Annotated in this window: 47 protein-coding genes (1 of these 47 running past the window's edge); 28 read left to right on the forward strand and 19 right to left on the reverse strand. The window is 72.7% G+C overall.

The genetic code is table 11. From position 1 onward, the window contains the following. Window positions 1-129: 129 nt before the first annotated feature. The 3 genes from QQX10_RS11925 to QQX10_RS11935 all read left to right on the forward strand — a co-directional run bounded on the left by QQX10_RS11925 (window position 130) and on the right by QQX10_RS11935 (window position 6,356). Window positions 130-1,740, forward strand: coding sequence for an ABC transporter permease subunit (locus QQX10_RS11925; protein WP_301121000.1), 1,611 nt, complete (start codon window positions 130-132; stop codon window positions 1,738-1,740). Then, entirely contained in the window at window positions 1,740-2,642 is a 903-nt protein-coding gene (locus tag QQX10_RS11930) for a sugar ABC transporter permease (RefSeq protein ID WP_301121002.1), read from the forward strand. Before QQX10_RS11925 ends, QQX10_RS11930 begins: the two co-directional genes overlap by 1 nt. A gap of 390 nt (window positions 2,643-3,032) precedes the next feature. Next, window positions 3,033-6,356 (forward strand): glycosyl hydrolase 53 family protein, encoded by a 3,324-nt coding sequence (locus QQX10_RS11935; RefSeq protein WP_301121004.1) that lies wholly within the window; start codon window positions 3,033-3,035, stop codon window positions 6,354-6,356. A 63-nt stretch (window positions 6,357-6,419) separates the two neighbouring features. On the opposite strand, the gene glgX is transcribed toward QQX10_RS11935, so the two are convergent. Continuing rightward, complete coding sequence (gene glgX, locus QQX10_RS11940; protein WP_301121006.1) at window positions 6,420-8,567, reverse strand: glycogen debranching protein GlgX; 2,148 nt, start codon at window positions 8,565-8,567, stop codon at window positions 6,420-6,422. A 137-nt stretch (window positions 8,568-8,704) separates the two neighbouring features. On the opposite strand from glgX, the gene QQX10_RS11945 reads away from it, so the two are divergent. From QQX10_RS11945 to QQX10_RS11955, 3 genes are read left to right on the forward strand one after another with little or no spacing between them, the layout of a single operon-like run. Continuing rightward, complete coding sequence (locus tag QQX10_RS11945) at window positions 8,705-11,113, forward strand: glycoside hydrolase family 2 TIM barrel-domain containing protein (RefSeq protein ID WP_301121008.1); 2,409 nt, start codon at window positions 8,705-8,707, stop codon at window positions 11,111-11,113. Between the two features lie 55 nt (window positions 11,114-11,168). Then, on the forward strand, window positions 11,169-11,957 hold the full coding sequence (locus QQX10_RS11950; RefSeq protein WP_301121010.1) for an electron transfer flavoprotein subunit beta/FixA family protein: 789 nt from the start codon (window positions 11,169-11,171) through the stop codon (window positions 11,955-11,957). After that, on the forward strand, window positions 11,954-12,907 hold the full coding sequence (locus QQX10_RS11955) for an electron transfer flavoprotein subunit alpha/FixB family protein (RefSeq protein WP_301121012.1): 954 nt from the start codon (window positions 11,954-11,956) through the stop codon (window positions 12,905-12,907). Before QQX10_RS11950 ends, QQX10_RS11955 begins: the two co-directional genes overlap by 4 nt. A 6-nt stretch (window positions 12,908-12,913) precedes the next feature. Here the strand turns inward: QQX10_RS11955 and QQX10_RS11960 are convergent, their stop codons facing one another. Further along, window positions 12,914-13,315 (reverse strand): hypothetical protein, encoded by a 402-nt coding sequence (locus QQX10_RS11960; protein WP_301121014.1) that lies wholly within the window; start codon window positions 13,313-13,315, stop codon window positions 12,914-12,916. A 2-nt stretch (window positions 13,316-13,317) separates the two neighbouring features. Continuing rightward, window positions 13,318-14,145 carry an SDR family NAD(P)-dependent oxidoreductase gene (locus QQX10_RS11965; RefSeq protein WP_301121016.1) on the reverse strand — a complete coding sequence of 276 codons (828 nt, stop codon included), beginning with the start codon at window positions 14,143-14,145 and terminating at the stop codon, window positions 13,318-13,320. A gap of 220 nt (window positions 14,146-14,365) precedes the next feature. On the opposite strand from QQX10_RS11965, the gene QQX10_RS11970 reads away from it, so the two are divergent. From QQX10_RS11970 to QQX10_RS11980, 3 genes are all read left to right on the forward strand, one after another. Further along, window positions 14,366-17,587: an ExeM/NucH family extracellular endonuclease gene (locus QQX10_RS11970; RefSeq protein ID WP_301121018.1), complete on the forward strand. Its 3,222-nt coding sequence runs from the start codon at window positions 14,366-14,368 to the stop codon at window positions 17,585-17,587. A gap of 87 nt (window positions 17,588-17,674) precedes the next feature. Then, window positions 17,675-18,835 carry a cysteine desulfurase family protein gene (locus tag QQX10_RS11975; protein ID WP_301121020.1) on the forward strand — a complete coding sequence of 387 codons (1,161 nt, stop codon included), beginning with the start codon at window positions 17,675-17,677 and terminating at the stop codon, window positions 18,833-18,835. A 36-nt stretch (window positions 18,836-18,871) separates the two neighbouring features. Further along, on the forward strand, window positions 18,872-19,585 hold the full coding sequence (locus tag QQX10_RS11980; protein WP_301121022.1) for a tyrosine-protein phosphatase: 714 nt from the start codon (window positions 18,872-18,874) through the stop codon (window positions 19,583-19,585). Between the two features lie 4 nt (window positions 19,586-19,589). On the opposite strand, the gene hutI is transcribed toward QQX10_RS11980, so the two are convergent. From hutI to hutH, 5 genes are read right to left on the reverse strand one after another with little or no spacing between them, the layout of a single operon-like run. Next, on the reverse strand, window positions 19,590-20,768 hold the full coding sequence (gene hutI / locus QQX10_RS11985) for an imidazolonepropionase (protein WP_439710127.1): 1,179 nt from the start codon (window positions 20,766-20,768) through the stop codon (window positions 19,590-19,592). Then, window positions 20,758-22,077: a formimidoylglutamate deiminase gene (locus QQX10_RS11990; protein ID WP_301121024.1), complete on the reverse strand. Its 1,320-nt coding sequence runs from the start codon at window positions 22,075-22,077 to the stop codon at window positions 20,758-20,760. Before QQX10_RS11990 ends, hutI begins: the two co-directional genes overlap by 11 nt. Beyond that, window positions 22,074-23,321: an allantoate amidohydrolase gene (locus QQX10_RS11995; RefSeq protein WP_301121233.1), complete on the reverse strand. Its 1,248-nt coding sequence runs from the start codon at window positions 23,319-23,321 to the stop codon at window positions 22,074-22,076. Before QQX10_RS11995 ends, QQX10_RS11990 begins: the two co-directional genes overlap by 4 nt. Continuing rightward, complete coding sequence (hutU, locus tag QQX10_RS12000) at window positions 23,321-25,009, reverse strand: urocanate hydratase (RefSeq protein ID WP_301121026.1); 1,689 nt, start codon at window positions 25,007-25,009, stop codon at window positions 23,321-23,323. Before hutU ends, QQX10_RS11995 begins: the two co-directional genes overlap by 1 nt. A 17-nt stretch (window positions 25,010-25,026) precedes the next feature. Then, entirely contained in the window at window positions 25,027-26,580 is a 1,554-nt protein-coding gene (hutH, locus tag QQX10_RS12005; RefSeq protein ID WP_301121028.1) for a histidine ammonia-lyase, read from the reverse strand. 79 nt (window positions 26,581-26,659) lie between these two features. Between hutH and QQX10_RS12010 the strand changes: the two genes are divergently transcribed. Both QQX10_RS12010 and mnmA read left to right on the forward strand, forming a co-directional pair. Next, on the forward strand, window positions 26,660-27,445 hold the full coding sequence (locus tag QQX10_RS12010) for an IclR family transcriptional regulator (RefSeq protein ID WP_301121030.1): 786 nt from the start codon (window positions 26,660-26,662) through the stop codon (window positions 27,443-27,445). Window positions 27,446-27,677: 232 nt separating this feature from the next. After that, window positions 27,678-28,754 carry a tRNA 2-thiouridine(34) synthase MnmA gene (mnmA, locus tag QQX10_RS12015; RefSeq protein ID WP_301121032.1) on the forward strand — a complete coding sequence of 359 codons (1,077 nt, stop codon included), beginning with the start codon at window positions 27,678-27,680 and terminating at the stop codon, window positions 28,752-28,754. Window positions 28,755-28,757: 3 nt separating this feature from the next. On the opposite strand, the gene QQX10_RS12020 is transcribed toward mnmA, so the two are convergent. After that, window positions 28,758-29,207 carry a hypothetical protein gene (locus QQX10_RS12020; RefSeq protein ID WP_301121034.1) on the reverse strand — a complete coding sequence of 150 codons (450 nt, stop codon included), beginning with the start codon at window positions 29,205-29,207 and terminating at the stop codon, window positions 28,758-28,760. A 333-nt stretch (window positions 29,208-29,540) separates the two neighbouring features. On the opposite strand from QQX10_RS12020, the gene QQX10_RS12025 reads away from it, so the two are divergent. The 4 genes from QQX10_RS12025 to QQX10_RS12040 all read left to right on the forward strand — a co-directional run bounded on the left by QQX10_RS12025 (window position 29,541) and on the right by QQX10_RS12040 (window position 33,927). Continuing rightward, window positions 29,541-30,872 carry an ABC transporter substrate-binding protein gene (locus tag QQX10_RS12025; protein WP_439710128.1) on the forward strand — a complete coding sequence of 444 codons (1,332 nt, stop codon included), beginning with the start codon at window positions 29,541-29,543 and terminating at the stop codon, window positions 30,870-30,872. Window positions 30,873-30,963: 91 nt separating this feature from the next. Further along, a complete protein-coding gene (locus tag QQX10_RS12030; RefSeq protein ID WP_301121036.1) occupies window positions 30,964-31,920 on the forward strand; it encodes a carbohydrate ABC transporter permease in 957 nt (318 codons plus the stop codon). Beyond that, window positions 31,917-32,825 carry a carbohydrate ABC transporter permease gene (locus QQX10_RS12035; RefSeq protein WP_301121038.1) on the forward strand — a complete coding sequence of 303 codons (909 nt, stop codon included), beginning with the start codon at window positions 31,917-31,919 and terminating at the stop codon, window positions 32,823-32,825. Before QQX10_RS12030 ends, QQX10_RS12035 begins: the two co-directional genes overlap by 4 nt. 85 nt (window positions 32,826-32,910) lie before the next feature. After that, a complete protein-coding gene (locus tag QQX10_RS12040) occupies window positions 32,911-33,927 on the forward strand; it encodes a LacI family DNA-binding transcriptional regulator (RefSeq protein WP_301121040.1) in 1,017 nt (338 codons plus the stop codon). A 13-nt stretch (window positions 33,928-33,940) separates the two neighbouring features. On the opposite strand, the gene QQX10_RS12045 is transcribed toward QQX10_RS12040, so the two are convergent. Next, entirely contained in the window at window positions 33,941-34,492 is a 552-nt protein-coding gene (locus QQX10_RS12045) for a TetR family transcriptional regulator (protein ID WP_301121042.1), read from the reverse strand. A 100-nt stretch (window positions 34,493-34,592) separates the two neighbouring features. Here QQX10_RS12045 and QQX10_RS12050 point away from each other — a divergent pair, with 100 nt between their 5' ends. Together QQX10_RS12050 and QQX10_RS12055 are read left to right on the forward strand one after the other, a co-directional pair. Continuing rightward, window positions 34,593-35,675 carry an SDR family NAD(P)-dependent oxidoreductase gene (locus QQX10_RS12050; protein ID WP_301121044.1) on the forward strand — a complete coding sequence of 361 codons (1,083 nt, stop codon included), beginning with the start codon at window positions 34,593-34,595 and terminating at the stop codon, window positions 35,673-35,675. A 64-nt stretch (window positions 35,676-35,739) separates the two neighbouring features. Then, on the forward strand, window positions 35,740-36,333 hold the full coding sequence (locus tag QQX10_RS12055; protein ID WP_301121049.1) for a gamma carbonic anhydrase family protein: 594 nt from the start codon (window positions 35,740-35,742) through the stop codon (window positions 36,331-36,333). Window positions 36,334-36,470: 137 nt separating this feature from the next. On the opposite strand, the gene QQX10_RS12060 is transcribed toward QQX10_RS12055, so the two are convergent. Further along, entirely contained in the window at window positions 36,471-36,917 is a 447-nt protein-coding gene (locus tag QQX10_RS12060; protein WP_301121054.1) for an Hsp20/alpha crystallin family protein, read from the reverse strand. Window positions 36,918-37,255: 338 nt separating this feature from the next. On the opposite strand from QQX10_RS12060, the gene QQX10_RS12065 reads away from it, so the two are divergent. The 5 genes from QQX10_RS12065 (at window position 37,256) to QQX10_RS12085 (ending at window position 42,891) form a co-directional block, all read left to right on the forward strand. Next, complete coding sequence (locus tag QQX10_RS12065) at window positions 37,256-38,368, forward strand: acetamidase/formamidase family protein (protein WP_301121056.1); 1,113 nt, start codon at window positions 37,256-37,258, stop codon at window positions 38,366-38,368. After that, window positions 38,361-39,920, forward strand: coding sequence for an AtzH-like domain-containing protein (locus QQX10_RS12070; RefSeq protein ID WP_301121058.1), 1,560 nt, complete (start codon window positions 38,361-38,363; stop codon window positions 39,918-39,920). The genes QQX10_RS12065 and QQX10_RS12070 overlap by 8 nt, the downstream gene beginning before the upstream one ends. Before the next feature lie 61 nt (window positions 39,921-39,981). Beyond that, a complete protein-coding gene (locus QQX10_RS12075) occupies window positions 39,982-41,208 on the forward strand; it encodes a pyridoxal-phosphate-dependent aminotransferase family protein (protein WP_301121060.1) in 1,227 nt (408 codons plus the stop codon). Further along, the gene (locus QQX10_RS12080) at window positions 41,205-42,449 is read left to right on the forward strand and encodes an allantoate amidohydrolase (protein ID WP_301121067.1); all 1,245 of its coding nucleotides are present in this window, start codon (window positions 41,205-41,207) and stop codon (window positions 42,447-42,449) included. Before QQX10_RS12075 ends, QQX10_RS12080 begins: the two co-directional genes overlap by 4 nt. Window positions 42,450-42,489: 40 nt before the next feature. After that, window positions 42,490-42,891, forward strand: coding sequence for a hypothetical protein (locus tag QQX10_RS12085; RefSeq protein WP_301121069.1), 402 nt, complete (start codon window positions 42,490-42,492; stop codon window positions 42,889-42,891). A gap of 7 nt (window positions 42,892-42,898) precedes the next feature. Here the strand turns inward: QQX10_RS12085 and QQX10_RS12090 are convergent, their stop codons facing one another. Next, window positions 42,899-43,459, reverse strand: a complete 561-nt coding sequence (locus QQX10_RS12090; protein WP_301121071.1) for a nucleotidyltransferase family protein — start codon at window positions 43,457-43,459, stop codon at window positions 42,899-42,901. Window positions 43,460-43,482: 23 nt separating this feature from the next. Between QQX10_RS12090 and uraD the strand changes: the two genes are divergently transcribed. The 3 genes from uraD to QQX10_RS12105 all read left to right on the forward strand — a co-directional run bounded on the left by uraD (window position 43,483) and on the right by QQX10_RS12105 (window position 45,093). Then, entirely contained in the window at window positions 43,483-43,956 is a 474-nt protein-coding gene (gene uraD / locus QQX10_RS12095) for a 2-oxo-4-hydroxy-4-carboxy-5-ureidoimidazoline decarboxylase (RefSeq protein WP_301121073.1), read from the forward strand. After that, a complete protein-coding gene (gene uraH / locus QQX10_RS12100; protein ID WP_301121075.1) occupies window positions 43,953-44,273 on the forward strand; it encodes a hydroxyisourate hydrolase in 321 nt (106 codons plus the stop codon). The genes uraD and uraH overlap by 4 nt, the downstream gene beginning before the upstream one ends. 169 nt (window positions 44,274-44,442) lie before the next feature. After that, on the forward strand, window positions 44,443-45,093 hold the full coding sequence (locus QQX10_RS12105) for a DsbA family oxidoreductase (protein ID WP_301121077.1): 651 nt from the start codon (window positions 44,443-44,445) through the stop codon (window positions 45,091-45,093). Between the two features lie 55 nt (window positions 45,094-45,148). Here the strand turns inward: QQX10_RS12105 and pgi are convergent, their stop codons facing one another. From pgi to allB, 5 genes are all read right to left on the reverse strand, one after another. Then, window positions 45,149-46,828 (reverse strand): glucose-6-phosphate isomerase, encoded by a 1,680-nt coding sequence (gene pgi / locus QQX10_RS12110; protein ID WP_301121079.1) that lies wholly within the window; start codon window positions 46,826-46,828, stop codon window positions 45,149-45,151. Window positions 46,829-46,884: 56 nt separating this feature from the next. Beyond that, complete coding sequence (locus tag QQX10_RS12115; protein WP_301121081.1) at window positions 46,885-47,175, reverse strand: hypothetical protein; 291 nt, start codon at window positions 47,173-47,175, stop codon at window positions 46,885-46,887. Window positions 47,176-47,209: 34 nt separating this feature from the next. Further along, window positions 47,210-48,610: an amidohydrolase family protein gene (locus tag QQX10_RS12120; protein ID WP_301121083.1), complete on the reverse strand. Its 1,401-nt coding sequence runs from the start codon at window positions 48,608-48,610 to the stop codon at window positions 47,210-47,212. Between the two features lies 1 nt (window position 48,611). Next, entirely contained in the window at window positions 48,612-49,517 is a 906-nt protein-coding gene (gene pucL / locus QQX10_RS12125) for a factor-independent urate hydroxylase (protein WP_301121085.1), read from the reverse strand. A 116-nt stretch (window positions 49,518-49,633) separates the two neighbouring features. Next, complete coding sequence (gene allB / locus QQX10_RS12130; protein ID WP_301121087.1) at window positions 49,634-50,950, reverse strand: allantoinase AllB; 1,317 nt, start codon at window positions 50,948-50,950, stop codon at window positions 49,634-49,636. A gap of 80 nt (window positions 50,951-51,030) precedes the next feature. On the opposite strand from allB, the gene QQX10_RS12135 reads away from it, so the two are divergent. Then, window positions 51,031-51,960, forward strand: coding sequence for an XdhC family protein (locus QQX10_RS12135; protein WP_301121089.1), 930 nt, complete (start codon window positions 51,031-51,033; stop codon window positions 51,958-51,960). Window positions 51,961-52,025: 65 nt separating this feature from the next. On the opposite strand, the gene QQX10_RS12140 is transcribed toward QQX10_RS12135, so the two are convergent. Further along, the gene (locus QQX10_RS12140; protein ID WP_301121091.1) at window positions 52,026-54,815 is read right to left on the reverse strand and encodes a molybdopterin-dependent oxidoreductase; all 2,790 of its coding nucleotides are present in this window, start codon (window positions 54,813-54,815) and stop codon (window positions 52,026-52,028) included. Further along, a complete protein-coding gene (locus tag QQX10_RS12145; protein WP_301121093.1) occupies window positions 54,812-55,633 on the reverse strand; it encodes an FAD binding domain-containing protein in 822 nt (273 codons plus the stop codon). Before QQX10_RS12145 ends, QQX10_RS12140 begins: the two co-directional genes overlap by 4 nt. 217 nt (window positions 55,634-55,850) lie before the next feature. Between QQX10_RS12145 and QQX10_RS12150 the strand changes: the two genes are divergently transcribed. Next, window positions 55,851-56,945: an ABC transporter substrate-binding protein gene (locus tag QQX10_RS12150; protein WP_301121095.1), complete on the forward strand. Its 1,095-nt coding sequence runs from the start codon at window positions 55,851-55,853 to the stop codon at window positions 56,943-56,945. An 8-nt stretch (window positions 56,946-56,953) separates the two neighbouring features. Next, a protein-coding gene (locus tag QQX10_RS12155) for an ABC transporter ATP-binding protein (protein ID WP_439710129.1) crosses the window boundary here: on the forward strand, window positions 56,954-57,254 show its 5' portion. 530 nt of this gene lie beyond the right edge of the window; only the first 301 of its 831 coding nucleotides appear in the window; the start codon lies at window positions 56,954-56,956; the stop codon falls past the right edge of the window.

Genomic DNA, 57,254 nt, shown 5'->3' on the forward strand with positions numbered 1-57,254 from the left:
CGCCGGGCCCGGGCCCCGGGGGGCCTCACCCCCCCGGGGGGGGGGGGGGGGGGGCGCCCCCCCCCCCCCACGGTCGCGGTGCAGGCAGGCATCGCACCCCATAGGCTGAGGATGATCGAAGGAGACGGGATGTCCACCGGACAGGACGTGGCTCAGGCGGAGCCGCAGCAGCGGCCGCGCGAGTCGCATGCGAGGCAGATCAGCGGCTTCGGCGTCGGCTTCATCGTCAAGCTCGTGCTGATGATGCTGGTCAACGCGCTCGGCGTGGCGATCATCATGTCCGCGTGGAACGCGCAGGCGTGGAACATCCTCGCCATCTCGGTGATCTTCCTGATCGTCGCCGACTGGGTGTACTTCTCGAAGCGGATGCTGCCGCTCAAGTACATCTACCCGGGCCTGGTGTTCCTCCTGGTCTTCCAGGTGTTCGTGATGGCGTACACCGCGTACGTCGCGACCACCAACTACGGCGCCGGGCACAACGTGTCCCAGGCGCAGGCCGTCGAGTCGGCGCTCATCCAGGACGAGCGCCAGGTCGAGGGCTCGCCCGTGTACCCGATCGCCGTGGTCCGCGACGGCGACACCCTCGGATTCGCGATCGGCGACGACGGCACGGTGAGCGTGGGCACCGAGGAGCAGCCCCTGTCCGAGGTCGCCGACGCCACGGTCGACGACTCGGGACGGCCCGCGTCGGTCCCGGGCTGGGAGATCGTGCCCCGCGCCGAGCTGCTGTCGGACCAGGCCCTTGCGCAGGAGGTGACGGCGCTCCGCGTGCCGGTCTCGGACGAGGCCGACGACGGCTCGCTGCGCACCCGCGAGGGATCGACCGCGTCGATCTACCGCTCGTCCCTGGAGTGGGACGCTGAGACGGAGACGCTCACCAACACGGACACCGGCGTGGTCTACACGCCCAACGAGGAGGGCACGTTCGTCGGCGACGACGGGTCGACCCTCCCGGTCGGCTACATCGTGAACGTCGGCTTCGACAACTTCGTGCGCGCCGTCACGGACTCCGACCTCGCGAAGCCGCTGCTGAGGGTCACCGTGTGGACCTTCGCCTTCGCGTTCCTCACCGTCGCGACCAGCTTCCTGCTCGGCCTCTTCTTCGCGCTGATCTACAACGACGACCGCCTGCGCGGCAAGAAGACCATGCGCATGCTCTTCATCCTGCCGTACGCCTTCCCGGCGTTCCTCACCGCGCTGCTGTGGCGCGGCATGCTGAACCCCGAGTTCGGCGTGATCAACAAGTGGTTCTTCTTCGGCGCCGACATCAACTGGCTCGGCGACCCGTGGCTCGCGAAGTTCTCGCTGCTGTTCGTGAACCTGTGGCTCAGCTACCCGTACTGGTTCCTGGTCTGCACGGGCGCGCTCCAGTCGCTGTCCTCCGAGACCATCGAGGCCGCGAAGATCGACGGCGCGGGCAAGTGGCGCCAGTTCCGCTCGATCACCTTCCCGCTGCTGATGGTGTCGACCGCGCCGCTGGCCATCGCGTCGTTCGCCTTCAACTTCAACAACTTCACCATCATCTACATGCTGACCAACGGCGGTCCACGCTTCCCTGATACGAGCGTGCCGCTAGGCGCCACCGACATCCTCATCTCGGCGATCTACCAGATCTCCGGCGTCGCCGGAGGCCGGGCCGACTACGGCCTCGCCGCCGCCCTGTCGGTCGTCGTGTTCATCGTGGTGGGTGCCGTCTCGGCGATCGCCTTCCGTCAGACCAAGAAGCTGGAGGAGTTCTGATGAGCGCCACCGCCACCGAGCCCACCGCCCCCGCTGCCAAGCGTCGCGCACCGAGCCGGCGCGGACGCTGGTGGGCCGAGGTCGGCTGGAAGTACCCGTTCGCGCTGCTGATCATCTTCTACTCGGCGTTCCCGCTGGTGTTCGTCCTCTCGGCCTCGCTGTCGCCGCGCGGCAGCCTGGCAGGCACGGAGCGCCTGTTCGCCTCGGTCGGCTTCGACAACTTCGCGGCCCTGAACGACACGCTGTTCTGGACCTGGGTCGGCAACACCCTGATGATCGGCATCGCCGCCGCGATCGGCGCGGTGCTCATGGGCGCCGCCGCGGCCTACGCCTTCTCGCGCTTCCGGTTCAAGGGACGCCGGTTCTCGCTCACCGGCCTGCTGATCCTGCAGATGTTCCCGCAGACGGTCGCGTTCGTCGCGGTCTTCCTGCTGCTGCTGGCGCTCGGCAACGTGGTGCCGGCCCTCGGCATCGACTCGAAGCTGGCGCTGATCTGCGTGTACCTGGGCACCGCGCTGGGCGCGAACACGTTCCTCATGTACGGCTTCTTCAACTCCATCCCGCAGGAGATGGACGAGGCCGCGAAGATCGACGGCGCGACGCACTCGCAGATCTTCTGGCAGATGATCATGCCGCTCGTCCGCCCCGTGCTCGCGGTGGTCGGCCTGCTCGCCTTCGTGTCCGCGTTCGGCGACTTCATCCTGGCCCGCATCATCCTGGTCAAGCAGGAGAACTGGACGCTCGCGGTGGGCATGTACCAGTGGGTGTCGGACCAGCTGACGGCGCGCTGGGGCATCTTCTCCGCGGGCACGATCATCGCGGCGACGCCCGTGCTGATCCTGTTCCTGGCGCTGCAGAAGTACATCGTCGGCGGCCTGACGGCGGGATCCGTCAAGGGCTGACCGCAGCGGTCCACGGGCTCCGGCCTGCGTCGAGCCGCCTCCCGCGCGGCGCTTCGCGAGCGTCATGGAGGATCGGCGCACGAAACCGACGGGTTTCGTGCGCCGATCCTCCATTTCGCTGAGCGTGTGTGGCGAGGGACGATGCGCGGGTCCCCATCGTTCGCCGCGCTCGTGTGGGACCGGTAACAGTATGGTCACGAATGTGCGGCCTCACCCCGTGAGCGGTCACAGTTCCGTGTTACGTTGGGAACGGTCACAGGCCGGGAGCGGTCGCACACGGTCGTGCGATCACCCCCGGGCCCGCCGCACGCTCCACCCGCTGCCGGGGACACTCCTCGGCAACCGCGCCCCTCAGGGCGCTCGATCACCGTCGATCACAGGGAAGGCAACATGAGACGACAGCTCACGTCAGGGGCGGCCGCCGCCGCGCTCGCGCTGGGAGGACTGGTCGCGGTCTCCGGACCCGCCACCGCGGAGGTGGACGAGCCGGTCGCGGCCGGCATCACCGTGCCGAAGGTCGAGAACCTGCCCGCGGACTTCATGAACGGCGTCGACGTCTCGTCGATCCTCTCGCTCGAGGAGTCGGGGGTGACGTTCACGGACTTCGACGGCCAGGAGGCCGACCTCTTCGACGTGATGGCCGACGCCGGGATCAACTACGTCCGCATCCGGGTGTGGAACGACCCGTACCTGAGCACCGACGCCACCAAGGGCTACGGGGGCGGCAACGTCGACCCGGCTCGTGCGACCGAGATCGGGAAGCGCGCCACCGCCGCGGGCATGAAGGTGCTGGTCGACTTCCACTACGCGGACTTCTGGGCGCACCCCGGCCAGCAGCCGGTGCCGAAGGCGTGGGTCGGGATGACCGCCGCCGAGAAGGCCGATGCGCTCTACGCCTTCACCCAGGACACCCTGCAGATGATGGCCGACGAGGGCGTCGATGTGGGCATGGTGCAGATCGGGAACGAGACCTCCAACCTGCAGCTGTCGGGCGAGAGCTGGCCCGCGTCGGCGCCGCTGTTCGACGCCGGGTCGCGGGCGGTCCGCGACACGCTCGGCGGGGACGTCAGGATCGCGGTCCACTTCACCAACCCCGAGCGCGGCAACTACGGCAGCCTCGCCGCGAGCCTCGCGAGCTACGACACGGACCCGGCGACCGACGGTGTCCAGCCCATCGACTACGACGTGTTCGCGAGCTCCTACTACGCCTACTGGCACGGCACGCTCGAGAACCTCACCGCGCAGCTCCAGGGCGTCGCCGACACCTACGGCAAGGACGTGATCGTCGCCGAGACCTCCTGGAACTACACGCTCGAGGACGGCGACGGCTGGGAGAACACCATCCGCGAGGCGACCCGGAGCGACAAGTACAGCTCGACCGTGCAGGGGCAGGCGCTCGCGGTGCGCGACGTCATCGACGCCACGGTGAAGGTCGGCGACGCTGGCCTGGGCGTCTTCTACTGGGAGCCCGCGTGGCTGCCGGTGGGTGCACCCGGCCAGCTCGCCGCCAACCAGGCGCTGTGGGAGGAGTTCGGCTCGGGGTGGGCATCGTCCTACGCGGGCGAGTACAGCACCGATGCGGGCACCTGGTACGGCGGCTCCTCCTGGGACAACCAGGCGCTGTTCGACTTCGAGGGCCACCCGCTGGAGTCGCTCCGCGTGTTCGACTACGCGCGCTACGGCACCGTCGCTCCCCGCGAGGTCGACGCGATCGGCGCGCCCTCCCTCACGGTGATCGACGGCGACCCGATCACTCTCCCCTCCACCGTGTCCGTCGCCTACACGGACGGCACCTCCGAGGACCAGCCGGTGACGTGGGGAGCCAAGGCGGAGTGGATCGTCGGTCCCGGCACCTACGAGGTGCCCGGCACCACCGCGGACGGGTTCGCGACCACCGCGACCGTGACCGTCCTGGGCTCGGCGACCGAGGGCGTGAACCTGGTGGTCAACCCCGGATTCGAGGACGGCGTCGCGCCCTGGACCGGGACCGGATCCGGGTACACCATCAGCGCCTCCGACGACCCGCACGACGGCAGCACCCGCTCGACGCACTTCTACAGCGGGTCGGCCTTCACCTTCACGATCGAGCAGGAGATCACGGGCGTGCCTGCGGGCGACTATCGGCTCTCCGCGTTCGCCCAGGGACGGACCGCGGTCGACGGCGAGCACACCTACATCACGGTGTCCTCGGGCATCGCGTCCGAGAGCGCCGACTTCACCCTGGCGAACTGGACCAACTGGCAGAACCCCGTCACCGACGTGATCTCGGTGGTCGAGGGCGCGACCGTCACCGTCTCCGCGACGTTCGACCTCACGGCCGGCGCGTGGGGCACCATCGACGACTTCCAGCTGGTCGCCGAGTCCGAGTCGGCGGTGGCCGACACCGCCGCCCTGGAGGCCGCGATCGCCGCGGGCGGGGGCTACGACGCCGCGGACCACACCGCCGAGTCGTTCCTCGAGCTCACCCGTGCGCTCGCGCGCGGCGAGTTCATCCTCGAGTCGTCCGCGCCCGGCCAGGCCTCGGTCGACGCGGCCACGGGCGCGATCCTCGCCGCGATCGACGGCCTCGAGGACGGCGACGGCACCATCCCGACCCCCACCGTCGACCCCGTGAGCGTCGCCGTGGTGCTCGGGGACGCGATCGAGCTGCCCGGCACGGTCACGGTGCGCGCGTACGACGACACCACCTCCACGGACACCGTCACGTGGGCGGACGTGCTCGACCTGATCACGTCGCCCGGCACGTACCCGGTGCCTGGCGTCACGGCCGGCGGTCTGGACGCCGTGGCGGCGGTGACCGTCACCGCGCCGGTGCTCATCGCGAACGGCGGTTTCGAGAAGGGCGACTCCGACGTCACGCCGTGGGAGCTGGTCGCGAGCCCGTGGCCGGACAGCACGGTCGCGACGTTCTGGGTCACCGGTAACGGGCCACACGAGGGGTCGTACTCGCTGAACCTGTGGAACGGCTATGGCGCGGACATCGCCGTCAGCGCGACGCAGGGCATCACCGGGCTCGCTCCCGGCGACTACCGGCTCACGGCGCAGCTCCAGGGCGGCGGCACCCACACGCTCGCGCTGATCGCGGGTGACCGGTCCGTGCCCGTGGTGTTCGGCGCCTGGGACGCATGGATGCCGCACGCAGTCGAGGTCACGGTCGGGGCCGACGGGACGCTCGTGGTCGGGCTCGCGGGCGGCCTCGCCGATGGCGCGTGGGGCTTCGCCGACGACTTCGTCCTCGAGCCGCTCGACGGCCCCGTGGCGGGCGACCCCGCCGCGCTCGAGGTCGCGCTGGCGGACGCCGCGGCCGTCGACCGCGCCGTCCACACGGCGGAGTCGGTGGCGGTGCTCGACCTCGCCGTCGCGCGGGCGCGGGTGGTGCTCGGCGCGGACGCGCCGACCCAGGTCGCGCTGGACGCCGCGACCGTGGAGATCGAGAACGCGCTCGCGGCTCTCGAGATCGCGCCGGCGGACGTCGAGGAGCTGACGGCGGTGCTCGCCGTGGCGGACGCCGTCGGACGGCCCCTGTACACGCCGGCCTCGCTGCGGCACCTCGATCAGGCGGTCGACGCGGCGGAGCCGCTGCTCGCGGCGAGCGCGCTCGATCAGGGCGCCGTCGACGCGGCCGCGGACGCCGTCTCGTCCGCCGTGGCGGACCTGGTCCTCAAGCCGCAGTTCGAGGACCGCACGCCGCCGGGGCTCGCGAAGAAGGGCTAGCGGACCCGAGCGGCCGAGGTCCCCGGGGCAGGCGCTCCGGGGACCTCGGCCGTCGTCCGCGGGTCAGGGCCTCGTCAGGTACAGCCGCAGCGACAGCGCCTCGAGGGTCTGCGTCGCGCCCGGCGCGACCTCCGCGCCGTCCCGCTCGTCCAGCGCATCCCACGCGCTGTCCCAGGCGAGGTGCCAGGGCGCGCCCTGGTCGGACGGGATGGTCACGTCGACCTCCTCGTCGTCTCCGTTGATGATCACCAGCGCATCGGCCTCCTCGGGCCGCGACAGCGAGCGCATGAACTGCACGACGCGGGTCTCGGGGCTCTCCCACCAGTCCTCGTCCTCGTGCTCGCCGTCGGCGCGGAACCAGGCCGAGTCCGCGCGGAAGAGCGCGTCGGTCGGGTCGCGGTCGACGCCGTCGTAGAAGCGCCCGGGCTTGAGCACCGCGTGCTCGCGGCGGAGCCGGATCAGCTCGGCGATCGACTCCCGCAGGCGCACCTGCCAGTCGTCGTGCTCCCAGTCGAACCACGAGATCTCGTTGTCCTGGCAGTACGCGTTGTTGTTGCCGCCCTGGCTGCGCCCGAACTCGTCGCCGCCCAGCAGCATCGGTGTGCCCGCAGAGATGAGCAGGGTGCCGAGCAGGTTGCGCAGCGAGCGACGGCGGGCGTGCAGGATCGCCTCGTCGTCCGTCGCGCCCTCGACGCCGTGGTTGAAGGACCGGTTGTTGTCGGTCCCGTCGCGGTTGTCCTCGCCGTTGGCCTCGTTGTGCTTGCCGTTGTAGGCGGTGAGGTCGTGGGCGGTGAAGCCGTCGTGGGCCGTCACGAAGTTGATCGACGCGATCGGGCCGCGCATCCCGTAGGGCGCCGAGTGGCCGAACAGGTCGGAGGAGCCCGCGATCCGGGTGGCGAGCTCGGGAGCGCTGGGGTGATGGCGCTGCCCGGCGTGGGCGGCCCCCTGCTGCAGCCAGAAGGAGCGCGCGTAGTCGCGGAAGCGGTCGTTCCACTCCGTCATCGGCTGCGGGAAGTTGCCCACCTGCCAGCCACCGAGGCCGATGTCCCAGGGCTCCGCGATGAGCTTGAGGCTGCCGAGCACGGGGTCGGTCGTGAGGCCCACCAGGAACGGATGGTTGCTCGAGAAGCCCTGACCCGTGCGGCCCAGCGTCGCGGCGAGGTCGAAGCGGAAGCCGTCGACGCGCATCTCGGTGGCCCAGTAGCGCAGCGAGTCGAGCGCCATCTTGGTGACGATCGAGACGCCGAAGTCGAGGGTGTTGCCGGTGCCCGTGGTGTCGTCGTAGTGCTGCGGCGCGTGCGGCTGGCTGCGGTAGTAGAGGTGGTTGTCGAGGCCCTTCCAGGACAGCACCCGGTCCGAGCTCGACCCTTCGCAGGTGTGGTTGTAGACCACGTCGAGGATCACCTCGAGGCCCGCCTGGTGCAGCAGGTCGACCATGCCGCAGAACTCGTCCTGGACGGCCTGCGCGCCGGCGGCGCGGGCGGCCTCGGTCGCGTAGGGCGCGTGCGGGGCGAAGAACCCGAGCGTCGAGTAGCCCCAGTAGGAGCTCAGCCCGCCGTGCTCGAGGTGCGGCTCGGGTGCGAACGCGTGGATCGGCAGCAGCTCGACCGCGGTGACCCCGAGCCCCTGGAGGTACTCGATGGCGGCGGGGTGGGCGAGGCCGGCGTACGTGCCGCGGAGCTCCTCGGGCACGCCCGGCATGAGCTTGGTGAAGCCCTTGACGTGCGTCTCGTAGATGACCGTGTCGGTCCACGGCACGCGCGGGTGCGGCGTCTGCCAGGGGCCGGACGGCTTCTCGGTCACCACGGACCGGGGCATCAGCGGCGCGGAGTCGGTCGCGTCGCGGCTGCTGAGCAGCGCCTTCGAGCCCATCTCCGTCATCGCCGCCATGCGCCCCTCGATGCCGCGGCCGTACGGGTCGAGCAGCAGCTTCGCGGGGTTGTAGCGGTGGCCCTGCTTGGGCTGCCACGGGCCCGAGGCCCGGAACCCGTAGCGCTGCCCCGCCCTGATGCCGGGGACGAACGCGTGCCAGATGCCGTTGACCGGGCCGTGGAGGGCGATGCGGGTCTCGGTACGGTCGTCGCCCTCGAACAGGCAGAGGTGGACCGCCGTCGCGTGCGCGGCGAAGACCGCGACGTCGGCGCCGCCCTCGACCAGGTGGACACCCAGGCGATGCGGGTTCGGGGAGGGGGCGACGGTGGGGGAGGTCATGGGCCTATTGTGCATGGTGGCTGTGACGCTTCCCAGGAGGGGCGACAACGATGTTGTGGGGGTGGGTCGCGTCAAAGCCGTGCGGGCACTAGGATTTAGGGACGGGCCCGGCGGCCCGCGACCCGAGGAGACAGTCGATGGCGACCTTCACGCTCACGGACGGATGGACCTGCGGTCCCTTCCGCGGACCCTTCGCCGCGATCGGCGGCCCGGCGGACGATGCGGCGGTGTCCCTGCCGCACGATGCGATGCGCGGGCTCGAACGATCGCCCGACGTGCCGGCGCGCGGCGCCGCCGCCTACCACCCGGGCGCCGCCGTCAGCTACCGGCGCCGCCTCGACGTCCCCGCCGCCTGGGCGGACCGGGTGGTCCGCCTCGAGGTCCAGGGCGCCTTCCGGCACGCGCAGGTGTTCGTGAACGACCAGCTCGCCGGCTCGCGGGCGGAGGGGTACGCGCGCTTCTGGGTGGACCTCACGCCGTTCCTGGTGGAGGGCGCCAACGAGCTGCGCATCGAGACCCGGGCCGGCGAGGACTCCCGCTGGTACTCGGGCGCCGGCCTGCACCGGCCGGTGGTGCTGCACGTCGACCCGCTGATCCATGTCGCCCCCGACGGGGTCCGCGTCACCACGCTCGGCGTCGACGCGGGCGTCGCCGCGGTGGAGGTCGCCGTGACGGTCGCGAACGCGGGCCATCGCACTGCGACCACCCGCGTGGAGAGCGCGATCGATGCGCCCGACGGCGCCGGCCTCGACGCCGACTCCAGCCCCGTCACCCTCGCCCCGGGAGCGGTCACCACGGTCCGGCACCGGTACCACCTGGTCGACGCCGCGCTGTGGAGCGCGGACAGTCCGGCGCTCCACGTCGCGACCGTCTCCCTCGACAGCGACGCGTCGCCGGAGGTCGACCCCGACCCGCGCATCGTCCCGTTCGGCATCCGCACCGTCACGGTGGACCCGCGCCGCGGCCTGCGCATCAACGGTGAGAGCGTGCTGCTCCGAGGCGCCTGCATCCATCACGACAACGGGCCGCTCGGTGGCGCCGCGTTCCCGCGCGCGGAGGAGCGCAGGATCGCGCTGCTCAAGGAGGCCGGCTTCAACGCGATCCGCACCGCGCACAACCCGGCGTCGCCGGCGATGCTCGACGCGTGCGACCGGCTCGGCATGCTCGTGATGGACGAGGCCTTCGACATGTGGACGCGCGGCAAGACCACGATGGACTACTCGCTGGACTTCCCGCGGTGGTGGCGCGAGGACCTCGACGCGCTGGTCGCGAAGGACTACAACCACCCCAGCGTGATCATGTACTCGATCGGCAACGAGATCGTCGAGGTCGGCACCCCTCACGGGGCCGCCCTCAACCGCGAGCTCGCGGAGCACGTGCGCGCGCTCGACCCGACCCGGCCCGTCACCAACGGGATCAACGTCGCGCTCGCCGTGCTCGACGAGGTCGCGACGAACGCCGGGCTCAACGAGGGCATGGCGAACCCCGACCAGCCGTTCAACGCGCTGTCCGCCTCGGAGTCCGCGACCCGGCGCATCGAGGAGTCCGCGGCGGCGCTCGACGTGATCGGGCTGAACTACGCCGACTCGCGCTACGCGCTCGACGCGGAGCTCCACCCGCACCGCGTGCTGGTCGGCTCCGAGACCTTCCCCGCGCAGATCGGGACGCTGTGGCCGCTGGTCGAGGAGCACCCGCACGTGATCGGCGACTTCACCTGGACCGGGTGGGACTATCTGGGCGAGGTCGGCATCGGCGCGGTCGCGTATGCGGAGGACAAGCCCGAGCTGGTCGGGCTCGAGCGGGAGTACCCCTATCTCACCGCGTGGTGCGGCGACCTCGACCTCACCGGCTGGCGGCGCCCCGTGTCCTTCTACCGCGAGATCGTGTTCGGGCTGCGGACCGAGCCCTGCATCGCGGTGCGGCGTCCCTCGCGCGCGGCGCATACGGTGGCGCTCGCGACCCCGTGGGCCTGGTCGGACACCGTGTCGAGCTGGACGTGGCGGGGCTTCGAGGGCGCGGCCGTGGCCGTCGAGGTCTACGCCGACGCCGACGAGGTGGTGCTCGAGCTCGACGGCGTCGAGGTCGGCCGTACCCCCGTCGGGGAGCGCATGCCGCGCGTCGCGGACCTGGACATCGAGTACCGCCCCGGCACCCTGGTCGCCGTCGCCCTGCGCGGAGGGGCGGAGGTCGGGCGCACGTCGCTGGTCACCGCGGCCGAGCCGGCGCTCACCGCGTCCGCCGACCGCACCGCGCTCGCGGCGGGCGTGCGCGATCTCGCGTACGTCGCGATCGAGCTGCGGGACGCGGCGGGGGTGCTCGTGATGGACGCCGATGTGCCCGTCACCGTGACCGTGGACGGGGCCGGCACGCTCGCGGGCATGTGCAGCGCGAACCCGTCGACGGAGGAGCGCTTCACCGATGCGGCCTGGGACACCTTCGACGGCCGCGCGCTCGCGGTGATCGAGGCCGGGGAGCCGGGGGAGATCGTGGTGACCGCGACGGCGCCGGGCATGGAGCCCGCCCGCGTCGTGCTCGCCGTCCGCTGATCGCCGATGCCCTGGGGAGGATGCGGTTCGCCCGCCCGCGGCTAGGCTGGCACCTATGCGCATCCTGGTGACGGTCAAGTTCGTCCCCGACCTGCAGTCCCAGCGGTCCTTCACGGACGGCGCGGTGACGCGGACCGGCGACGACGGCACGATGAACGAGCTCGACGAGAACGCCGTCGAGGCGGCCCTCCAGCTCAAGGAGGCCGCGGGCGAGGGCGAGGTCTACGCCCTCACCGTGGGCGGGGACGATGCGGTGGCGGCGGTCCGCAAGGCCCTGCAGCTCGGCGTCGATCACGCCATCCATGTCTCCGACGCGGGCATCGCGGGCTCCGACGTGTTCGGCACGGCCGCGGTGATCGCGGCCGCCGTCCGCAAGGTCCACGACGAGGCGCCGCTCGACCTGGTCATCACGGGCATGGCCGCACTCGACGGGCTCACGTCCATGCTGCCCACCGCGCTCGCGGCCGACCTGGGCTGGTCGCAGCTCACGCTCGCATCGGGGCTCACGGTGGAGGACGGGACGGCCACGATCGTGCGCCACCTGCCCGACGCGCACGAGAACGTCGCCGCGCCGCTGCCCGCGGTCGTGTCCGTGACCGACGAGGCGAACAAGCCGCGCTACCCCAACTTCAAGCTCATCATGGCGGCGCGCTCCAAGCCCGTCGCCACCTGGACGCTCGCGGACCTGGGCGTCGACGCATCGTCCGTCGGCGCGGGCGCCGCCCGCACCGTGGTGGTGGACGCCTCGCCGCGCCCGCCGCGGGAGAACCGCGTCACCGTCACCGACACGGGGGAGGGCGGCGTCGCGCTCGCCGACTTCCTCATCGAGAAGGGGCTCGCATGACCACCGTCGCCGTCCTGGTCGAGGCCCGCGGGGGAGAGGCCACCCAGCCCACCCACGAGGCCATCACGCTCGCGCGGACACTCGGCACGCCCGTCGCCGTGTGGCTCGGCGGCGCGCCCGATCCCGCGCAGAACGCCAGGCTCGGCATTCACGGCGCCGCCGAGGTGCGCGTGGTGCCCGCCGCCGATGAGGCGCGCCAGCCCGCGCGTGCCGCTGCGGCGCTCGCGGCCGCAACGCAGGACGCTGACATCGTCCTCATGATCTCGACCTTCGTGAACAAGGAGATCGCGACCCGGCTCGCGCTGCTCACGGGCGCGGGCGTCGTGGTCGACGCCGCGGGCGTGGAGCTGGTCGACGGTCACGTCGAGACCCTGCAGACCGTGTTCGCCGCGACCTGGGACGTCCGCACGCGGATCGCGGCCGACAAGGCGATCGTCGCGGTGCGACCGAACACGACTCTCGCCTCGCCCGCCGAGGAGACCGGCGCCGCGACCACCGTCGTGGTCGACGTCGAGCTGCCGGAGGTCGCCGAGACGATCGTCTCCGTCGAGCCCGTGCCGGCGTCCGAGGGCGTGCCGCTCGCCGAGGCCCCCGTGGTGGTCTCGGGCGGTCGCGGCACCAACGGCGACTACGCGCTGGTGAGCGAGCTGGCGGAGCTGCTCGGCGGCGCCGTGGGCGCGTCCCGCGACGCGACGGACGAGGGCTGGATCTCCCACGAGCACATGGTGGGCCAGACCGGCACCACGGTCACGCCGGCGCTCTACGTGGCCTGCGGCATCTCGGGCGCGGTCCATCACCGCGGCGGCATGCAGGCCTCGGGCACCATCGTGGCGGTCAACATCGATCCCGACGCCCCGATCTTCGAGATCGCGGACTTCGGTGTGGTGGGCGACCTGAACGACGTGCTGCCGCAGGCGATCGCCCGCATCGAGGAGCACCGCCGCGGCTGAGCGGCCTCAGAACAGCGAGTCCTGCTCCCCGAGGTAGCCCGGGTTGCCGATCGGCTCGACCTTCGCCCCGACCGGGGTGTGGCGCTGGATGAACACGTGCGAGCGGGGCTGTCCCACCTCCTGGGCGAGCACGTACACCGCGTGGTGGTCCTCGTCGCCGGCCTTCACCATGCCGTCCCACCGGACCGCGACGCGCTCGGCGCCGCTCGCGCCCGCGCCCTTGCGCGCCGCGCGCACGCCGGCCTCGACGGTCGCCGCCTCGTAGCGGGTGATGGTGCTCTGACCCGTGCCCTTCTCCGCGATCATCGCCGGATCGAGCGTCGCGCCCGACGCGAGCTCCTGCATCGCGTGCTCGAGCACGGAGAAGACCAGGCGGTGCAGCGACTCGCCCCCGGGGATGCCGGCCATGGTCAGTCCTTCCTGTCGATCGAGAGGGAGAGATCCTCCCACGCGTCGACCTCGGCGCCGAGCCGGTCGAGCTTGGCGCGGGTCTGGGTGACGGCGTGCGCGCCGCAGATCAGGTGCAGCGGCGGATCGGGCTCCTCGGCGAGCCGGAGCATGGCCTCCGCGGTCGCCGCGGGCGAGCCCGGCTGGTTACCCGGGAGCGCGTGGATGCGGTCCCAGAACGGCTTCATCACGGGCTCGTAGTCGGGAAGGATCTCCTGATTCTTCGCCCCCGACGGGATCCACAGCGTGCGGATCGGGCCCGGTTCGAGCACCGTGACCCGGATCCCGAGGTGTGAGACCTCGGCGCTGAGCGCCTCCATGAACCCCGACACCGCATGCTTGGCGGCGCAGTAGTAGCCGAGGCCCGCGGAGCCGCGCACCCCCGCGATCGAGGAGACGGTGAAGATGTGGCCCGAGCGCTGGGCGCGCAGATGCGGCAGCAGCGCGGTGGTGACCTTGGCGGCGCCCCAGAAGTTCGCGTCCATGACCTCCTGGGCATCCTCCTGCCCGGACTCCTCGATGGTCGAGAAGAAGCCGATCCCCGCGTTGTTGACCAGCACGTCGACGCGTCCGAACCGTGCGAGGGCGGCGTCTACCGCCGCGGCGACCTGGGAGTCGTCCCGCACCTCGAGCGGGAGGGTCAGGACGGTGTCCGGGTAGGACGATGCCAGGCTCGCCAGGGTCTCGGGGCGGCGCGCTGTCGCCACGACCTGGTGGCCCGCGGCGGCGGCCGCCTCCGCGGTCGCCCGGCCGATGCCGGTGGAGCAGCCGGTGATGAACCAGACGGACACGTGACCTCCTCGTAGGTGTCTCCCCTCACGGTAGCGGGCGAGGGTCCCGGGTCGGTCCGCGGGTCGGGTCGAGGACGGCGCGACGCGCGGGCGCCGAACGCTGTGATGTTGACGTCACGAAGAATTAACCAGGGATTTACGTGCCTGTTCCTCTACAGGAAGGTTCGTGACACTCGGTGCTCCTAACGTTGCGTGGTCCCTACCCATGAAGGAGAAACCCATGCGACGTCGCATCACCGCGACAGCTCTGCTGGGAGCCTTGGCAGGCTCCATCCTGGTCGCGAGTCCCGCGACCGCGGACACCCCCACCGACCTGTTCTTCTCGGAGTACGTGGAGGGATCGAGCGGCAGCAACAAGGCCGTCGAGATCTTCAACGGCACCGGAACCGACGTCGACCTCGCCGGCTACTCGGTCGAGCTCTACTCCAACGGCCGCCTCGAGAGCGCGGGCGCGACCTCCACCCTGAACCTTGCCGGCACCGTCGCCGACGGCGATGTCTGGGTGGTCGCGAACGGCTCGGCCAACCCGAGCATCCTCGATGTCGCGGACGTGACCTCGGGGGTCGCGAACTTCAACGGCAACGACGCCGTGGTGCTGCGCCACGACGGCGCGATCATCGACATCCTCGGCACCCTAGGGGATGACACGGTCTGGGGCGCTGACGTGTCGCTGCAGCGAGGCACGACCATCTGCACGGGTTCGACCACGTACGTCGCCGGCGAGTGGACGGACGCGGGCGACATGGTCCACTCGGGTCTCGGGACCCACACGACCACGTGCTCCGGCACGGTGCCGGTCGACGCCGCTCCCACCGTGTCGGGCATCTCGCCCGTGGACGGCGCGCTCGGCGTCTCGACCACGGTCGCGCCGGTGGTGACGTTCTCGGAGCCGGTCGCCGTCAACGACGCGTTCACGCTCATGTGCGGATCCGATGACCTCGCGGTCACCGTCACCGGCGGCCCGACGGAGTACACGGTCACCCCGGACGCCGCGCTCGCGCTCGGTGCCGAGTGCACCCTCTCCGTCGAGCCGACCAAGGTCGAGGACCTCGACGGCGACGCCGACCAGATGGCTGCGGCGTTCGAGTCGACCTTCTCCGTCACCGAGGGCGTCATCCCGATCGGTCAGATCCAGGGCGACTCCGACATCAGCCCCTACGCGGGCCAGGTCGTGTCCTTCGAGGGTGTCGTGGTGGCCGACCACGAGGGCGCGAGCCCCGCGCTGCGCGGCTTCTTCGTGCAGTCGCGTGACGGCGAGGGCGACGGCGACGCCGCGACCTCCGAGGGCATCTTCGTGTTCAACGCCGGCGCAGACGAGGTGTCCCTGGGCGACGAGGTGGCCGTCACCGGCACCGTCTCCGAGTACTTCGGCCAGACCCAGGTGAGCTACGCGGACGTCGAGGTGCTGGCGACCGGCGCGACGGTGACCCCGGCCGCGCTCGCGCTGCCGTTCGACTCCGCCGACGAGCCCGAGGCCTACGAGGGCATGCTGGTGACGTTCGAGGAGACGCTCACCGTGACCGAGATCTACCTGCTCGGGCGTTTCAACGAGGTGACCGTGTCCGGGGCGGGCCGCCTCGACCAGCCCTCGGCCGTCGTGTCCCCGGGCGAGGACGTCATCGCGCTGCAGGCCGCCAACGACCTGAACAAGATCAAGGTCGACGACGGGTTCGACGCGCAGAACCTCGACCCGATGGGACGCGGAGGCGACCCGCTGAGCGCGGACAACACGCTGCGCGGCGGCGACACCATCTCCGGCCTCACCGGCGTCCTCACCTACACCTGGGCGGGCAGCTCGGCCTCGGGCAACACCTGGCGCGTGCGCCCGGCCGCCGAGGAGTTCGTGTTCGACGCGACCAACCCGCGTCCGACCGAGGCCCCCGAGGTCGGCGGCGACATCACGGTGGCGAGCTTCAACGTGCTCAACTACTTCCTGACCATCGACGAGGGCTCGGACGTGTGCGGCCCCGTCGGTGACGAGCAGGGGTGCCGCGGAGCCGACTCGGTGCTCGAGCTCGAGCGCCAGACGGCCAAGCTGGTCCAGGCGCTCCTCGCGCTCGACGCCGACGTGATCGGCATCATGGAGATGGAGAACTCGCCCGGCGTCGAGCCGCTCGCGGCCCTCGCCGCCGCCATGAACGAGGAGCTCGGGGCCGAGGTCTACGACTACGTCGACACCGGCGTGGTGGGCACCGACACCATCCGGGTCGGCTTCCTCTACGACGCCACGACGGTCGCGGAGGAGGGCGCGTTCGCCGTCCTCGACAGCTCCGTCGACGCGAGGTTCGACGACGACCGCAACCGCCCGTCGATCGCGCAGTCCTTCGTGGATGGCGAGGGGGAGGTGCTGACGGTCGTGGCCAACCACTGGAAGTCCAAGAGCTGCACCGGGGCCACCGGCCTCGACGCGGACCAGGGCGACGGCGCGAGCTGCTGGAACGCGACCCGCACCGCGGGCGCGGAGGCTCTGGTCGACTGGCTCGGCACGGACCCGACCGGCGTGGACGACCCCGACGTCATCGTCATGGGCGACCTCAACTCGTACGGCATGGAGGACCCGATCCAGGTGCTGCGCGACGCCGGCTACGTCGAGCTCGGCGGCGGCGACTACTCCTACGTGTACGACGGCCAGTGGGGCTCGCTGGACTACTCCTTCGCCTCGGCCTCGATGGCGGAGCAGGTCACCGGCTCGGCCCACTTCCACATCAACGCTGACGAGCCCAGCGTGCTCGACTACAACACGGACTACCAGACCGCGGAGCAGATCGAGAGCCTCTACGCGGCCGACATGTACCGGACCTCGGACCACGACCCGGTGCTGATCGGCCTGTCGCTCGGGGACACGGAGGAGCCGACCGGCCCCTCCGGCGTCACCTTCCGCGACATCTCCGGCGTGACGGGCGCCGAGGACTTCACCGCCTTCTTCGACGAGATCACCTGGATGGGTGCCGTCGGGATCTCGACCGGGTGGAAGAAGTCGGACGGCACCTACGTGTTCCGTCCGCTGGCACAAGCCTCGCGCGAGGCCGTGGCGGCGTTCCTCTACCGCCTCGCCGGGTCGCCCGAGTTCACCGCTCCCACGACGCCGACCTTCACCGACGTCACCACCTCGAACCCCTTCTACACGGAGATCGAGTGGATGGCGGCCGAGGGCATCACCACCGGCTGGGCGGACGGCACGTACCGCCCGAAGTCGTCGATCAGCCGCGACGCGGTGGTCGTCTTCCTGTACCGCTACCTGGGGGTCTCGGGATACACCGGGCCGTCCACGCCCACGTTCTCGGACGTGCAGCCCGGCAGCACCTACTACACGGAGATCGAGTGGGCCGCCGCGGCGGGCATCACCACGGGCTGGTCGGACGGCACGTTCCGTCCCACGGCCAAGATCACCCGTGACGCGATCGCGGCGTTCCTGTACCGCGTGGCGCACGCGACCATCTGATCGCATCGACACCGACGGCGCCCGTCCCCAGCTCGGGGGCGGGCGCCGTCCGCGCCCCCGGCATCGTCCCGGCCTACGCTGGGAGCCGTGCACTACCTCGACCACGCCGCGACCGCCCCGCTGCGCGACAGCGCCCGCGCGGCGTGGATCGACGCCGCCGGCAGGCTCGGCAACCCGTCGTCGCTTCACGCGCCGGGACGGGCTGCCCGCGCGATCGTGGAGGACGCGCGCGAGCGGATCGCCGCCGCGCTCGGCGCCGACCCCGCGGAGGTCGTCCTCACCTCGGGGGGCACGGAGGCCGACAACCTCGCGGTCAAGGGGCTCCACTGGGGCCGGTCGGCGGCCGACCCCGCGGCGCGCCGGCTCATCGTCTCCGCGGTCGAGCACCACGCCGTGCTCGACGCCGCGCGGTGGCTCGCGTCCCGCGGCGACGCCGAGCTGATCGAGATCCCGGTCGACGCCCACGGCGTGATCGACCTCGACGCGCTCGACACCGCGCTCGACCACGAGTCCTCGGCGGTGTCGATCATGTGGGCCAACAACGAGGTCGGGACCGTGCAGCCGGTCCGCGCCGCCGTCGAGCTCGCGTCCGCCCACGGGGTGCCGGTGCACTCGGACGCGGTCCAGGCGATCGCGCACCTCGACGTCGACTTCCGCGACTCGGGTCTCGCGGCGCTGAGCGTCTCGGCGCACAAGCTCGGCGGTCCCGTGGGGGTCGGCGCGCTGCTCGCCCGACGCGGGCTGCCGCTGGTGCCCACCGCCCACGGGGGAGGGCAGCAGCGGCAGGTGCGGTCCGGCACGCTCGACGCGGCCGGGGCCGCGGCCTTCGCGGCGGCGCTGGACGATGCGGTGGCGGAGCGGGCGGCCGAGCGCGACCGTCTCGAGGGTCTGCGGGAGAGGCTGCTCGACGGCCTGCGCGCCGCCGTCCCCGGGGCGACGGTGTCGGGACTGGACGATGCGGGTCGTCGCCTGCCCGGGATCGTCCACGCGGTGATCCCCGGAGCCCGGGCCGAGTCGGTGCTGTTCCTGCTCGACGCCGGCGGGATCGCCGCGAGCTCGGGCTCGGCGTGCACGGCGGGCGTGGTGCAGGCGAGCCACGTGGCCGAGGCGATGGGCTGGTCGGCGGAGGACGCCGCCTGCACGCTGCGGCTGTCGATGGGGCGGACCACGACGGCCGACGACGTCGAGGCGGTGCTGGCGGCGCTGCCCGGCGCGGTCGAGCGTGCGCGTGCGGCGACGGGCGCCTGAACGGGTGGCCCACGTGAGCGTGGTACTGCTAGTCGCATGACCCTCGAGACCCGCACCGTCCTCGCCAACGCGCGCGACGTGGCCGCGGCGGTGCCCGGCCTGCGCGCCGGCATCGTGTGGCGCTCCGATGCGCCGTTCCTGGGCGACGCCGCGCCCGCAGGGCTCGCGCCGTGGCCGCCCACCACCGTGGTCGACCTGCGCGACCCCGTCGAGGCCGGCGGCCGGCATCCGCTCGCGGCCACCTCCACGGTCCACGCGATCCCCGTGCTCGCGGACGCCGCGGCGGCGGGCTCCCGGGCGGGCGCCAGCCTGACCGAGCTCTACCGGGGCATGATCACGGGGGATGCCGGGCGCGCGGTCGCCGCCGTCGCGATCACCATCGCCGTGGAGGACGGACCGGTGCTGGTGCACTGCTCGGCGGGCAAGGACCGCACGGGGGTCTCCGTCGCGCTGGTCCTCGCGCTGATCGGCACGGCGCGCGACAGCATCGTCGCCGACTACGTGGTCACGGCCGCCAACATGGGAGGCGTCGTGGACCGCATGGCGGCGGCGTGGGCGGGCGAGGCCACCGGCTCCCCGACGGGCGTCGACGTCTCCCGCATCCCCGCGGCATACCTCACCGCACCGGCGGACGCCATCGAGGTGGTGCTCGACGCGTGGGACGCCTACGGCGGCGCGGAGACCTGGTTCCTCGCGCACGGAGGCAGCGCCGCGCACGTCGCCGCGCTGCGGGAGCGGCTGCTCGGCTGACGGCTCAGCCGTCGCGCCACATGCGGGTCTCGACGCCGCCGCGCCACACGCGCGACACGAGCGGGACGCCCGGCCGGTACGCGAGGTGCACCGGGTCGGGGGCGTCGAGCAGTGCCAGGTCGGCGCGCGCACCGACCTCGATCCGGCCGACGTCCGTGCGGCGGAGCGCCGCGGCGCCACCCGCGGTGGCGGCGCGGATCGCCTCGCCCGGGGTCGCGCCCATGTCGCGCACCGCCAGAGCGATGCAGAAGGGCAGGCTGGTGGTGAAGCTCGACCCGGGATTGCAGTCCGAGGCCAGCGCCCACGTCACGCCGGCGTCGCGCAGGCGGTCGACCCGCGGATACGGCTGGCGGGTGGAGAACTCCGCGCCGGGCACGAACGTCGCGACAGTGTCCGAGCCCGCGAGGGCGTCGACGTCCTCGTCGGACAGGAAAGTGCAATGGTCGATGCTGGCCGCGCCCAGCTCGACGCCGAGCGCCGCCGCGCCGGACCGCGTCAGCTGGTTCGCGTGGAGCCGCAACCCGAGCCCGGCGTCGCGTCCCGCGGTGAGGATCCGCCGGGTCTCGTCGACATCGAACGCCCCCTCCTCGCAGAACGCGTCGATCCAGCGCGCGAGGGGCGCCGCGGCCTCGAGCATCGGCCCCGCGACCAGGTCGACGTAGTCGCCGCGGCGGTCGGCCATCTCGGGCGCGACCACGTGCGCTCCCAGGAACGTCACCTCGTCAGTGAAGCGCGCCGCGACCTCGAGCAGCCGGCGCTCGGTGGCGACGTCGAGGCCGTAGCCCGACTTGATCTCGACCGTGGTGGTGCCCTGGCGCAGCGCCTCGTCGAGGAGGTGCCGGGTGCGCGCGGTGAGCTCCTCCGCGGAGGCGGCGCGCGTGGCCGCGACCGTGGAGCGGATGCCGCCCGCGGTGTACGGCGCGCCGGACATGCGGGCGTCGAACTCGGCGGCGCGGTCGCCGCCGAACACGGCGTGGGTGTGGGAGTCGACGAAGCCGGGGATCATCGCGGCGCCGCCCGCGTCCGTGCGGAGGTCCGCGGCGGGCGCGTCGGCGGCCGCTCCCACCCATGCGACCCGGCCCGCGTCGATGACGACGGCGGCGTCGCGGCGCAGGCCCAAGGCACCCTCGCCGTCGCCCATGGTCGCGAGGACGCCGATGTTGACGATCGCCTCAGCGGGCATGGGCGGGCTCCCGGCGCAGCAGGGCGTCGACCGCGAGGCGACGCCGGTCGGACGATGCGTGGTGGACTCCGCGCACGACCGTGCCGAGGACGTCGGCCGCCGTGGCGGTGAGGGCCAGCGCGTGCGGGTCGGAGCCGGCGGTGCGGGCAGACGCGGCGTCGAGCAGGGCCAGGTCGCACGGGCGTCCCACGGCCGGCGCTTGGCGGGTGGCGCCGACCGGCGTGAGCGCGGCATGCCCGTCGGAGGTGCCGGCGCGCCAGATCTGCTCGGGGGTGAGCACGCCGCGCCTGCCCGAGACCAGCCGCGCCCCGCCCTCGAGGCGTCGGAGCTCGTCGAACGGGTCGATCACCACGTTCTGGTCGGACCCGACCGTGAGCCGGGCGCCGGCGGCGGCGAGGTCGGCGGCCCGGCCCAGGCCGTCGCCGAGGTCGGCTTCGGTGGTCGGGCACATCGACACGGAGACGCTCGCCGCGCCGAGCGTCGCGACGTCGCCGTCCGTCAGGTGCGTCGCGTGCACCACGGTGGTGCGGGCGTCGAGCACGCCGGCGCGGTCGAGCAGCACCGTCGGGGTGAGCCCGGTCGCCGCGCGGCACTCGGCGTTCTCCGCGGGCTGCTCGGACAGGTGGACATGGAGAGGGATGTCGGTCGGGAGGCCCGCCACCGCGGCCGCCAGGCGGTCCGGGTCGATCGCGCGCACCGAGTGGAGCGCGGCGCCGAGCGTCACCTCGGGGTGGGTGACGGCCAGGTCCGCGCGCAGCGCGTCCCAGCGGTCGTGCCAGCGCTCGACGGTGCCGTCGGTGAAGCGCCGCTGCGCCCCCGTGACCTCAGTGCCGAAGCCGCCGCGCAGGTACACCGTGTCCAGCAGGGTGAGGCGGATGCCGGCCGCGGAGGCGGCGTCGGCGAGCGCCCGCTCCATCGCGTGACCCGGGTAGGGGGTGCCGTCGGGCGCGTGGTGGAGGTAGTGGAACTCGCCCACCGCGGCGTAGCCCGCCGCGACCATCTCGGCGTACGCCGCCGTCGCGGCCGCGCGCAGCCCGTCGGGATCCAGCGTCCCCGCGACGGCGTACATGGCCTCGCGCCAGCGCCAGAAGTCGCCGCCGTCCGCGTGGGTGCGGCCGCGCAGCAGCCGGTGGAACGCGTGGCTGTGGGTGTTCGCGAAGGCGGGTGCGGCGACCTCGACGGCCATATCGGCGGGCGCGCTCGCGGCGTCGGGCCCGATCGCCGTGACCACGCCCGCGCCGTCGAGCTCGATCCGGACGTCGCTCAGCAGGCGGTCCGGGAGCACGAGCGTGCCGATCGCGATCCTCACGTCAGCGCCCTCAACGCGTCGGCGAGAGCGTCCACGCCCGCACGGATGTCCGCGTCTGAGGCGCACTCGAGCGGCGAGTGGGATACGCCGTCGGGGTTGCGCACGAACATCATCGCGGTGGGCAGGTGCGCCGCCAGGATGCCGGCGTCGTGACCAGCACCGGTGGGGATCCGGGGAACGCCGCCCAGCGCCGAGTCCACGAGGTCGGTGAGCGTGGCGTCGAACTCGACGCGCGTGCTGAAGGACTCCTCGGCGACGGCGACCTCGCATCCCTCCTCGCGCGCGACAGCCTCCGCGTCGGACAGGATGCGCGCGACCAGGTCGTGCACGTCAGCGTCGTGCTCCGCACGGGCGTCGAGCCACAGCCGGACCTCGGACGCGATCGCATTCGAGCCGCCGGGCACGACCTGGAGCTTGCCGACCGTCGCGCGCGCACGGGTCGCGGGGTTCGCGCCCGCGGCGCGGTTGCGCGCCGCCCGGATCACGGCGGCGGCGACCAGCATCGGGTCCCGGCGGGAGCCGAGCTCGGTGGCGCCGGCGTGGTCACCACGGCCGGTGACGGTCACCCGCCAACGGCCGTGGGCGAGGATGCCTGTCGCGACGCCGACCGGCACGCCCAGCGGCGCGAGCTGGCGGCCCTGCTCGACGTGCAGCTCCAGGTAGAGCGCGAGGTCAGCGAGGCGGGCGTCGTCGCGGCCGATCGCTTCGGGGTCCAGACCCGCGGAGGCCAGCACCTCCGCGACCGAGGCGCCCGACCCGTCGGTCAACGCACGCACGCGGTGCGTGTCGATGTCACCGGCGAGCAGCTGCGACCCCAGGCACGGCACGCCGAAGCGGGCGCCCTCCTCCTCCGCGAAGTTCGCGATCCGGACGGGCCGGGAGGGAGCGTGGCCCTCCGCCATGAGCCGCGACACCGCGGCGAGCGCCGAGACCACGCCGAGCGGCCCGTCGAGCGGCCCGCCGCCGGGCACCGAGTCGAGGTGCGAGCCGGTGCCCACGGCGGGCCCGGTCGCACCGTCGGGCGCCCAGGTCGCCCACTGGTTGGCGTTCGCGTCGGTCTCCACCGCGAGGCCCAGGGCGGCGGCCGTCCGCGCGAACCAGGCGCGCATCTCGCCGTCCGCCTCGTCCAGGAGATGCCGCGACCAGCCGCCCCGAGCATCGTCGCGGCCGATGCAGGCGAGCTCGGCGAGCGCCGCGACGGCGTCCAGCGTCGCCGGCGCCACGGGTGCCTCGACGGGCGTCATCACGCCTCCATCATGGGCACGCGCAGCCCGCGCTCGCGGGCGACGTCCTTCGCGTGCGCGTAGCCCGCGTCGACGTGGCGCATGACGCCGGTGCCCGGATCGTTGACCAGGACGCGGGCGATCTTCTCGGCCGCCAGGTCGGTGCCGTCGGCGACGATCACCTGGCCCGCGTGGATGGACCGGCCGATGCCGACGCCGCCGCCGTGGTGGAGCGACACCCACGTGGCGCCGGACGCGGTGTTGAGCAGCGCGTTGAGCAGCGGCCAGTCGGCGATCGCGTCCGAGCCGTCCTTCATGCCCTCGGTCTCGCGGTAGGGCGACGCGACCGAGCCGGAGTCGAGGTGGTCGCGGCCGATCACGATCGGGGCGGAGAGCTCCCCGCTCGCCACCATCTCGTTGAACTTCAGGCCGGCGAGGTGACGCTCCTGGTAGCCCAGCCAGCAGATGCGCGCGGGCAGGCCCTCGAAGTGGACCTTCTCCCCGGCGGCGGTGAGCCACCGGTGGAGCGACTCGTGCTCGGGGAACAGCTCCATGAGCGCCTTGTCGGTCCTCGCGATGTCCTCCGGGTCGCCCGAGAGCGCGGCCCAGCGGAACGGGCCGCGACCCTCCTCGAACTGCGGGCGGATGTACGCCGGCACGAAGCCCGGGAAGTCGAAGGCACGGTCGTAGCCGCCCAGCCTCGCCTCGGCCCGGATCGAGTTGCCGTAGTCGAACACGTCCGCGCCCGCGTCCTTGAAGCCCACCATGGCCTCGACGTGCGCGGCCATCGCGGCGCGAGCGTCCCGGGTGAAGCCCTCGGGGTCGGCCTCGGAGCGGGCGTGCCACTCCTCGACGGTGTACCCGAGGGGCAGGTAGCTCAGGGGGTCGTGCGCGGAGGTCTGGTCGGTGACCAGGTCGATGGGCACACCGCGGCGCAGCAGCTCGGGGAACACCTCGGCGGCGTTGCCCACCACCCCCACGGAGAGGGCGCGGCCCTCGGCCTTCGCCGCCAGGGCCTGTGCCACCGCATCGTCCAGGTCCGTGGCGACCACGTCGAGGTAGCCGTGCTCGACGCGGCGGGTCAGCCGCGACGCGTCGACGTCGACGATCAGGCAGGCGCCCTCGTTGAGGGTGACGGCGAGCGGCTGGGCGCCGCCCATGCCGCCGGCGCCGCCGGTCAGCGTGAGAGTGCCCCGCAGGGAGGCGGTGCGCGGGTCGCGGCCCTCGCGCGCGGCGCGCTGGCGTGCGGCCGCGGCGAAGGTCTCGTACGTGCCCTGGAGGATGCCCTGGGTGCCGATGTAGATCCACGAGCCGGCCGTCATCTGGCCGTACATCATCAGGCCCTCCGCCTCGAGGCGGCGGAACTCGGGCCACGTCGCCCAGTCGCCCACCAGGTTGGAGTTCGCGATCAGCACGCGGGGCGCCCACTCGTGGGTGCGGAACACGCCCACCGGCTTGCCGGACTGGACCAGGAGGGTCTCGTCGGGCTCGAGGTCGCGGAGGGTCGCGACGATCGCGTCGTACGCCTCCCAGCTGCGCGCGGCGCGGCCGGTGCCGCCGTAGACGACCAGGTCCTCGGGCCGCTCCGCGACCTCCGGGTCGAGGTTGTTCATGAGCATGCGCAGCGGCGCCTCGGTCTGCCAGGACTTGCAGGTGAGCTCGGTGCCGCGCGCGGCGCGGACCGTGCGGCGGGTCTCGGTGGCGGTCATGATGTCTCCTTCGGGGGTCAGGCGAGGGGGCCGACGACGGACTCGACCGCGGCCCGGACCTCGCCGGTGCGCACGGCCGCGGCGGCGGCGTCGATGTCGGGGGCGAGGAAGCGGTCCGGTCCGGGGGCGGCGTGATCGCCGAGGGACGATGCGGCGGCCCCCGTGGCGGGGGAGGGCGCGAGGGGCGCGCGCAGCGACTGCGCGCGTGCGGCGGTCATCGCCTCGATGCCGAGGACGCGCGCGAGGCCGTCGATCGCCGTGCGCAGCTTGCGTGCGGCGTGCCAGCCCATCGACACGTGGTCCTCCTGCATCGCCGAGCTCGGGATGGAGTCGACCGACGCGGGCACGGCGAGGCGCTTGAGCTCGGACACGATCCCGGCCGCCGTGTACTGCGCGATCATCAGGCCGGAGTCGACGCCGACCTCGTGGGCGAGGAACGGCGGGAGGCCGTGGCTGCGCGCGGGGTCGAGCATGCGGTCGATGCGGCGCTCGGACATGCTCGCGAGGTCCGCGACCGCGATCGCGAGGAAGTCGAGCACGTAGGCGACCGGCGCGCCGTGAAAGCTGCCGTTCGACTCGACGCGGCCGTCGAGGGTCACCACGGGGTTGTCGACGGCGGCGGCGAGCTCGTGGCCGGCGACCTCGCGGGCGTGGGCCATGGTGGCGCGGACGGCGCCGGCGACCTGCGGGGCGCAGCGCAGCGAGTAGGCGTCCTGCACGCGGGTGCAGTCCGCGGTGCGGTGGCTGGCGACGATGCCCGAGCCGGCGAGGACGCGGCGCATGTTCTCCGCGGCGGCGCCGATCCCGGGGTGGGGGCGCAGCGCCTGCAGGTCGGGCGCGAAGGGGGAGTCGGACCCGAGCAGCGCCTCGACGCTCATCGCCGCCGTGATGTCCGCGGTGCCGACGAGCGTCTCGAGGTCGGTCAGCGCGAGCGCGAGCTGGCCGAGCATGCCGTCGGTGCCGTTGATGAGGGCGAGGCCCTCCTTCTCCTCGAGGACCAGGGGCGCGATGCCGGCCGCGGCGAGGGCGTCGCGGGAGGTACGGCGCGCGCCGTCGCGGTCGCGCACCGGGCCCTCGCCGATCGCGGCGAGGGCGACGTGCGACAGCGGAGCGAGGTCACCCGAGCAGCCGAGCGAGCCGTACTCGTGGACCACGGGCGTGATCCCGGCGTTGAGGATCGCGGCGTAGGTCTCCGCGACCACGGGGCGGGCGCCGGTGCGGCCGGTGAGCAGCGTCGACAGGCGCAGGAGCATGAGCGCGCGCACCACCTCGCGCTCGACCTCGGGGCCGGAGCCGGCGGCGTGCGAGCGGACCAGGCTGAGCTGGAGCTGCGCGCGGCGCTCGCGGTCGATGAAGGTGGTGGCGAGCGCGCCGAAGCCGGTCGAGACGCCGTAGTGCGGCGCCGGGTCCGCGGCGAGCGCGTCGACCACGGCGCGCGAGTCGCGCATGGCGGCGAGGGACGCGGGGGTGAGCGAGACGGGTGCGTCGTGCCGGGCGACCGCGACCACGTCGCCGATCGTGAGGGCCTCGAGGCCGACGCGGACCGGTGCGAGCGTGCTGAGGAGGGTCATGCCTTCATGGAACTGCGGCCGGGTCCGGCGCGGGGCGCCCGCCCCGGAGAATCTGTCTCACATGTGAGACAGTGGCGCCATGGACGGTTCCTCGGCCTCGCGCCCGGCGCCGTCCCCCGCCCTCGATCAAGGCCTGCGGATCCTCGCCCACCTCGCGACGCAGCGCGGCCCGGTCGCGGCGAGCGCGATCGCGGGTGCGCTCGACCTGCCGCGGTCGACCGTCTACCGGCTGCTCGGGGTCATGGCCGAGCGGGGCTTCGTGGTCCACCTCGCGGAGCAGCGCCTCTACGGACTCGGGCTGGTCGCCTACGAGCTCAGCTCGGGGTTCGCGCGCCAGCAGCCGCTCGCGCGCCTGGGCGCGCCGGTGCTCGGCGGGCTGGTCGACCGGGCGGGGGAGTCGGGGCACCTGGCGGTGCTGCACGGGACGGACGTGGTGTACATCGTCGAGGAGCGGGCGCCGCGGCGGCCCACCCTGGTCACGGACGTGGGGGTGCGCCTCCCGGCGCTCGCGACCGCCACCGGGAGGGCGATCCTGGCGGCGCTGCCCGACGCGCAGCGGCGCGCGGTGTTCCCCGGGCGTGCGGCCTTCGAGGCCGTGCCGGAGGGCTCGCCGCGGTCGCCGGCCGAGCTCAGGGAGCTGGTGCGCCTGACGCGCGAGCGGGGCTTCGCCGAGGAGGACGGGTCGGTCACGCCCGGGCTCGCGTCCGTCGCGGTGGCGGTGCGCGACCACACCGGATGGCCGGTCGCGGCGATCGCGGTCACCTTCCCCTCCGAGCGCGATCCGGCGTCGCGCGAGGCCCTGGTGGGAGAGGTCGCGCGCGCGGCCACGGAGCTCGAACGGCGCGTCGGCGGCGCGCGGCGCTGAAGCGGCGCCCGCATCGTCCCACCCACCCCCTCGCATCGTCCCGCCCACCCACCCGGCGCGCTGCGGGGATGTGAGTGCCGCTCCTGCCCGATCCGCGCGCGCTGCGGGGAAGTCCGCGACGCTCAGTTCCCCGCAGGAGGCTGCAACTCCGCGAAGGCGACGCTCAGTTCCCCGCAGGGGGATGGGGGGAGGCGGGGGAGGGGCGGGAGGCGACGCCACGTACCCTTGTCGGGTGCGTGTCCTGGCAGCCCTGTCCGGCGGAGTCGACTCCGCCGTCGCCGCCGCGCGCGCCAAGGACGCCGGCCACGACGTGGTCGGGGTGCACATGGCGCTGTCGCGGTCGCGCGCCGAGCACCGCGAGGGGTCCCGCGGATGCTGCTCGATCGAGGACGCGAACGACGCCCGCCGCGCCGCGGACAGGCTGGGCATCCCGTACTACGTGTGGGACCTGTCCGACGAGTTCCACGACACGGTGGTGAGCGACTTCCTGGCCGAGTACCAGGCCGGACGCACCCCGAACCCCTGCGTGCGCTGCAACGAGCACATCAAGTTCGACACCCTGCTCGAGCGCGGCCTGGCGCTCGGCTTCGACGCCGTGTGCACCGGCCACTACGCGCGCATCGACCTGCGCGAGGACGGCGCGCGCGAGCTGCATCGCGCCGCCGACGCCGCGAAGGACCAGTCCTACGTGCTGGCCGTGATGGGGCCCGAGCGGCTCGCGCGGGCGATGTTCCCCCTCGGCACCGTGGCCTCGAAGGCGGAGGTGCGGGCGGAGGCGGTCGCGCGCGGCCTCGGCGTCTCGAACAAGCCGGACTCCTACGACATCTGCTTCGTCGCCGACGGCGACACCAAGGGCTTCCTCACCCGCGCCCTGGGGGAGCGACCGGGCGAGATCGTCGACGAGACGGGCGCGGTGGTCGGCGCGCACGAGGGCGCCTACGCCTTCACGGTGGGCCAGCGCAAGGGCCTGCGGCTGCCGCGCCCGGCCGCGGACGGCGCGCCGCGCTACGTCACCGGCATCGACACCGCGCGCAACGTCGTCACCGTGGGCCCGGAGACGCTGCTGAGCGTGCGCGAGCTGGTCGGCGAGGACGTCGTGTGGCTTGCGCCCGACGTGCCGTGCACGTCGGCGACGGCGGTCGAGGTGCAGGTGCGCGCCCACGGCGCGCCCGTCGCCGGGGTCGCGACGCGGGACGATGCCCGGGTCACGGTCGCGCTCGAGGAGCCGATGCGCGGGGTCGCCGCGGGCCAGTCGCTGGTGCTCTACCGGGGCTCTCGGGTCCTCGGCCAGGCGACCATCGCGCGCTGACCCTCAGCCGGCGTACGGCTCGAGGTCGGGCGACTGGACGTGCATGACCTCGCCCCAGGCGTCGGGCTCGCACGCCCCGGGGATGATCATGGCGGAGGTCGGCGGCCCCCAGCCGCCGCCGGCGCTCACGGGGTCGCCGAGCGCGTAGTCGCGGCCGGCGTAGGTCAGGACCCGGCTGTCCGCGTCCCAGCTGGTGAGCGACCGTGAGAAGACCGGCACCGTGATGAGCCCGTCGGTCTCGCCCGCGCCGACGATGCAGAGGCAGCCGTCGATGAGCTCGAGCGTCCCCTCCATGAGCGCCGAGTCGCCACCGTCGGCGGGATCCCAGTCGTACCGCGCGACGGGGGAGTCGTCCGCGTCGAGGTCGCCGACGTCGTGCGCCGACCCGCACGACGCTAGGGCCACGAACGCGAGAGCCAGCCCGAGACCAGGGGCGATGCGTCGGTGCGTCATGCCCGCATCGTCCCCGGCGGTTGGCGCTCCTGTCCACCCCCGCGGCCCGGACAGCCCGCGCGGAAATGGCGGCGACACGCCGTTCGAGGGGTCCGTGTGGGCTCTCGTCGGCGGTGTGTCGGAGCCGGATCCGTGCGCACTGTCCGGGCCGGGGGTGAGGCGCGGGAAGCGGGGACGCGCGATCGTAACGTTTCGGCAACGAAGTGGCGGCGCACGTGAGACGCGGTTTGACAGCGCATGCGGCCGGTCATACGGTGGTGCCGATTCGAGAGAGCGCTCTCTCAGGGAGAGCGCTCTCAGAGGGTCGGCCATCCATTTGACGGACACAAAGGAGTGAACGTGAGCGTCTCACGTAAGGCATCGCTGGGCATGGTCGCGGGCACCGCGGCCTTCGCTATCGCACTGACCGGCTGCGGCGGGTCGAGCAGCCCCGAGGGCAGCTCGTCGGCTGACGGCGACACCACCGGGGGTGAGCCGGTCACCCTGACCGTCGCCACCTTCAACGACTTCGGCTACACGGACGCGCTGCTCCAGGAGTACATGGACGCGAACCCGAACGTCACGGTGGTCCAGAACATCGCGGCGACGTCGAACGACGCCCGCACCAACTACTTCGCCAAGCTGGGCGCCGGCGGCCTCGCGGACGTCGAGGCGATCGAGGTCGACTGGCTCCCCGAGGTCATGCAGTATGCGGACCTGGTCGAGGACCTGTCGAGCGCGGACGTCGAGGGCCGCTGGCTCGACTGGAAGACCGAGGCCGCGACCGACCCCGATGGCCGCCTGATCGGCTACGGCACCGACATCGGCCCCGAGGCGATCTGCTACGACGCCGCCAAGTTCGAGGCCGCGGGCCTCCCGACGGACCCGGCCGAGGTCGCGTCGCTCCTCGAGGGCGACTGGGCGCACTACTTCGAGGTCGGCGAGCAGTACCAGGCCGGCGGCGGTGGCGCGTGGTTCGAGTCCGCCAACGCGACCTACCAGGGCATGATCAACCAGGTCGCCGCGGCCTACGAGGACCCGGACACCGGTGAGATCATCGCCACCGACAACGCCGAGGTCAAGGACCTGTTCATGCAGGTCACCGAGGCCGCGGGCGACCTGTCCGCGCACCTCCCGCAGTGGTCGGACGACTGGTTCGCCGGTCTCGCGCAGTCCGAGTTCGCCACCCTCCTGTGCCCGGGCTGGATGCTCGGCGTGGTCCAGGGTGCGGCCCCCGACACGACCACCTGGAACGTCGCGGACGTCTTCCCCGGCGGCGGCGGCAACTGGGGCGGCTCGTACCTGACCGTCCCGTCCTCGGGTGAGAACCTCGAGGAGGCCAAGAAGCTCGCCGCGTGGCTGACCGCCCCGGAGCAGCAGCTCAAGGCCCTCGCAGCCGCGGGCACGTTCCCGAGCCAGACCGACGCGCTGGCCGACCTGGACGCGATCAACGCCGCGTTCGCCTCGGGCGACTCGCCCACCAAGGCGGAGTACTTCAACACGGACTCGCTCGGCGACATCTTCTCCAGCCGTGCCGACGCCGTGTCGGTCGCCCCGTTCAAGGGGGAGTTCTACTTCCAGGTGAACGACATCATCCAGAACGCGCTCACCCGCGTCGAGGACGGTTCGCAGGACGCCACCACCTCGTGGGACCAGGCGGTCGCCGAGATCTCCGCGCTCGGCTGATGACCTGACCGGTCCGGGTCGCCTCCGCCACGGCGGGGGCGACCCGGACCGCGAGGCCGGCATCACGTCCTAGGAAGAAGAGACCCTCCTCATGACCACCACCCCTGTGCGGCGCGAGACCCGCTCGCTGACCGCGCGACAGCGGCTCGGCAGGCTCGACGTCAAGCTGTCGCCGTACCTCTACATCGCGCCGTTCTTCATCGTCTTCGGCATCGTCGGCATCTTCCCGATCCTCTACACGGCGTACATCTCGCTGCAGGACTGGGACCTGGTGCGCAACACCGGCGAGTACATCGGCTTCGAGCACTTCACGTGGGTGCTGCAGGATCGCGAGTTCTGGATCGCCCTGCGCAACACGTTCTCGATCTTCCTGCTGTCCTCGGTGCCGCAGATCCTGGTCGCGACCTTCATCGCCTACCAGCTCGACCACAACCTTCGCGCGAAGACCTTCTGGCGCATGGGCGTGCTGCTGCCCTACGTGGTGGCACCGGTGGCCGTGGCGCTGATCTTCTCCAACATGTTCGGCGACAAGTACGGCCTGGTGAACACGGTCCTGAACGACCTCGGCCTGAACAGCATCCTGTGGCATACGGACGTGATCCCCAGCCATATCGCGATCGCGACCATGGTCAACTTCCGCTGGACGGGCTACAACGCCCTGATCCTGCTCGCCGCGATGCAGGCCATCCCGCGCGACCTCTACGAGGCGGCGGCGATCGACGGCGCCAGCTCCCTCCGCCGGTTCTTCTCCGTCACGGTGCCGCAGATCCGGCCCACGCTGATCTTCGTGATCCTGACCTCGACCATCGGCGGCCTGCAGATCTTCGACGAGCCCCGCATGTACGACCAGACCGGCACCGGCGGCGCGAACAAGCAGTGGCTGACGCTGACGATGTACCTCTACAACACCGGCTGGGGCAAGTTCGACTTCGGCCGTGCCGCCGCGATCGCCTGGATCCTCTTCCTCATCATCGTGGCGTTCTCCCTGATCAACTTCTTCATCACCCGCCGGCTCGTCGCCGACGACGCGAGCGGAGGCAAGCGATGAGCACCGCGACCACCACCCCCACGCCGGTCACGGCGGAGCCCCACGCGCCCGCGCCCAAGCGTCGGTTCCGCTCGACCGCCATCACGTCGCGCCGGCCCGGCTGGTTCACCTACGGGTCGCTCGGCATCGTCCTCGTCGCCGCGATCTTCCCGTTCTACTGGTCCTTCCTGATCGGTTCGGGCGACCAGTCGACGATCTACCGCGACCTCACGTGGATCCCGGGCGGCAACTTCCTCGCCAACGCCGCGACCGTGATCGACAACCCCGCGATCAACTTCTGGAAGGCGCTGTCGAACTCGGTGATCGTCTCGACCACCACCGCGGTGTCGACCGTGGTGCTGTCGACGCTCGCCGGCTACGCGTTCGCGAAGCTCCGCTTCAAGGGCTCGGGCCCGCTGCTGGTCGCCGTGATCGCGACCATGGCGGTCCCCGTCCAGCTCGGCGTGGTGCCGCTGTACATCCTCATGCAGGAGTACGGATGGACCGGCCACCTGGGCGCGGTGATCGTGCCGGGCCTCATCACGGCCTTCGGCGTGTTCTGGATGACCCAGTACCTGCAGCAGTCGCTCCCGACCGAGCTGATCGAGGCGGCACGTGTCGACGGCTGCTCGATGATCCGCACGTTCTGGCATGTGGGCCTGCCCGCGGCGCGACCGGCGGCCTCGATGCTGTTCCTGTTCACGTTCGTGACCAGCTGGAACAACTTCTTCTGGCCGTTCATCGTGCTCGACCAGCAGAACCCGACGCTGCCCGTCGCGCTGTCGCTGCTGCAGGCGAACTACTTCGTCGACTACTCGCTGGTCCTCGCCGGCGTGCTGCTCGCGACGGTCCCGCTGATCCTGCTGTTCATCTTCACCGGACGGCAGCTGGTCTCGGGCATCATGCAGGGGGCCGTCAAGGGCTGACGGGCTCCTGCCCCACGAACCGTTTCCGCGCCATGGGGCCGTCTGGAACGATGGTCCCATGGCTGCGGGCAAGGGAACGAGTGACATGACGACGACGTCACGGGCTCACGCCCCCACGCTCGAGGCGGTCGCCGCGCGGGCGGGAGTCTCGCGCGCGACGGTCTCGCGCGTGGTCAACGGCTCGCCGACGGTCTCCGCGCCGATCGCCGAGGCCGTGCGGCAGGCCATCACGGAGCTCGGCTACGTGCCCAACCGCGCCGCGCGCTCGCTCGCGAGCCAGCGCGCGCAGGCGATCGCGCTGATCGTCCCCGAGGATGTCGGGCGGTTCTTCGGCGACCTGTTCATCTCGGACGTGGTGGCGGGCATCGACGAGCGGCTCGAGGACAGCGACTACGTGCTCAACCTCATGATCGCGAACCACGACCCGACCGGGAAGACGATGCGATACCTCGCGGGCGGCGCGGTGGACGGCGCGATCGTCGTGTCTCACCACACGAGCGACAAGTTCCTCGGCCGCCTGGTCGAGACTCTGCCCGTCGTGTTCTCCGGCCGCTCCACCATGGGGGACGACCAGGTCAACGTGGTCGACGTCGACAACCGCCACGGCGGATGGCTGGCGACGCGCCGCCTGATCGAGCGCGGCTGCCGGCGGATCGGCATCATCACCGGACCCTTGACGATGCAGGGCGCGACCGACCGCCTGGCCGGCTGGCGGGACGCGCTCGACGAGGCCGGGCTCGAGCCCGGCCCGGTCGCCGACGGCGACTTCACGATGGTGGGCGGGGTGCGCGCGATGCGCGAGATCCTCGACACCCATGGGCACGTCGACGGGATGTTCATCTCCTCGGACCTGATGGCCTCCGGCGCGATCCCGGTGCTGCTGTCGCGTGGTCTGCGGGTGCCGGAGGACGTCGCGGTGGTCGGCTTCGACGACAGCTCGGCGGCGACGAGCACGGCGGTGCAGCTCACCACCGTGCGACAGCCGTCCCGCGAGATGGGGCGGCTCATGGCGCAGATGCTGTTCGACGTGCTCGACGGCCGCATCGCGAGCCCGAACGAGCTGATCCTGCCGACCGAGCTCGTGGTGCGCGACTCCGCCTGAGCGCCCGGCGCGGTCAGCGCGGCGCGAGCCCGTCCATGAGCAGCCGCCACGAGGCGGCCGCACGCGCGTGGCGGGCGGCGGGAGGCGTGGTCGTGATGACGGCCGTCACCAGCCCGACCGCGAGCATCAGGTCGTCCAAGGTCGCGTCCCGGCGCACCTCGCCGGCCGCCGTCGCGCGCTCGAGCACGGGCTGCAGCGCGAGGCGGATGCGGCGCGTGAGCTCGCGCTGCGCGGGAGCCTCCTCGTCGACCGCGAACAGTGCGATCACGGCGGCGGAGCCCTCGATCTGATGGGTGATGAGGTCGGTGACCTCCCGCAGGCGCGCGTCGGGGCGGGCGGCCAGCTCCTCCACGGCCTCCATGTTCTGGTCGAACACGGCCATGGCGATCGCCTCGCGGGTGGGGAAGTGGCGGTACAGCACCGCCTGGCCCACGCCCGCGGTGCGCGCGATCGCGGACAGCGGCGCCCGCGCGCCCTGCTCCGAGAACACCTCGCGCGCCGCAGCGAGCAGCGCCGCGCGGTTCTCCGCCGCCGCTCCTGGTCCCCGGTTGGTTCTCACCGCCATGAGACGAATCTATAGTGGAACCTATCCGGACAACGATGTCCGGACCTGGCTCAGCGCGGAGCCGACGCCGTCGGCGGTCGCGCCCGATCAAGGAGCACGCATGTCCCCCACCAGCACCTCCCTCACCGGCCTCAGCGGCGACACCAAGATCGCCGACTGGCTCTCCCACCCGTACGGCGGCCCCGTGATCCGCCAGATGCTCGTCGACTCGGGCCAGAGCGAGAAGGCGATGAACCCCGTCAAGCGCTTCTCGATGAACAAGCTCATCAAGATCAGCGGCGGACGCTTCACCCAGGACACGCTCGACGACCTGATCGCGCGGGCGGAGGCGGCCGCGGCCGCCGATACCGGCGCGCCCGCGGCGCCCGCCGGCGCCGTCGACGAGGCCCCGAGCGCCGCGCCCGAGGCTCCCGAGCAGCCCGACTGGGAGGAGCGGATCACCGAGGGCCGCTTCGCCGGGCAGACCGTCGTGGTGACGGGGGCGGGCTCCGGCATCGGCCGCGCCACCGCGTCGCGCGTCGCCCGCGAGGGCGGCCGCGTGATCGCGCTCGACATCTCCGCGGACCGGCTGACCGCGTTCGCGGCCGAGCACGACGGCCTCGACATCACCACGGTGACCGCCGACGTCACCAAGGACGAGGACATCGCGCGGGTGCTCGAGGCGGCCGGCGGCCCCATCGACTCGCTCGCGAACGTCGCGGGGATCATGGATGACATGACCCCGCTCCACGAGGTGTCGGACGAGGTCTGGGAGCGCGTGTTCGCGGTCAACGTCGTCGGTCTCATGAAGCTGTCGCGGGCCGTGCTGCCCCGCATGCTCGAGGCCGGCCGCGGGTCGATCGTCAACATCGCCTCCGAGGCCGGCCTGCGCGGCTCCGCGGCGGGCGTCGCCTACACGGCGTCGAAGCACGCGGTGGTCGGGATCACCCGGTCGAGCTCCTTCATGTACGGCCCGAGCGGCATCCGGGTCAACGCGGTGGCGCCCGGCGGCGTGATCACCAACATCGAGGCGCGGTTCGACTCCGCGCTCGGCCAGGATCGCGTGATGGGGGCCCTGGCCGTCGCCCCGCCGCCGGTGACCGCGGATCAGCTCGCGGCGTCGATCTGCTTCCTCCTGAGCGACGACGGCGTCAACCTCAACGGCGCGATCCTCCCGTCCGACGGGGGCTGGTCCGCGATCTGAGCCGCCGCATCGTCCCGCCGAGGGCCCCCGGAACGTCTCCGGGGGCCTTCGCTACGGTGGTCGCATGATCCTCACGCATCGTGGAAAGTCCCCGACCATCGATCCGACCGCGACGGTGGCGCCCACCGCCGTCGTCTGCGGGGACGTCCGCGTCGGGCCCGGCGCACGCATCCTGCACGGCGCCGTGCTGACGGCGGAGGACGGCCACGTCAGCGTGGGCGAGGACACGGTGGTGATGGAGAACGCGCTGGTCAAGGCGCGTGCGGGTCATGACGTCCGGATCGGCGACGCCGTGGTGATCGGGCCCCATGTCCACGTCAACGGGGCCGAGGTGGGCGACGAGTGCTTCATCGCGACCGGCGCGGCGATCTTCCCCGGCGCGGTGATCGAGCACGGGTGCGAGGTGCGGATCCGTGGCGTGGTGCAGGTCAACACGCGGCTCACGACCGGGACCGTCCTGCCCATCGGATGGATCGCCGTGGGCACCCCCGCGGCCATGCTGCCCCCCGAGCGCCACGAGGAGGTCTGGGCCATCCAGCAGGACCTCGACTTCTCGGGCACCGTGTACGGCGTCGACCGCACCACGTCCATGCGCGAGCTGCTGCGGCGCCAGAGCGAGTTCTACGGGGCGCACGCGGACGACGAGGTCATCGGCTGACGTTCCGCTCGCCGGGAGGCCGGCACGACGCGAGCGAGGCCCCGAGGGCGCATCCCTCGGGGCCTCGCGGCGTCCCCGGACTCGTGCCGCCGGGGGCGGGCCGGGCGGCGGTCTCGGTCCGCCGCCGTCCGGTCACGTCAGTCGGTGCTGACCTCGATGCGGCGCGGCTTGGCCGACTCGGCCTTGGGCACCGTCACCGTGAGCAGCCCGTCCTTGTAGGTCGCGGCGACCTTGTCGGGGTCGACGCGGTCGGGCAGGCGCACCGCGCGGTGGAAGCGTCCGAAGCGCCTCTCGACGCGCCGGAAGCCCTCGGCGTTCTTCTCCTCGTAGAAGTCGCGCTTGCCGGAGACGGTGAGCACGTTCTCCTCGAGGGACACGTCGACCTCGTCGGGCTTCACCCCGGGCAGCTCCACGTGCATGGTGAAGCCGTCCTCCGTCTCCTCGACGTCGAGGGCGGGGCTGAAGGCTCCGGACAGGGTCGTGTCGGTGTCGCCGAGGAACTGCTGGACGATCCGCTGGAAATCGTCCGGCCACGGCGTCGCGGCTGAAGCCGGAACGGAGCGACGAAGAACCTCTCGTGCCATGATCTGACCTCCTGAACAGGACTCGTGGCCCGGGAGGGATGGCGCCCTCTCGGGCGAGCGCGGGATGCGCTCCGCCTTCAGGATAGGACTTGAGCGGCCTGGACTCAAGTCTTGTTCCACCCCCTTTCCGGACAGTCCGCACGGATCTCGACGGGACACGCCGTCCGGGGACCGCGCGGACCTGCGACACGCCGCGGAACCAGGACCGACTCCGTGCGGAGCGTCCGAGGGCGGGCGGGGCGGCGGGGCGCGGAAGTGCCGCCGGCGGGGCCGGGAGTAGTCTCGGGACACCGACGTCGGCCGCCGCCGGGCGGCCCGGTCGCAGCGAGAGGGGCCCCATGGCCGACTTCGACGGCATCCTCCAGCCGGGGGACCGGGTCCCCGACGGCGCGCGCTACCTGCCCGCGGACCCGGCGCTCGTCCACTGGGGCCGGCTGCCGCGCCGCGGCGACGCCGCCGTCATGGTCGTGGACCCCGGCGAGGAGCTGGTGGTCGACACCGTCAGCCATGAGGGGATCCTCGCGGACCAGGGCTCGGACCCCGTCGGATTCTTCGGTGGCCACGGGGTCGATCGCGGCGGCGTCCTGGACGATGCGGTCGCGATCGCCGCGACCCGGACGCGCGAGGCGACGGACGGCCCGCACGTGGTCACAGGGCCCATCGAGGTGCGGGGCGCCCGACCGGGCGACCTGCTCGCGATCACCCTGCTCGACGCCACCCCGCGCGTCGACTACGGGGTCATCTCGAACCGGCACGGGCGCGGAGCCCTGCCGGGCGAGTTCCCGCAGGGCCCGGGGGAGGTCAGCGTGTTCACCCCGATCGCGCGGGACGATGCGGACGGCGAGGACGGCGGCGGATGGACCGGTCGGCTGCCCCTCAGCCCGGACGGCGAGCGCGTGGTGCAGTTCCCGCTCGCCCCGTTCCTCGGGATCATGGGCCTGGCCACTGATACCAGCGAGCGCGCTCACTCGGTACCTCCGGGCGCGCACGGCGGCAACATCGACATCCGCCACCTCACCGCCGGTGCCACCCTCTACATCCCGGTCCAGGTGCCGGGCGCGCTGGCCTACGTGGGTGATCCGCATTTCGCGCAGGGTCACGGCGAGGTCTCGCTCACCGCGCTCGAGGCCTCGCTGCGCGCCCGGATCCGGCTCGACCTGATCGACGCCACCGCGGCGGCGCGCGACTTCGGCGATCTCGCCTCGCCGCTCGCCGCGGACGCGACCCATCTGATGCCCACCGGCCTCGACGAGGACCTCGACGAGGCGATGCGGGCCTGCGTCCGCCAGGCCATCGCCCTGCTGGGCGCGCGCTACGGGATGGCCCCTCACCTCGCCTACGCCTACCTGTCCGCCGCGACGGACTTCGAGATCTCCCAGGTGGTGGACCTGGTCAAGGGCGTCCACGCCCGCATCCGCCGCTCCGACTTCGAGGGGGTCGCCCGTGCCTGAGCCGATCATCCATGTGGCGGGAGCGGCTCCCGCTCCCGCTGGCCTGGTCGACGCCGTGCTCGGCTACGAGGCGGCCCTGATCGCCGACGACCTCGACGCGCTGGCGGACTTCTTCGAACCCGGTCCCGACACCGTGCGTGCCGACCGCTCGGGTGTGCTCGCCGGGCACGACCGCATCACCGGCTTCCGCGGCCGCCGCGGCGGGATCGGGGCGCGACGCGTGGTCGAGATGCGGATCCACCCGGTCGACCTCCACTCCGCGCACGTGGTGACCGTCAACGCACCCGCCGCGGGCGGCCGTGGGGCCGTGTCGCAGCTGTGGCGCCGTGCCGCGGACGGCGCCTGGCGCGTCGCCGCCGCGCATGTGTCGGCGCCCGCGCCGGCGCTCGACCGCTCCATCTGGCGCGAGATCGGCTCGCCGCTGGTGCCGGGCAGCCCGGACGGGCCCCTCGCCGGTCACACCGTCGCGGTCAAGGACCTGTTCGCGGTCGAGGGCCGGCGCATGGGGGTCGGGGTGAAGGCGTTCCTCGCCGAGGCGCCGGTGCAGCACGCGAACGCCCCCGCGGTGCAGGCGCTGCTCGACGCGGGAGCGGATGTGCTCGGCATCGCGCAGACCGATCAGTTCGCCTACTCCGTCGCGGGGCTCAACCCCGACTACGGGACCCCGCCGAACGGCGCGGTCCCCGGGGCGATCCCCGGCGGATCGAGCTCCGGTCCCGCGAGCGCGGTCGCGCTCGGCCACGCGACCATCGGGCTCGGCTCGGACACCGCAGGCTCGATCCGTGTGCCGGCCTCCTATCAGGGACTCTGGGGTCTGAGGCCGACGCACGGGGCCGTGAGCCTCGAGGGCGTCCATCCGCTCGCGCCCCGGTACGACACCGCGGGCTGGCTCACCCGCGACGGCGGGACGATGCGCACGGTGGCCGAGGCCTGCCTGGTCGGGCGTCCCGCGGTGGCGCCCGCGACGCGGCTGGTCGCCGCCCCGGCGGTCGGGATGGCGTGCGCACCCGAGGTGCGCGCCGCGTTCCACGCCGCGCTCGAGCGGCTGGTCGAGGGCGGGCGGGAGATCTCGCCGGTCGACGTCCCGGACCTGGGCGAGCTCCTGATGGCGTTCCGCGTGACGCAGTCCGCGGAGGCCTGGCGCAGCGACGGCGACTGGGTCGCGTCGCACCCGGGCGCGCTCGCACCCGACGTCCAGGCGCGCTTCGACTGGGCGCGCGACGTCACGCCCGAGCGCGAGCAGGACGCCCTGGCGGACGTCACGCGCCTGGCGATCGCGATCGAGGAGTCGCTCGGCGACTCGGTGCTGCTGCTGCCGTCCGCCGCCTCCGCAGCCCCGTCCCTGGACGCGGACGAGTCGACGCTCGAGTCGCGGCGGCAGGCGACCCTGAGCATGACCGCCATCGCGGGGCTCACGGGACGTCCGGGGCTCTCCGTCCCGCTGCTCCACACCCCCGGGGGGCCGGTCGGGCTGTGCCTGGTCGGTCCCAAGGACTCGGAGCGCGCCCTGGTCGCCCTCGGTCTCGCCCTGGAGCGCGAGCTCGCGCCGTAACAACGGCGTCACACCCGTCCGTCACACTGTGTAGGTCACATCAACATTCCCGGAGGCGCGCATGTCCCTGCCCGGCCCGATCGATCCGCCCGCCCGGCTGCTCATGGGCCCCGGCCCGATCACCGCCGACCCGCGGGTGCTGCGGGCCATGTCCGCGCAGCTGGTCGGCCAGTACGACCCGTTCATGACCGACGCGATGAACGAGGTCATGGGGCTGTACCGGCAGGTGTTCGTCACCGGGAACCAGCAGACGCTCCTGATCGACTCGACCGCCCGCGGTGCGATCGAGGCCGCGCTGGTGTCGCTGCTCGAACCCGGGGACCGCGTGCTCGTCCCCGTCATGGGACGCTTCGGGCACCTGCTCGTGGAGATCGCCCAGCGGTGCGGAGCGGAGGTCCACACGGTCGACATCGAGTGGGGCCGGATCGCCGAGCTCGACGTCATCGAGGCCGCCCTCGAGCGCGTGCGTCCGACGCTGCTCGCGACGGTTCACGGCGACACCTCGACCACGGTGCTGCAGCCCTTCGACGGGCTCAAGGAGCTGTGCGAACGGTACGACTGCCTGCTGTACGCGGACGTCACCGCGACCATCGGCGGCAACCCGTTCCTCACCGACGCCTGGGGCGTGGACGCCGCGACCGGCGGCCTGCAGAAGTGCCTCGGCGGACCCTCGGGCTCCGCGCCGGCCACCTTCTCCGCGCGCGCGGTCGAGGTGATCGAGCGGCGCAAGTCGATCGAGGCCGGCATCCGCGCCGAGGGCGACGCCGTCGCGGCGCACCCGATCCGGTCGAACTACTTCGATCTGGGCATGATCTTCGACTACTGGTCGTCGCGCCGCCTCAACCACCACACCGAGGCCACCACCATGCTCTACGGGGCGCGCGAGTGCGCGCGGCTGGTGCTCGAGGAGGGGCTGGAGGCCTACCAGGCGCGTCACGCCCTCCACGGGCGGGCGATGCTCGCGGGCGTCCAGGGGCTCGGCCTCGAGGTGTTCGGTGATCTCGAGCACAAGATGGCGAACATCGTCGGCGTCGCCATCCCCGACGGCGTCGACGGCGAGGCCGTCCGCGGCACGATGCTGGCGGACTTCGGCATCGAGATCGGCACCTCCTTCGGGCCGCTCGCGGGCAGGGTGTGGCGGATCGGGACCATGGGGTACAACGCCCGGACCGACGCCGTCCTCACCACGCTGAGCGCCCTCGAGACCGTGCTGCGCCGCGTCGGCGTCGCGGTGCCGACGGGCGGCGGCGTCGACGCCGCGTACGACGCCTACGGCGCGGCGGCATGACCCGCGCCGACCAGGCGACCGCGGTCGACGCCGCTGAGGTGCTCGCGCGGTGCGACCACCTCGGCACCCTGACCGCCGTGCCCGGCATCGTCCACCGCGCCTACCTCACGCCGGAGCACGCGGCGGCGAACGCGGCGACCGCCGCGTGGATGGCCGCCGCCGGCATGGACACCTGGACCGACGCTGCGGGCAACATCGTCGGACGCTACGAGGGCGCGGACCCGGAGGCGCCGGTGCTGCTGCTCGGCTCGCACCTGGACACCGTCCCGAACGCCGGCCGCTACGACGGTCCGCTAGGGGTGATGCTCGCGATCGCGGTGGTCGCCCGGCTCCACGAGCGCGGCGAGCGCCTGCCGTTCCCGATCGAGGTCATCGGCTTCGGCGACGAGGAAGGGACGCGCTTCGGCTCGACCCTGCTCGGCTCGCGCGCGGTCGCCGGCACCTGGGACCCGCGCTGGTGGGAGCTCCGCGACGCCGAGGGCGTGACCCTGGTCGAGGCGTTCCAGACCTTCGGGCTGGACCCGTCGCGCGTCGGCGAGGCCGCCCACGACCCGCAGCGGGTGCTCGGCTACCTCGAGGCCCACATCGAGCAGGGGCCGTACCTCGAGGAGGCAGGGCGACCCCTGGGCGTGGTGTCCGCGATCGCGGGAGCGCATCGTTTCCAGCTCACCATCACCGGCAAGGCCGGCCACGCGGGCGGCGTCCCGATGGACCGCCGGCGCGATGCGCTCGTGGGTGCGTCGCAGGCGGTGCTCGACATCGAGCGGCTCGCCCGCGAGATGGACTGCGTCGCGACCGTGGGGATGATCGAGGTGGCGCCGGGCGCGGCCAACGTGATCCCCGGCGAGGCGAGCTTCTCGCTCGACGTGCGCGCCGCGACGGATGAGGGGCGTGACGCCTGCTGGCGTGCCATCCAGGACGCGATCCAGGAGTTCTGCCAGGAGCGACGCCTGGTCCTGTCCATCGAGGAGACGCACTCGGCGCCCGCGGAGGCGCCCGCACCGCGCCTGGTCGACGCCGTCCGCGCGGGGATCGCCGCGACCGGCGACGACGACCCGCTGGTGCTCCTGTCGAAGGCGGGCCATGACGCGATGGCGATCGCCGCGATGACCGACTGGGCGATGCTGTTCATCGCGTGCGCCGGCGGCGTGAGCCACCACCCCGCCGAGGCCGTCACGGAGGCCGATGTCGCGGCCGCTCTCGACGCCTTCGAGGCGGCGGTGGTGAGCCTCGTGCGATAGCGGCGGTACAGTCGAGTCCTCATCGAGTGAGGGGCACATCGTGAGGACTCTGGTGGAGGAGCGCGGCCGCGTGAGCGTGGTCCGGCGCGGCAACCTCCGCTGGCACGTCGCCGGACAGGTCATGGTCGGCGCCTACCTGCTGCTCCTGGTGCGCAGCGTGCTGCTGGTCAAGGGCGGCGCGATGATCCTCACGGTGCTGCCGCTGGTCGCGGGCGGGGCCATGGCGCTGCTGGTGCCGGGGATCGTCGTGATCCTGATGGTGGGGCGCGACGGGCGCACCCGCGTCGCCGAGATCGTGCGCGAGACGCCGTTGTCCGACGGAGTGCTGCTCACCGTCAAGGACGTCTCGGGCAAGGTCCGCGAGTACCTGGTGACCCGCGAGCTGGCGGACCGCTGCCGCGCGGCGATGCGTCGCGGGAGCGCGCGGCGCAACCCGCGCTGAGCGGGTGCTACTGCGCGTCGACGTCGTCGGCGGCGCCCAGCCCGGTGCAGTCGACCTCCGTCACGTGGTGCGCGCTCAGGTAGTGCGCCGCGCCGCGCGAGCCGCCGACCGTGGCGAGCAGCGGCCCGAGGTGCGCCCCGCCCACGAGCACCGGGTGTCCCGGGCTGCCACCGTCGTTGGCACGGGCCAGGACCGTCGGGTCGCCCGTCCACAGCGCGGCGACGCGGGTGACCGCCTCGGGCTCCAGGTGCGGCAGGTCCACGAGCGTCACCAGCACGGCCTGCGCGTGCACCGCGCGCGCCACCTCGATCCCGGCGTGAAGGCTCGCGCCGATGCCCTCGCGCCAGCGCTCCGCGACCACGCCGTGGGCCCCGTGAGGCAGCAGGTGGCGCGCCTCCTCGGCGCCCGCGCCCAGCACGGCGATGACCGTGGAGCAGCCGGCGTCCGCGAGCAGCCCGCACGCGCGCGGGAGCCAGGCCCCCGCATCGTCCCGTGCCAGGGCCTTCGGCATGCCGAAACGGGTGCCCGCACCCGCGGCGAGCACCACCCCGACCAGGCCTTCCGCCATGTCTCGCATCCTAGGATGGAAGCATGATCGAACCCACTCGGAACGACCTCCTCACGTGCCTGCGAGTCGAGCGCTGGGCGGACACGGTGGCGTCGCGCGCGTACGGGGGCATGCTCGAGCTCGAGCGGGCCGCCGTCTCGGCCGCGACGCCGTTGACGCCCACGGAGATCGAGGAGGCGCTCGCGGCGCACCCGCGGATCGGGGATCGCCGCGAGGGCGAGGATGCGGAGGCGCGGTTCTCCCGCGCCGAGCAGGCGTCCTCGGAGTCCGAGGACGAGGCGCTCGCGGCGCACCTGGCGGACCTGAACGCGCTGTACGAGAAGCGGTTCGGGCGCGTGTTCCTCATCCGCGCGGCCGGGCGGTCGCGTGCGGAGATCGTCGCCGAGCTCGAGAGGAGGCTCGGCAACGACGACGTGGCCGAGCTCGCGGAGGTCGCCGACCAGCTGCGCGGCATCGCCCTGCTGCGCCTGCGCCAGATCTATGGAGGTGAGTCATGAGCCACGTGACCACGCATGTGCTGGATTCCGTCCACGGCCGCCCCGCGGCCGGGCTGAGCGTGCGGCTGCTGCACGGCGACGTCGAGGTCGCCACGGGGGTGACGGACGCCGACGGCCGGGTGTCCTCCCTGGGTCCCGATCAGCTCCATGAGGGCACGTACCAGCTGGTCTTCGCCACGGGCGCCTGGTTCGCGGACCGCGGCATCGCGACGTTCTACCCCGAGGTGCGCATCGCGTTCGGGGTCGACGGTGACCCGCACTATCACGTGCCGCTGCTCCTCAGCCCCTTCGGGTACTCGACGTACCGGGGCTCCTGAGCGGACCCTCACGCCCCCGGTCCACCGGCGGGGCCGGGTGTCCGACCACCCCATGAAGCGATTCGTGTCGGACTCCCCGCCGGAACGGTCCCCATGAAGGGAATCCGGACGGCCCGAGGGTAGTTGACGCGTCCAGGAATGGAGCCGGAGTCGTGTACGTTCTGCGGGCATGACTATCGAGATCGAGATCTGGTCGGACATCGCGTGCCCCTGGTGCTACCTGGGCAAGAGGCGGCTCGAGGAGGCCATCAGCGCCTCGGGCGACGACGTCGCCGTCCGGTACCGCAGCTTCCAGCTCGACCCCACCATCCCCGCCGGTCAGGCGACCCCGCACGCCGAGGCCCTCGCGAAGAAGTTCAACACGACGCCGGACCGTGTCAAGGAGATGAACGGCCGGCTCGAGTCGCTCGGCGCCGAGGCCGGCATCGCCTACGACTTCGACCGGTACATGTCGACCAACACCCGCGACGCTCACCGAGTGCTGCATCTCGCGCACGCGCACGGGCTCGGCGCGCAGATGAAGGAGCGCCTGATGAAGGCGCAGTTCTCCGAGGGTGCCGTGGTCTCCGACGCGGACACCCTGGTGGCGCTCGCGACCGAGGTGGGGCTGGACGCGGACCTGGTGCGCGGCGTGCTCGACTCCGACGCGTACGACGCCGATGTCCAGGCCGACATCGACCAGGCCGCGGCCTACGGTGCGACCGGGGTGCCGTTCTTCGTGTTCGACCGCGCGTTCGCGGTGTCCGGCGCCCAGCCGGTCGAGACCTTCGCCCTCGCGCTGTCCAAGGCGCGCGAGGCGCGCGAGTCCGCGACCGTGTGACGCGACGAGGGGCCGGGTCCCGTCGGACCCGGCCCCTCGTGTCAGTCCCGCGGGACTACGAACGGTTCGCGCGGTAGTACGCGATCAGCGCCTGGGTGGACGCGTCCTGCGCGGCGAGCGCCGCATCGTCGCCCTCGATGGCCGGGGCGATCTCGAGGGCGAGCTTCTTGCCCAGCTCGACGCCCCACTGGTCGAACGCGTTGATGCCCCACACCACCGACTGGGTGAAGGTGATGTGCTCGTACAGCGCGATGAGCTGGCCCAGCACCGACGGCGTGAGCGACGGCGCGAAGATCGAGGTGGTCGGGCGGTTGCCGGCGAAGGTGCGCGCGGCGACCAGTGCGCCGGTGGTGCCCTCCGCCTCGACCTCCTCGGCCGTCTTGCCGAAGGCGAGCGCCTTGGTCTGCGCAAGGAAGTTCGCGAGGAACAACGCGTGGACGTCCTGGCCGCCGTCCTCGAGCGGGTACGCGGGGTTGACCACCGCGATGAAGTCCGCCGGGATCAGCTTGGTGCCCTGGTGGATCAGCTGGTAGAAGGCGTGCTGGCCGTTGGTGCCGGGCTCGCCCCAGAAGATCTCGCCGGTCTCGGTGGTGACGGGGGTGCCGTCCCACTTCACGGACTTGCCGTTGGACTCCATGGTGAGCTGCTGGAGGTACGCGGCGAACCGGTGCAGCTGCTGGGCATAGGGCAGCACCGCGTGCGACTGGGCGCCCAGGAAGTTGACGTACCAGACGTTGAGCAGGCCCATGAGGACGGGCACGTTCTCCTCGAGCGGGGTCTCGGCGACGTGGCGGTCGACAGCGTGGAAGCCGGCGAGCAGCTCGCGGAACACGTCCGGGCCGAGCGAGATGGCGAGCGACAGGCCGATCGCCGAGTCGACCGAGTAGCGGCCGCCCACCCAGTCCCAGAAGCCGAATGCGTTGGTCGGGTCGATGCCGAAGGCCGCGACCTTGTCCAGCGCGGTGGAGACGGCGACGAAGTGGTGGGCGACGGCGGCGTCCTTCTCCGCGTCGGTCGAGACGGGCACGCCTGCGGCGCCCAGCGTCTCCCACAGCCAGTCGCGCGCGAGGCGTGCGTTGGTGAGCGTCTCGAGGGTGGTGAACGTCTTCGAGGCGACGATGAACAGCGTGGTCTCGGGGTCGAGGCCCTTGACCTTCTGGCCCATGTCCGTGGGGTCGATGTTCGACACGAAGCGCGCCTCGATGCCCGCGGTCGCGTACGGCTCGAGGGCCTCGTAGGCCATGACGGGCCCGAGGTCCGAGCCGCCGATCCCGATGTTGACGATGTGCGTGACCTTCTTGCCGGTGACGCCCTTCCACTCGCCGGAGCGGACCCGGGTGGCGAACGCGTCGATCGCGCTCAGCACGGACTGGACGTCCGTGTCGACGTCCTGGCCGTCCACGACCAGCGCGGGCTGTGCGCCCGCCGGGCGACGGAGCGCGGTGTGCAGCACCGCGCGGTCCTCGGTCGTGTTGATGTGCTCCCCGGCGAGCATGGCCGCGTAGCGCGAGGCGACGCCGGTCTCCTCGGCGAGCTTGACCAGCGACGCGAGGATCTCGTCGGTGACGAGGTTCTTCGACAGGTCGACATGGAGGTCCGCGAGGGGGAGCGAGAAACGCTCGACGCGGGTCGCGTCCTCGGCGAACCAGGCGCGGAGGTCGGGGGCGAATCCGTCCTTGAGGGCGGAGAGCTCGGCCCAGGCGGACGTGGTCGTGGGATCGATGGGTGCAGTCACGGTTGCCAGGCTAGTCCGAGTCGGGACGATGCGCGTAGGACCTGGGTGGGGCGGCGTCAGGCGGACTCGGTCGCCCGGGCATCGGTCCTCGCCGCGGCATCGGCGGCGCCGCGCGGCGCGAGCGTCTGGATCACGACGGCGGCTCCGACGAGCGCCGCCGCGAGCGGCATCGCGAAGTTGTGCAGCACCGCCGTCACGATCCCGAACACGTGCAGCGCGGGCTCGGCGTTGAAGCCCACCACGTCCTGGAACCAGACCAGCAGGTTGGTGCCGTAGACGGACATCAGCACGCCCACGGCGAGCAGCACCCCTGCCCAGATCAGGCACCTCTTGGCGACCGGATGCATGTGAACCCCCCTCGTACACGCCGTCCTGTGGAGCCTACAGCTCCGGCGTGACCGCCCGCCTGCCCTGGACGTAGACGCCCGCGATCGCGGGCTGACGCATCCCGACCAGCAGCGTGAAGAGCTCCTCGAGCGTGGCCTGCTCCTCGTCGTCGGCGCGGATGCCCATCGACAGCATCCCCTCGAGCGGCTCCCAGCGGGACGTCTCGATCAGCAGGAAGTCCGCATCCTTGCCCACGTCGAGGTTGCCGAACGCATGCTCCATGTCGAGGGCCCGCGCGCCCGCGAGCGTGGCGGCGAACAGCAGCTCCGCGGGGTGGAGGGCGGTCCCCGCGTCGCCCTCCTCCGAGATGTGGACCTTGTAGGCGTCGCCCGCGACGCGGGAGATCAGCCACTCGTCGCCGGCCCCGATGTCCGTGCCCAGCGCGATGTTGACGCCGGCCGCGACGGTCGCCCGCCACGGCATCGTCCCGGAGCCGAGGAACAGCTGGGAGGTCGGGCAGTGGGCGATGGACGTCCCCGTCTCCGCCATGCGGTCGAGCTCCCGCGGCTGACAGTGCACCGCGTGCGCGAGGGTGGAGCGGCGCCCGAGCAGCGTGTGCCCGCCGGTCTTCGAGCCGGGTAGGAAGCGGCCGTCGTAGGTGTCGAGGTACGCCTCGACGCCGTAGCTCCCGAGCACGGCCGCGATCTCGCCGTCGCCCTTGCGGTTGTTCTCGTTGAGATGGCTGTGGAAGTACACGCCGTCGCCGCGCGCGTGGTCGTACAGCTCGCCCAGCGCGGCCAGCGTGCGCGGCGTGACGGACAGCGAGAAGCGCGGCACGACACCCACCTGGATCCGCGCGGTGCGCGGGTCGCCGGTGTCGATCGCGTGCCACCGGTCGATCTCCTCGGCGGTGAGCCGGATCGCGTCCTCCTCGGACGTGATCAGGGACGATGCGGCCGCCGGCCCCACCGTCTGGATGCCGCGCCCGGAGACGATGCGGAGGCCGGCGGCGTCGGTCCACCGGTACAGGGCGTCCTGAGCGACCGGGAAGGCGGAGCCGAACACCATCGCGGCGGTGGTGCCGGCGGCGATGCGGCGGCGGGTGAAGTAGCGCGCGGCGCGGTCCGCGAACTCGGGGTCCGCGAACTGCGACTCGGTGGGGAAGATGCAGTGGTCGAGCCACTCGAGCAGCTGGCCCCCGCCGTGCGCCGCGGTCGCGTACGACTGCGGGTAGTGCAGGTGGCTGTCGACGAATCCCGGGAGCAGGTAGTCGGCGCGGGTCACAGGCGCGTCGGCGAAGGCGTCGGGCAGGTCCGCCCACGGGCCCAGGTGGACGATGCGGCCGTCGCCGTCGACGACCAGCGCGCCGTCGGGGTGGCTGACCAGGGCCCGGTCGACCTGGTCCTGCGCGGGCGAGCCGGCGATGTGGAAGATGTGCGCCCGATAGACGTGCATGTCAGACCAGGCCGCTGTACTGGTCCCAGGCGGGGCCCGCGTCCGGCGCCCCCTCGACGGTGACGGAGGCCTGGATGAGCCCGTAGGGACGGTCGTCGGCGTGGAAGACCTCGTTGTGGTTCTCGATACCGAAGCGCGCGAGGTCGTAGGCGAAGTGATGCTTGTTGGGTGCGCTGAGACGCACCTCGACCAGCTCGGGCACGGCCTCGATGGCGGTCTTGCCCATCTGGAACAGCGTCTGCTGGAGGGCGAGCGAGTGGAAGGAGGCGAAGGTCTCCACCATGGCGGTCGTGATCGCGGCGTAGGCGGCGTCGAAGTCGAACGTCGCGACGTCGACCGCGCCGAATCTCCACTTCGCGACCAGCGAGGTCGCCATGATGCGGTCGGAGGTCGGCTCGAGCACGGTGTACTCGTCCTCGAGGAAGCCGTGGAACTCGGAGCCGCTCGACTTGAGCACCACCAGGTCCTTGAGCCCGCCGGTGATCCACGCCGAGCCGTCCGCGTCCACGGTGACCGCCACCGTCCGGACCTCCCGGCCCGAGCGGACCCAGCTGAAGTCGTGCTCCGCGCCCCCGACGCTCACGCGCTCCCAGGCGAACTCCTCGAGCTCGACGCGCGCCTGGTCGACGGGCTCGACGTCGTCGACGAAGTGCACGGCCAGGGCGTGGGCGTACCGCTCCAGCGACGCGAGACCCACGGTCTTGGCGTACGCGTACGACGTCTGCTTCTGGGTGTCCGTGGGCAGCACCTCGCCCTGATCGCCCGTGAGGTGGGCCGCGTCGAAGCGGCCGCGGAGGCACGTCGAGACGTTGACGTCCCGGATCTCGTGCCGCGGGGTGTCACGCACGATCCGGACGATGCGGTTCTCCGCCTTGCCGTACTGGTGGTCGCCCAGGATGATCGCCATGGTTGCTCCTCGGGGTGGGAACGCGTCGCGTCGAGCCGTCGCTCACACGCTACGCGGTGTTGATTTCATCGACATTTCTGCCAGGGGAGTCGCGGCGGATCCGGCCCCGCCACGCATCACGGCCTGCGGAGCTGCTCGCCCTCGCCGCTCTCGGATCCCGCGAGCCAGACGCGCGCCGCGCGCCCCACGAGAGCGTGCCCGTCGAACGCGCTCACCGGGTTCTTATGCGCCAGCTCGGCGGCGTGCACCTCGAAGGGCGCCTCCGGGTCGAAGGCCACCAGGTCCGCGTCGCGGCCGACCTGGATCGCGCCCTTGCGCTGGAGCCCGGCCCAGGCGGCGGGCCTGCCGCTCATCCAGGCCACCGCATCGTCCAGGCGGTAGCCGCGGGCCCTGGCCCCCGTCCACACGGCTGCGAGCGAGACCTGCAGCCCCGCGATGCCGCCCCATGCCACCCCGAAGTCGCCGCCGCCGGCGAGCTTGAGGTCCGCGGTGGCGGGAGAGTGATCGGACGCGACGAAGTCGATGGTTCCCTGCGCCAGGGCCTCCCACAGCCGCTCGCGGTTCTCCGCCGACCGGATCGGCGGGCAGCACTTGTACTGCGTGCCCCCGGCCGGGATGTGCTCGGCGTCGAAGGTGAGGTAGTGGGGGCAGGTCTCGACGGTCAGCGGGAGACCCTCCGCCTTCGCGGCGCGGATCGCCGGCAGCGCGGCCGCCGAGGACAGGTGGAGGATGTGCGCCCGCACCCCGGTCGCCCGGACCCCGTCGATGACCGCGTCGATCGCGGACGTCTCGGCGGAGTCGGGCCGGGACGCCACGAACGGCGCGTAGTCGGCGCCCGCGGGCGGCGGCGCATCGTCGAGCACCTCGGGGTCCTCGGCGTGCACGATCAGGCGTCCCCCGAAGGCGGCGATCTCCTCCATCGCGGCCCGCAGCCGGGCGCGGTCGAGGTGACCGAACTCGTCGACCCCCGAGGGTGCGAGGAAGCACTTGAAGCCGAACACCCCCTCGTCCCACAGCGCCTCGAGGCTGCCCAGGTTCTCGGGCACCGCGCCTCCCCAGAAGCCCACGTTCACGTGGGTCTTGCCGAACGCCGCCGCCTTCTTGGTCTCGAGAGCGGCCGGCGACACGGTGGGCGGGATCGAGTTGAGCGGCATGTCGATCACCGTGGTGACGCCGCCCGCGCGGGCGGCACGCGTCGCGGAGTCGAAGCCCTCCCACTCGGTGCGGCCCGGCTCGTTGATGTGGACGTGCGTGTCGACGGCGCCCGGGATCAGGACCTGGCCGTGGGGCAGCTCGACCTCGGCGTGCGCGGGGAACGGCTCGTCCTCGGCGCCGATCGCCGCGATCGCGCCGTCCGCGATCGCGACGGCGGCCGGCATCGTCCCATGGGGCAGCACCGCGTGCGTCGCGCGGATCACCAGGTCGTATGTCATGAGCGGGTCCTTCCAGACGGTGGGCGGGGAGCGGTGGCGGCCCGGCGGCACGCGCCATGGCCCGCCCTACACTGGCCAGCATGTTCGAGATCGCGGCCCAGGCGCTCGCCGAGCTGGACGCGGGCCGCGCCCTCGGCGTGGTCGTGGTCACCGGCGTGCACGGCTCGACCCCGCGCACCCCCGGCTCCGCGATGGCCGTCACGGCCGACGGCCGCGCGATCGGCGCCATCTCGGGCGGCTGCATCGAGGCGGAGGCATACGAGCTCGCGCGCGAGGTGCTGGCGAGCGGCGATGCGCAGGCCCTCACCATGGGCGGCGAAGGCGACCTGCTGCGTCCGGGGCTCGCGTGCGGCGGCGCGGTGGACGTCGTCGCGGTGCGCGTGGGCCCGGGCGACGAGACCGTGGTCGACCCGCTGCGGGCGAGCCTCGGCGACGGCGCCGTCGCGCTCGCGCTCGCGGGGCCCGACGGGCCGGTGCGGCTGGAGCGTCCGCGCGCGCCGCGACTGGTGATCGTCGGCGCGGTCGACTTCACGCCCGCGCTCGCGTCGGCGGCGCGGCTGATGGGCTTCCGCGTGGTCGTCGTGGACCCGCGGCCCGTGTTCGCCACGCCGGAGCGCGTCCCTGACGCCCATGAGGTCATCATCGCCTGGCCGGACGCCTGGCTGCGAGGTGAGGCGCTGGGGGAGGACGATGCGGTCTGCGTGCTCACGCACGACGACCGCCTCGACGTCCCCGCGCTCGAGGCCGCGCTCGCGATCCCCGTCCTCTATGTGGGCGCGATGGGTTCGCGTCGGGTGGACGGGCGCCGCCGCGAGGCGCTCGCCGAGCGCGGCGTGGGGGACGATGCGCTGGCGCGGCTCCGCTCGCCCATCGGGCTCGACCTGGGCGGCTCGACGCCCGCAGAGACCGCGATCGCGATCATGGCCGAGGTGCTGCTCGCGCGCGCGGGCGGCACGGGGCTCCCGCTGCGTGAGGTCTCGGGGCCGATCCACCGTCGCCAGGAGGACTGAGCGTCCCGACGGGCGCGGTTCCTCGCGGATCGGAGGACTGAGTGTCCCGACGGATGGCGGGCGGGTCATGAGCCGCGCTGCGAGGCCGCCCGCCAGACACGGTCGCGCGTCATCGGCAGCTCGTGCAGGCGCACCCCGAGGGCGCGACGGATCGCGTTCGCCATCGCGGGTGCCACCGGGTTGTACGGCGCCTCGGACATCGACTTCGCCCCCCGCGGGCCGAGCCGGTCTGACGTCGAGGCGAAGAGCACCTCGGTGACGGGAAGGTCGGCGATCTGGGGCACGCGGTAGACCCGGAAGGCGGGGTTGCCGACGGTGCCGTCCTGGTCGACCAGCACCTCCTCGTACAGCGCCGAGCCGATGCCCTGCGCCACGCCGCCCTCGATCTGGCCCCGCAGCTGCGCGGGGTTCATCACCACGCCGGCATCGGCCGCCTGGACCGAGCGAAGGATGCGCACGGCGCCGGTCTCGGGGTCGACGGCGACGCGGAAGCCCTGGACGTTCCAGGCGAGCGAGCGCACGGCGCCGTCCTCCCGCCCGGTGCCGCGGACGCCGTCGGCGTCGCGGGTCTCGGCAGGTGCCGCGGCGATCAGGTCGGCGACGCCGACCCTGCGCTGGGCGCCGTCGAGAGAGACGGCGACGGCGCCCAGCGGGTCGAGGGTCCACTCCACCCCGTCCCCATCCCGCGTGCCGGCCACCGCGGCGGCCGTCTCCAGCAGGATCCCCCTCAGGTCCATCGCGGCGGCGTGCACCGCCTTGCCGGCGATCACGACGCCGGTCGAGCCGTACGCGCCGGTGTCATGCTCCGTGGCATCCGTGTCGGACGCGACCAGGCGCACCCGGTCCGGGCTGGTGCCGAGGGCGTCCGCGGCGAGCTGCGTCTGCACGGTCTGGGTGCCGTTGCCGAACTCGGCGGTGCCGACCCTGACCACGTAGGTCCCGTCCGGAGTCGCGGACACCGACGCGGTCGCGTGGTGCCCGCGCGGCGGCGCCGTCGCGATCATCGCGAGCGCCATCCCCTCGCCGACCGCCCAGCCGTCGGGCACGGGGACGGCGGGCGCCGCATCGTCGCGCGCGAGCGCGTCCCTCACCAGGTCGAGGCACTCGTCGAGGCCGAAGGACCCGAAGATCAGGTCGTCGTGCGGCTCGAGCGAGGTGATCGCCAGCGGGTCGCCCGGTCGGACGGTGTTGACCCGGCGCAGCTCGAACGGGTCCATCCCGAGGGCCAGGGCCAGCTCGTCCATCGCGCACTCGATCGCGTGGATGACCTGCCCGAGCCCGTAGCCGCGGAAGGCGCCCGCGGGCACGGTGTTCGTGTAGACCGCCTCGGCGTCGACGCGCTTGGCGGGGGCGTTGTACGCGGCGACGGACTCCGAGCACCCGTGGAACAGCACGCCCGCGGCGTGGTTGCCGTAGGCGCCGGTGTTCGAGAGCACGTCGACCTTCATCGCGGTCAGCCGGCCCTGGGCGTCCGCGCCGAGCGTCGCGGTCACGCGCATGGGGTGGCGCGTCGCCGTGCGCTGGAACTCCTCGGCGCGCGTCATCTCGTAGGCGACCGGGCGCCCGGTCGCGAGGACCGCGAGGCCCACGATGTCCTCGGTGAAGATCTCCTGCTTGCCCCCGAAGCCGCCGCCGAGCCTCCTGGTGAACACGCGCACGCGGTCGCGGTCCAGGCCGAGGACCACCGCGAGCTCGTCGCGGACCAGGAACGGCACCTGCGAGGAGGTGCGCAGCGTGAGGCGGCCGTCGTCGTCCAGCCAGCCGATCGACCCGTGGGTCTCGAGCTGTGCGTGGGTCACGCGTGCCGACGACCAGGTCCCCGTCGCCACGGCGGCCGCCCCGGCGAGGCCGGCGTCCACGTCCCCGTAGCCGCCGTGGATCGCGGCCACGACGTTGCGAGCCGCATCCGCGACCCCGTCCTCGGGCGTCGCGTCGGGATGGATCGACGGGGCGCCGGGGGTGCGGGCCTCCTCGGGATCGGTGACGTGGGGGAGCACCTCCCACTCGATCTCGATCAGGGCGCACGCCGCCTCGGCGATCGCGGCGGTCTCCGCGACCACGGCGGCGACCCGCTGACCGGCGAAGCGCGCGACGGAGTCGAGCAGCCGGGTGTCGCGGGGGTCGTCCAGGCGGTTCTGGTGCCTCCCGGTCGAGTAGCGCACCGCGGGCGCGTCCTCGTGGGTGAGGACGGCGACCACGCCGGCGAGCGCACGGGCGCGCGACGTGTCCATGGCGACGATGCGCGCGTACGGGTGAGGCGAGCCCAGCACCTTGAGGTGGGTGAGGCCGGGCACCGCGGTGTCGAACGTGTACTCCTCGCGTCCCTGGACCACCGCGGTCGCGGCGGGCGGTCGCACGGAGGACCCGACGGCCGCGCCCGATCCGGGGCTGCAGACCCCGGGGCAGGAGCCGTCGACGCCGCAGCCGCGCACGCTGTGCTCGACCGCCTCGCGGATGGGCCGGTAGCCGGTGCAGCGGCACAGGTTGCCCTTGAGCCGGCGGTCCAGGTCGGGCAGGTCCTCCTCGGTCAGGGTCGACGCGGTCACCGTCATGCCGGGCGTGCAGAAGCCGCACTGGAACGCGAAGTGCTCGACGAAGGACTCCTGGACGGGATGCAGCTCGCCCTCGGGTGCGAGCCCGGCGGCGGTGGTGACCTCGCGGCCCTCGGCGCGCACGGCCGGGTAGATGCACGAGTGGACGGGCGTGCCGTCGACCAGCACGGTGCAGGCGCCGCAGTCGCCGGAGTCGCAGCCCTTCTTGACCTCCGTGCGGCCGTGCTCGCGCAGGAACGTCCGCAGGCACTGGCCGGGCGCGGGGATGCCGTCGAGGGGTGCGCCATCGGCGACGATGCTCATGCGTCCTCCTCATCGACGTGCGCCAGGTCCGTGGCCACCCGCGCGGCCAGCGCGCCGGCGACGTGCCGCCGCCAGTCGGCGGCGCCCAGGGGATCCGTGTAGAAGTCGTCGGCGGAGCGCGCGGCGTCCGCCGCATCGTCCGGCCGCGGGGGAGCGTCGAAGCGCAGCACGTGCGGCGTGAGGGTCGCGGCGGTGACCACGATGACGGTGCGCCCGTCGGCGTGCGCCCGGCCGCTCACCACGGCGCCGGAGCGCCCGAGCTCGGCGAGGGCGACCTTCCGGAGCGCGGTCCGCGTGGCCAGCTCCTCCGCGCCGATGCGCACGCTCTCGATCAGCTCGCCATGGCCGAGCACGGTGGTGCCGTTGCCCGTGGGGAGGGAGGCGACGGGGACCGTGCGACGGCCGCCGTCGACGCCCCGGACCGTGGCCTCCGCGTCGAGGGTCGCGCAGGCCGCCGTCATCGCGCCGGCGGCGAAGGCGCGGGCGATGTTGCCCAGCACCGTCGCCTCGTTCCAGATCTTAAAGCCCGCGAGGAGCGCGTTCGCGGCGTCGCGGAACAGCGGCTGCGCGGTCCACCCGGGCTGCGGCTCCAGCGCCAGCAGCCGCGCGATGGTGCAGCCGGGCCCGAGCGTCAGGCCGGCCCGGTCCGCGGCGAGATGGGGCCCGGGGAGGGTCGTGACGTCGACCAGCCCGGTGACGTCGCGGTTGGGCTCGGAGAACATCCAGGTGCCCCCGGCGAGGTAGCGCTCCCCGGGCGCGAGCGTCAGGTCCGCGTCGGAGGTCGCGCGGCGGTAGGCGCTCACGGTGGTGAGATCCATGCCGCCTCCCAGGCTCCCTGGGGCCCGTCCGAGCCCGTCTGCGGGCAGTGTGACATGTCCAGATGACGCGATCGTTGCACGATCGTTAGCCGATTTAACGTCCGCGAAACCAGGATGCGCATGTTGGCGAAATCTACATTCCCTAGGGTCGCCGCGTGGCGTGGTGAGGCACCGGAAGGGCGGTGACCCGCGCTCCACCGAATCAAGGGAGACACACATGAGTTTCACGTTCGGTCGCGCCGGCAAGCGCACCGCCATGGTGGCCGCTGCCGCGGTCGCCTCGTTCGCGCTGGCGGCCTGCAGCTCGAGCAGCGCCGACGTCGAGGCCAGCGGCGTCGCCGCCGGCGAGTCGATGGAGGCCGAGGCCCCGGCCTACGGCGACTTCACCGTCCAGCTGTCCTGGATCAAGAACGAGGAGTTCTCGGGCGAGTTCTTCGCGACCGAGAACGGCTACTTCACCGAGTCGGGCTTCGACTCGGTCGAGCTGGTGCCCGGTCCGTCGACCGGCGCCGCCGAGCTCGTGTCGAACACCGTCGACGTCGCGCTCTCCGACGCCGTGTCGATCGGTGCGGCCGTCGCGAACGAGGGCGCCCCGCTGAAGATCATCGGCGCGACCTACCAGAAGAACCCCTTCACCGTGCTGTCGCTGGCCGACGGCGGGAACATCCTGACGGCCGAGGACATGGTCGGCAAGAAGATCGGCGTCCAGGACTCCAACATGTCGCTGTTCCTCGCGCTGCTGGCCGCCAACGGCCTCACCGAGGACGACGTCGAGATCGTGCCCGTCCAGTACGACCCCGCGCCGCTCACCAACGGCGAGGTCGACGGCTTCATCGCCTATCTGACCAACGAGTCGATCACCGTCTCGATGGCCGGCTACGAGACCGCCAACCTGCCGTTCGCGGACAACGGCCTGCCGTTCGTCGCGGAGACCTTCACCGTCACCGACGAGTCGATCGCTGACAACCGCGACGCCCTCAAGGCGTTCCTGGTCGCCGAGATCAAGGGCTGGGCCGACGCGGTCAACGACCCGGCCGAGGGCGCCCGCCTGGCGTACGAGGTCTACGGCGTCGACCTGGGTCTCGACCCGGAGGCCTCGGAGGCCGGCGCGATCATGCAGGCCGAGGAGCTCGTCGTCTCGGACGAGACCGTGGCCAACGGCCTGTTCACCATCTCGGACGAGCTGCAGTCGGAGACCATCGCCTCGCTGGCCGGCGCCGGCATCGAGATCGAGGCGGCCGACCTGTTCGACCTCTCGATCCTCGCCGAGGTCTACGCCGAGAACCCCGATCTGGTCGCGTACGCGGGCTGATCCCAAGGATCCTCGTGAGCTCCACCGCGAAGGCCGGTGCCCAGGGCGACGCCCTGGGCACCGGCCTGCAGATCTCGAACCTGTCCAAGGTGTTCACCACGCGCGGCCGTCAGGTGGTCGCGCTCCAGGACACCGACCTGCACACCGACCAGGGGACCTTCCTGGCGCTGCTGGGTCCCTCCGGATGCGGCAAGTCGACCATCCTGCGGATCCTCGCGGGGCTCGAGGAGCCCACGACGGGCAGCACCCGGGTCGACGGGCGCAGCCCCAAGGACCTGCGGGCGTACAACGAGCTGGGCATCGCGTTCC

Source organism: Demequina lignilytica (assembly GCF_030418305.1).
Taxonomy (GTDB): Bacteria; Actinomycetota; Actinomycetes; order Actinomycetales; family Demequinaceae; genus Demequina; species Demequina lignilytica.

Bases quoted from the DNA above. Each gene is read 5' to 3' on its own strand.
- QQX10_RS11925 (WP_301121000.1), top strand. From the start codon at position 130: ATGTCCACCGGACAGGACGTGGCTCAGGCGGAGCCGCAGCAGCGGCCG.
- QQX10_RS11930 (WP_301121002.1), top strand. From the start codon at position 1,740: ATGAGCGCCACCGCCACCGAGCCCACCGCCCCCGCTGCCAAGCGTCGC.
- QQX10_RS11935 (WP_301121004.1), top strand. From the start codon at position 3,033: ATGAGACGACAGCTCACGTCAGGGGCGGCCGCCGCCGCGCTCGCGCTG.
- glgX (WP_301121006.1), bottom strand. From the start codon at position 8,567: ATGACCTCCCCCACCGTCGCCCCCTCCCCGAACCCGCATCGCCTGGGT.
- QQX10_RS11945 (WP_301121008.1), top strand. From the start codon at position 8,705: ATGGCGACCTTCACGCTCACGGACGGATGGACCTGCGGTCCCTTCCGC.
- QQX10_RS11950 (WP_301121010.1), top strand. From the start codon at position 11,169: ATGCGCATCCTGGTGACGGTCAAGTTCGTCCCCGACCTGCAGTCCCAG.
- QQX10_RS11955 (WP_301121012.1), top strand. From the start codon at position 11,954: ATGACCACCGTCGCCGTCCTGGTCGAGGCCCGCGGGGGAGAGGCCACC.
- QQX10_RS11960 (WP_301121014.1), bottom strand. From the start codon at position 13,315: ATGGCCGGCATCCCCGGGGGCGAGTCGCTGCACCGCCTGGTCTTCTCC.
- QQX10_RS11970 (WP_301121018.1), top strand. From the start codon at position 14,366: ATGCGACGTCGCATCACCGCGACAGCTCTGCTGGGAGCCTTGGCAGGC.
- QQX10_RS11980 (WP_301121022.1), top strand. From the start codon at position 18,872: ATGACCCTCGAGACCCGCACCGTCCTCGCCAACGCGCGCGACGTGGCC.
- hutI (WP_439710127.1), bottom strand. From the start codon at position 20,768: ATGCCCGCTGAGGCGATCGTCAACATCGGCGTCCTCGCGACCATGGGC.
- QQX10_RS11995 (WP_301121233.1), bottom strand. From the start codon at position 23,321: ATGACGCCCGTCGAGGCACCCGTGGCGCCGGCGACGCTGGACGCCGTC.
- hutU (WP_301121026.1), bottom strand. From the start codon at position 25,009: ATGACCGCCACCGAGACCCGCCGCACGGTCCGCGCCGCGCGCGGCACC.
- hutH (WP_301121028.1), bottom strand. From the start codon at position 26,580: ATGACCCTCCTCAGCACGCTCGCACCGGTCCGCGTCGGCCTCGAGGCC.
- QQX10_RS12010 (WP_301121030.1), top strand. From the start codon at position 26,660: ATGGACGGTTCCTCGGCCTCGCGCCCGGCGCCGTCCCCCGCCCTCGAT.
- QQX10_RS12020 (WP_301121034.1), bottom strand. From the start codon at position 29,207: ATGACGCACCGACGCATCGCCCCTGGTCTCGGGCTGGCTCTCGCGTTC.
- QQX10_RS12030 (WP_301121036.1), top strand. From the start codon at position 30,964: ATGACCACCACCCCTGTGCGGCGCGAGACCCGCTCGCTGACCGCGCGA.
- QQX10_RS12035 (WP_301121038.1), top strand. From the start codon at position 31,917: ATGAGCACCGCGACCACCACCCCCACGCCGGTCACGGCGGAGCCCCAC.
- QQX10_RS12040 (WP_301121040.1), top strand. From the start codon at position 32,911: ATGACGACGACGTCACGGGCTCACGCCCCCACGCTCGAGGCGGTCGCC.
- QQX10_RS12045 (WP_301121042.1), bottom strand. From the start codon at position 34,492: ATGGCGGTGAGAACCAACCGGGGACCAGGAGCGGCGGCGGAGAACCGC.
- QQX10_RS12050 (WP_301121044.1), top strand. From the start codon at position 34,593: ATGTCCCCCACCAGCACCTCCCTCACCGGCCTCAGCGGCGACACCAAG.
- QQX10_RS12055 (WP_301121049.1), top strand. From the start codon at position 35,740: ATGATCCTCACGCATCGTGGAAAGTCCCCGACCATCGATCCGACCGCG.
- QQX10_RS12060 (WP_301121054.1), bottom strand. From the start codon at position 36,917: ATGGCACGAGAGGTTCTTCGTCGCTCCGTTCCGGCTTCAGCCGCGACG.
- QQX10_RS12065 (WP_301121056.1), top strand. From the start codon at position 37,256: ATGGCCGACTTCGACGGCATCCTCCAGCCGGGGGACCGGGTCCCCGAC.
- QQX10_RS12075 (WP_301121060.1), top strand. From the start codon at position 39,982: ATGTCCCTGCCCGGCCCGATCGATCCGCCCGCCCGGCTGCTCATGGGC.
- QQX10_RS12080 (WP_301121067.1), top strand. From the start codon at position 41,205: ATGACCCGCGCCGACCAGGCGACCGCGGTCGACGCCGCTGAGGTGCTC.
- QQX10_RS12090 (WP_301121071.1), bottom strand. From the start codon at position 43,459: ATGGCGGAAGGCCTGGTCGGGGTGGTGCTCGCCGCGGGTGCGGGCACC.
- uraD (WP_301121073.1), top strand. From the start codon at position 43,483: ATGATCGAACCCACTCGGAACGACCTCCTCACGTGCCTGCGAGTCGAG.
- uraH (WP_301121075.1), top strand. From the start codon at position 43,953: ATGAGCCACGTGACCACGCATGTGCTGGATTCCGTCCACGGCCGCCCC.
- QQX10_RS12105 (WP_301121077.1), top strand. From the start codon at position 44,443: ATGACTATCGAGATCGAGATCTGGTCGGACATCGCGTGCCCCTGGTGC.
- QQX10_RS12115 (WP_301121081.1), bottom strand. From the start codon at position 47,175: ATGCATCCGGTCGCCAAGAGGTGCCTGATCTGGGCAGGGGTGCTGCTC.
- QQX10_RS12120 (WP_301121083.1), bottom strand. From the start codon at position 48,610: ATGCACGTCTATCGGGCGCACATCTTCCACATCGCCGGCTCGCCCGCG.
- pucL (WP_301121085.1), bottom strand. From the start codon at position 49,517: ATGGCGATCATCCTGGGCGACCACCAGTACGGCAAGGCGGAGAACCGC.
- allB (WP_301121087.1), bottom strand. From the start codon at position 50,950: ATGACATACGACCTGGTGATCCGCGCGACGCACGCGGTGCTGCCCCAT.
- QQX10_RS12135 (WP_301121089.1), top strand. From the start codon at position 51,031: ATGTTCGAGATCGCGGCCCAGGCGCTCGCCGAGCTGGACGCGGGCCGC.
- QQX10_RS12140 (WP_301121091.1), bottom strand. From the start codon at position 54,815: ATGAGCATCGTCGCCGATGGCGCACCCCTCGACGGCATCCCCGCGCCC.
- QQX10_RS12145 (WP_301121093.1), bottom strand. From the start codon at position 55,633: ATGGATCTCACCACCGTGAGCGCCTACCGCCGCGCGACCTCCGACGCG.
- QQX10_RS12150 (WP_301121095.1), top strand. From the start codon at position 55,851: ATGAGTTTCACGTTCGGTCGCGCCGGCAAGCGCACCGCCATGGTGGCC.